Consider the following 57,671-nt stretch of genomic DNA (forward strand, 5'->3'; position numbering starts at 1 on the left):
AATATGGGGGGACCATCCTCCAAGGCTAAATACTCCTGACTGACCGATAGTGAACCAGTACCGTGAGGGAAAGGCGAAAAGAACCCCGGCGAGGGGAGTGAAAAAGAACCTGAAACCGTGTACGTACAAGCAGTGGGAGCCTTGATTTATCAGGGTGACTGCGTACCTTTTGTATAATGGGTCAGCGACTTATATTCTGTAGCAAGGTTAACCGCATAGGGGAGCCGCAGGGAAACCGAGTCTTAACGGGGCGTTAAGTTGCAGGGTATAGACCCGAAACCCGGTGATCTAGCCATGGGCAGGTTGAAGGTTGGGTAACACTAACTGGAGGACCGAACCGACTAATGTTGAAAAATTAGCGGATGACTTGTGGCTGGGGGTGAAAGGCCAATCAAACCGGGAGATAGCTGGTTCTCCCCGAAAGCTATTTAGGTAGCGCCTCGTGAATTCATCTTCGGGGGTAGAGCACTGTTTCGGCTAGGGGGTCATCCCGACTTACCAACCCGATGCAAACTGCGAATACCGAAGAATGTTATCACGGGAGACACACGGCGGGTGCTAACGTCCGTCGTGAAGAGGGAAACAACCCAGACCGCCAGCTAAGGTCCCCAAGTCATGGTTAAGTGGGAAACGAAGTGGGAAGGCTCAGACAGCCAGGATGTTGGCTTAGAAGCAGCCATCATTTAAAGAAAGCGTAATAGCTCACTGGTCGAGTCGGCCTGCGCGGAAGATGTAACGGGGCTAAACCATGCACCGAAGCTGCGGCAGCGACATGTAAGTGTCGTTGGGTAGGGGAGCGTTCTGTAAGCCGTTGAAGGTCCACTGTGAGGTGGGCTGGAGGTATCAGAAGTGCGAATGCTGACATAAGTAACGATAAAGCGGGTGAAAAACCCGCTCGCCGGAAGACCAAGGGTTCCTGTCCAACGTTAATCGGGGCAGGGTGAGTCGACCCCTAAGGCGAGGCTGAAAAGCGTAGTCGATGGGAAACAGGTTAATATTCCTGTACGGGCCCGAATTGCGATGGGGGGACGGAGAAGGCTAGGCAAGCCGGGCGACGGTCGTCCCGGTTTAAGTGTGTAGGTGGGCTAACTTGGCAAATCCGGTTAGCCACAACACTGAGGCACGATGACGAGGCACCACGGTGCTGAAGTTGCTGATGCCCCGCTTCCAGGAAAAGCCCCTAAGCTCCAGATTCGGGTCCATCGTACCCCAAACCGACACAGGTGGTCAGGTAGAGAATACTCAGGCGCTTGAGAGAACTCGGGTGAAGGAACTAGGCAAAATGGTGCCGTAACTTCGGGAGAAGGCACGCTGGCGTTAGGTGAAGGAACCTGCTTCCGGAGCCGAGGCCAGTCGCAGATACCAGCTGGCTGCAACTGTTTAATAAAAACACAGCACTGTGCAAACACGAAAGTGGACGTATACGGTGTGACGCCTGCCCGGTGCTGGAAGGTTAATTGATGGGGTTATCGCCTCGGCGAGAAGCTCTTGATCGAAGCCCCAGTAAACGGCGGCCGTAACTATAACGGTCCTAAGGTAGCGAAATTCCTTGTCGGGTAAGTTCCGACCTGCACGAATGGCGTAATGATGGCCAGGCTGTCTCCACCCGAGACTCAGTGAAATTGAACTCGCTGTGAAGATGCAGTGTACCCGCGGCAAGACGGAAAGACCCCGTGAACCTTTACTATAGCTTGACACTGAACATGGAGCCTTGATGTGTAGGATAGGTGGGAGGCTTGGAAGTGTGGACGCCAGTCTGCATGGAGCCATCCTTGAAATACCACCCTTGAATGTTTGATGTTCTAACGCCGGCCCGTTATCCGGGTTGCGGACAGTGTCTGGTGGGTAGTTTGACTGGGGCGGTCTCCTCCCAAAGTGTAACGGAGGAGCACGAAGGTTAGCTAATCACGGTCGGACATCGTGAGGTTAGTGCAAAGGCATAAGCTAGCTTGACTGCGAGAGTGACGGCTCGAGCAGGTACGAAAGTAGGTCTTAGTGATCCGGTGGTTCTGCATGGAAGGGCCATCGCTCAACGGATAAAAGGTACTCCGGGGATAACAGGCTGATACCGCCCAAGAGTTCATATCGACGGCGGTGTTTGGCACCTCGATGTCGGCTCATCACATCCTGGGGCTGAAGTAGGTCCCAAGGGTATGGCTGTTCGCCATTTAAAGTGGTACGCGAGCTGGGTTTAGAACGTCGTGAGACAGTTCGGTCCCTATCTGCCGTGGGCGTTGGAAGATTGCAAGGGGCTGCTCCTAGTACGAGAGGACCGGAGTGGACGCACCACTGGTGTTCGGGTTGTCATGCCAATGGCACTGCCCGGTAGCTAAGTGCGGAAGAGATAACCGCTGAAAGCATCTAAGCGGGAAACTTGCCTTAAGATGAGTCTTCCCTTACCCCTAGAGGGTACTGAAGGAACGTTCGAGACGAGGACGTGGATAGGCCGGGTGTGTAAGCGTTGCGAGACGTTGAGCTAACCGGTACTAATGAACCGTGCGGCTTAACCTGACAACACCGAAGGGGTTTTCGGGAGTGGAAAGAGAGAGACGGGTTTCAGCGTAGAAAAGCAGCTTGTTCGGGATTGAAAACAGGATTTGTCTGGCGGCAATAGCGCGGTGGTCCCACCTGACCCCATGCCGAACTCAGCAGTGAAACGCCGTAGCGCCGATGGTAGTGTGGGGTCTCCCCATGTGAGAGTAGGGCACTGCCAGACATTCAATTAGCCAGAGAAGCCATCCGTCACCGGATGGCTTTTTTGCGTTTGGGAAAAAGCAAAACAATTAACTATAAGTTAATGCACTTTCCCCTGTTCGATACCAATACCTGTTTGCGAGCGGATAAACTGATTGCGAAACATTTTCCTTTCCTGCATTCCTTGTGCCGAAATATCGGTAATTGAGAATAACCAAGCTCCGATAAATGCGATAAACATGGAAAACAGAGCTGGATATTCATAAGGATAAATAGGTTTTTCATGACCAAGAATACTAACCCAAATCGTAGGGCCTAGGATCATTAATACAACCGCTGTTAGTAACCCCAACCATCCACCAACTAACGCTCCACGTGTAGTCAGCTTGCTCCAATACATTGACAATAAAATAATGGGAAAATTACAACTTGCAGCAATGGAGAAAGCCAAACCGACCATAAAGGCAATGTTTTGTTTTTCGAATAAAATACCCAAGCCAATAGCAACCAATCCGAGAATAACGACAGTAATTTTTGAGACTTTTAGCTCATCTCGTTCATTAGCTTGCCCTCGTTTAATCACATTGGCATAGAGATCATGGGATACTGCGGAAGCGCCTGCTAATGTTAACCCGGCTACTACAGCTAAAATAGTGGCAAAAGCAACGGCAGAGATAAAACCAAGGAAAAAATCACCGCCAACGGCGTTTGCCAGATGGACAGCGGCCATATTTGTACCACCAATTAATGCACCGGTTGTGTCTTTGAATGCAGGGTTGGCACTGACCAATAAAATTGCACCAAATCCGATAATAAACGTCAGGATATAAAAATAGCCGATAAAGCCCGTTGCATAGAAAACACTTTTACGCGCTTCTTTAGCATCACTGACGGTAAAAAACCGCATGACAATATGAGGCAACCCTGCAGTCCCGAACATTAATGCCAATCCTAAAGAGAGTGCAGAGATAGGATCAGATACTAATCCTCCGGGACTCATGATGGCAGATCCAAGGGAGTGTACTGCAATAGCTTCTTTAAACAGGGTATGAAAATTGAAATTAACTGCTTTCATGACCATCACAGCCATGAATGTTGCTCCTGCCAGTAACAAAACGGCTTTAATAATCTGGACCCATGTTGTCGCCAGCATTCCGCCAAATAAGACATAAAGCACCATCAAAATACCGACTAAGACAACAGCGACATAATAATTTAATCCGAATAGTAACTCGATCAGTTTTCCAGCTCCGACCATCTGAGCTATTAGATATAACGCAACAACAACTAACGAACCCATTGCGGATAAGGTACGGATGGGGCGCTGTTTCAGCCGATAAGAAGCGACATCAGCAAAGGTGTACCGCCCCAAATTTCTTAATCTTTCAGCAATCAGGAATAGAATAATTGGCCAGCCAACCAGAAAGCCAATGGAATAGATCAGCCCATCATAGCCAGAGGTATAAACTAACGCTGAAATACCCAGAAACGAGGCGGCAGACATATAGTCACCTGCAATCGCCATACCATTTTGGAATCCAGTAATACGACCGCCAGCGGTATAATAATCTGAACGTGAAATAGTCCGCTTTGAAGCCCAGTAAGTAATACCCAGTGTTAACCCGACGAATAACAGGAACATGATGATTGCCTGAATATTCAAAGGTTGTTTTTCTACATTACCTGAAATGGCACTTGCTTGAGCTAGGATAGGGAAGAGGGAGGAAAATAATAATACGCTTTTTTTCATTTTCTCACCTCGTTGAGAATGGTTGACGTTAGACGATCAAATTCACCATTCGCCCTGATTACATAAATTCCAGTCAGTATGAAAGATATGAAGATGATGCCAATTCCTACAGGAATTCCCCGCGTCACACTGGTATTTTCATGAAGTTGTGTTCCAAGCCATTCAGGCGCAAAAGCAATAAGGAAAATAAAACCAACATAAAGCACTAACATAATGATGGATAACAGCCAGGCAAAACGCCCTCGCTTCTTAACTAGCTCCTTAAAGCGAGAGTTATTTTCAATCTCTTGATAAATGTCGTCACTCATTGGAGTATCTCCTGTTGATTTTAAACGCCACACCTTAAGCCCAGATACAGCTCCGTACTTTTGGTGATACGTTATTTAGGCCGCCTTACGGCGGCGCATATGTTTTACGACATATTGATGGATTGTTTTTCTTCCAGCAGTTTTTCAACAACACCCGGATCGGCCAGCGTGGAGGTATCTCCTAAATTGCTGGTATCACCAGAAGCAATTTTGCGCAAAATACGCCGCATAATCTTTCCAGAACGCGTTTTGGGCAGAGAGTCTGTCCAATGAAGGATATCAGGTGTTGCAATTGGGCCGATTTCTTTACGAACCCAATCTCTGACTGCGGTATACAGCTCAGAAGAAGGCTCTTCACCATGAACTAGCGTGACATAGGCGTAAATAGCTTGTCCTTTGATATGATGCGGGATACCAACAACGGCAGCTTCAGCAATTTTGGGGTATGCAACTAAGGCTGATTCAATTTCTGCGGTTCCCAAACGATGGCCTGAAATATTCAGAACATCATCAACACGGCCAGTGATCCAGTAGTAGCCATCTTCATCACGTCGAGCACCATCGCCACTGAAATACATTCCCTTGAAAGTGGAAAAATAAGTCTGTTCAAAACGCTCATGATCGCCATACAACGTTCGTGCCTGTGCTGGCCAGGAATCCGTGATAACGAGATTGCCTTCACTCACGCCCTCTAAAATTTCACCGGAATTATCAACTAAGGCTGGACTAATACCAAAAAACGGCAGAGTGGCGGAGCCTGCTTTGAGATCGGTAGCGCCTGGTAACGGTGTGATCATGAATCCACCGGTTTCGGTTTGCCACCATGTATCTACGATAGGACATTTACTGTTACCTATTTTTTTGTAATACCATTCCCATGCTTCTGGATTAATAGGTTCGCCCACCGATCCCATAATGCGCAATGACGTACGTTTAGTACCTTCTATGGCTTTGTCACCTTCGGCCATCAATGCTCTGATAGCGGTTGGCGCAGTATAAAGAATATTCACTTCATGCTTATCAACCACCTGACAAAGACGGTTAACATTGGGATAGTTGGGGACACCTTCAAACATTAAAGTGGTGGCTCCACAAGACAGAGGCCCATATAGCAGGTAACTATGCCCTGTTACCCACCCTATGTCGGCGGTACACCAGTAAATCTCTCCTGGACGATAGTCAAACGTGTATTTAAACGTTAAAGATGCGTAGACTAAATAACCACCCGTTGTATGCAGGACGCCTTTAGGTTTACCTGTAGAGCCTGAAGTATAAAGAATGAATAATGGATCTTCGGCACCTATTTCTTCAGCGGGACACTCAGCACTCACACTTTCGGTCAGTTCGTGCCACCATAAGTCACGATTGTCATTCCAGTTTTTGGCATTTCCGGTACGCCTGAAAACAACCACGTGAGTCACACTAGTAACGTCAGAATGGTTGAGCGCCTCATCGACATTTTTTTTCAATGGGATTGTGCGGCCTGCTCGCAAACCTTCATCTGCGGTAACCACGAGCTTAGCGTTGCAATCGATAACTCGGCCAGCGATGGCATCAGGAGAGAAGCCACCAAAAATGACGGAATGGATCGCTCCGATACGGGCACAGGCCAACATTGCGACGGCGGCTTCTGGCACCATTGGCATATAGATAGCCACAACATCGCCTTTTTTGATCCCCAGTTTTTTCAATACATTAGCAAACTGGCAGACGTCATGATGTAATTCTCGATAGGTAACATGGCGAGATTCTGCGGGATTATCTCCTTCCCATATAATGGCAGTTTGATCACCACGTTCTTGCAAATGGCGATCAAGACAATTGGCACTTAAGTTCAGGGTGCCATCTTCAAACCAGCGGATGCTGATATGCCCAGGATCGAAAGAGGTATTTTTGACCTTGGTGTAGGGCCTAATCCAGTCAACTACGTTACCTTTTTCACCCCAGAAACCTTCTGGGTCTTGTAATGACCTTTGATAGTCATATAGGTACTGTTGCTTGCTTATCAGGGCCGTATCTGCAATATCAGCAGGAATAAGATGCTTGATTATTTGAGTCATATTTTTATCTCCTTGCAATTGTTAATACTATGTCAAAACAAGGTTAACTAAAGTGTAAGAAGAATTTTTGTTTCTTTTTTGCGCGGAAGATCACGCAATAAAGAGAATAAATTTTATGGAATGATCATTTAATGCTGTAGATTTAATCAATATTAAGTAATGAGTTTATTATTTTAATTGGATTTATATTCTGTTATTTAAGTTTATTATTGATATTTTTATCTATGAGGAGGTATGAAACGTGAATGTATAAAGGAAACCACAGCAATAACATGGAATTGATAATCATTTTCATTATTGTTCAATTCACTATAATCATGTTGTTCACAAGGTGTGAGCTTTATATATTCTAAATTCTAAACAACTGGAGATATGATATGAGCCATTCATTGCCTTCTCTACCTTACTCCTATGATGCGCTAGAGCCTCATTTCGATAAACAAACGATGGAAATTCACCATACTAAACACCATCAGACGTATGTCACTAACACGAATACGGCTCTGGAAGCCTTTCCAGAATTAAGCGAACTTCATATCGATGAACTCATTCAGCAGCTTGATAAAATTCCAGCTGATAAACGCACTTTTATTCGTAACAATGCCGGTGGTCACTCGAACCATAGCCTATTTTGGAAAGGTTTAAAATTAGGCACAGTATTGGATGGTGCTTTGAAAGCCGCGATTGAGCGTGATTTTGGCAGTATTGACAGCTTCAAAGAAAAATTTGAACAAGCGGCAGCAACTCGCTTTGGTTCTGGCTGGGCGTGGTTGGTACTGAAAGAAGATGGCAAACTTGTTGTTGTTTCAACAGGTAATCAGGATAGCCCACTAATGGGTGAAGAAATAGCGGGCGCTTCTGGTTACCCGATTGTGGGTCTGGATGTATGGGAGCACGCTTATTACCTGAAATATCAAAATCGCCGCCCTGATTACATCAAAGCATTTTGGCATGTAGTCAACTGGGATGAAGCAGCAAAACGTTACGAAGAAAAAACGAAATAATCCCACCTATTATTTTTTCATAAGAATGCGGGTCATTGCTGTGCCCCGCATTCTTATTGTCTGTAATCTTGGTTATTATGCCTGGATAATACGTGTACATCTCCATTAGCTCATTGAGAGGGAATAAAGAATGTATTATCCACAAATATATAGAGGCAAAATATCATCATCAGAAACATTGGGTTTCAGTGCGATCAATAAACTGGTGGTGAATGGTCGTTTACAGCTAACCTCTCTTGGGCTAGAAGGCGATGAACAAGCGGAAACTCGCTTTCATGGTGGCACTGATCGTGCGCTTTGCCATTATCCAGGTGAGCATTACCTATTTTGGAAAAGGCAATTTCCTGAATTGGCGGAATTATTTGCCTCTCCCTTGTTTGGTGAAAATATATCTACAGAAGGCATGACAGAAGATAATGTCTATATTGGTGATATTTTCCACTGGGGTGAAGCTCTGATTCAAGTAACTCAACCACGTTCTCCATGTTATAAACTCAATTTTATTACAAACATCAATGAGTTTGCTGCGATGATGCAAAATAATGGGCGATGTGGTTGGTTATATCGAGTTATCTCTCCTGGTTTGGTCAGTGCTGGTGAACCGATAAAACTGTTAAGCCGTAATAGCGATGTTTCTGTTAAGGAAGCTATTTCCATTGCTTTTCATAACCCATTTGATGAAGAGCTGTATCGTCGTTTAATGGGGGCGGCTGGGCTGTCTGCCAGTTGGAATCTGACGATGCAAAAGCGCATATTGCATGGAAAAATTGAGGATTTTAATCGTCGTTTATTGGGTAATTAACGGAATTTATATGCCAAAGGGGGAAAATGGATACCCTTTGGCATTGATATAGAATCGGCTGTTACGGATGAGCGATCAAGCCTACCGCTTCATAGACTTTATCCAAGGTTGCCTGGGCGCGAGCCTGAGCCTTGGCCGCACCTTCTGCCATAATTTGGTTAAGTAAAGTTTCATCATTACGGAAATGATGGAAACGTTCCTGTAAGCCTGTCAGCATTTCACTTACTGCATCTGCGACGGCTCCTTTCAGATGGCCGTACATTTTACCTTCAAACTCGGCTTCTAATTCAGGAATAGTTTTACCTGTTACACCAGCGAGGATATCCAGTAAGTTGGAAACGCCGGGTTTGTTTTCCTGATCATAACGCACGCAAGGTGGCTCGTCAGAATCGGTGACCGCGCGTTTAATTTTCTTGGCTACGGATTTAGGGTCTTCCAGCAGGGCGATGACGTTATTGCGATTATCATCCGATTTCGACATTTTCTTGCTTGGATCTTGCAATGACATCACGCGAGCACCACCAGTAGGAATGAATGGCTCTGGAACAGTGAAAATATCGCCATATAAAGCGTTAAACCGCAGCGCCAAATCACGGGTTAATTCAAGGTGTTGCTTTTGGTCAATACCCACAGGGATTTGATTAGCCTGATAAAGCAAAATATCAGCAGCCATTAGAACCGGATAATCAAACAGGCCAGCATTGATATTTTCTGCATGGCGGGCTGATTTATCCTTGAACTGAGTCATGCGGCTTAGTTCACCGAAATAAGCGTAGCAATTTAGCACCCAGCTTAACTGGGAATGTTGTGGCACATGTGACTGAACGAAGATGGTACTTTTCTTTGGATCAATACCACAGGCAAGGTAAAGCGCCAGCGTATCCAGCGTGCGTTTTTTCAGTTCATTGGGATCTTGACGCACAGTAATGGCGTGCTGGTTAACGATGCAATAGATGCAATCGTATTCATCTTGCATTTTAACCCACTGACGTAACGCCCCCATATAGTTACCGATGGTCAATTCACCGGAGGGTTGTGCGCCGCTGAATACAATAGGTTTTTGGGAGTTTGGCTTCATTGCAGTGGGTTCATTCATTTTATTAAGCTTCCTGTATTTTCAGACTGGATAATGGGTTCAAAGTGGATAGTCCAATAGTTGGGAGTAAATCCGAAAAATGGTTCAATACATAATTTGGGTGGCTTGATGCTATCGACTCTCCGTAGTTATAGCCATAGGTTAAGCCTATACATGGGCAACCTGCCGCTTGCGCAGCCAAAATATCATTACGGGAATCGCCAACAAAAAGCAATTCTTCTTTATGCAAACCAAACATACCCATCGTTAGATAAAGTGGTGCGGGATGAGGTTTTTTCTCTTTAACATCGTCACCGCCGAGTACCAATGAAAAGTATTCACTGATACCTAATGATTCCAGCAATGGAGCAATAAAAGGGGTGGGTTTATTCGTAACAATCGCCATTGGCAAATGGTGTTTTGCCAATTCTGCCAATGTTTCTTTTACCTGGGGAAACAGTTGGCTGCCTGCGGTTACACTGATTTCATAAAATTTATCAAACAGCTTGCGCGTTTCGCGATGCGATTCGGCAGACAGTTCTGCTCCAGCCCACTTTAATGCACGCTCAACCATGACATCAGGACCATTGCCTATCCAGACAGCGACGTTTTCCTTGCCCGCAGCGGGTAAGCCTTTGGCCATCAGTGCCTGATCCAAAGCGTCAGCCAGACTGCCCGCACTGTCCACGAGTGTGCCATCCAAATCAAATGCAATGGCACGAATTCCTTTTACGACATCACTTTTCATTATGCTACCTTCGATAATTCGCGGCGCATCTCATCAATAACCGCTTTATAATCTGGCTGGCTGAAAATGGCAGAGCCGGCAACGAACATATCTGCGCCAGCTTGAGCTGCCGCAGCAATATTATTGGGTTTGATACCCCCATCAACTTCGAGACGGATATCATATCCGCTGTCATCAATGATTTTGCGTACCTGACGCAGTTTTTTCAGTGTTTCTGGAATGAAAGATTGACCACCGAAACCTGGGTTAACAGACATCAACAGAATCACATCCAACTTATCTAATACATAATCAAGATAGCTAAGCGGTGTTGCTGGATTGAAAACCAAGCCCGCTTTGCAGCCATGTTCCTTGATAAGTTGCAGAGTGCGATCGATGTGCTCACTCGCTTCAGGATGGAAAGTGATATAAGTTGCACCAGCCTGAGCAAAATCAGGAATAATGCGATCAACAGGTTTTACCATTAGATGGACATCAATTGGCGCAGTAATGCCATAGTCGCGCAATGCCTGGCAGACCATTGGGCCAATCGTCAAATTTGGCACATAATGGTTATCCATGACATCAAAGTGCACAACATCAGCACCTGCTGCCAAAACCTTAGCGGTATCTTCACCTAATCGGGCAAAATCTGCGGATAGAATGGATGGGGCAATCAGAAAATCTTTCTTCATTGTTATCTTCTCCAATTCATTGTTTTATCCCCTGTTATTTCAGGGGCTGGAAACCTCAATCACTCCTGGCAGTATAACGCCAAAAGTTCATCAACTTTACTGCGGGCAAGAATATTTCTGCTTATTGTCCGGCGGGCTTTAACAATGTAAAGGGAAGCCTGATGATACCATTCTCGTGTCATCGGTGTGTCATGGTTAGATATGAGTACCGGAATGCCTTTTTGAGACGAGATATGATAGGCAATATCCGCCAGATTTTCCTGATCGAGAAGGTTAAAACTATTCGTATGATAGGCGGTAAAATTAGCCGTAGCCGAAAGTGGGGCATACGGGGGATCACAATAAATCACCGAACCCTGTGAGGCATTGTTTAATGCTATTTCGTAATGCTGGCAGATGAACGTGGCTTTTTGGGATTTTTCCGCAAACCAGTAAAGCTCATTTTCAGGAAAATAAGGCTTTTTATAGCGACCAAAAGGTACGTTAAACTCACCTCGTGAATTATAGCGACAAAGCCCGTTATAGCAGTGGCGGTTCAGGTAAAGAAACAGCAAACTGCGGCGAAAGGGATCTTTGCTTTTGTTAAACTCTTCTCGCAGACGATAAAAGTTTTCGGCAGTGTTGAACTCCGATGAAAATAATGGACGGGCATGATTAATAAATTCATCTGCACGAGATTTTACGGCATTGTACAGATTGATCAGATCGATATTGATATCTGACAAAATGTAAGAATCATAATCGGTATTGAGAAATACCGAGCCTGCGCCAACAAATGGCTCAATCAAGCAATCGCCCTCTGGCAGATGACGTTTAATATCATCTACCAAGGGGTATTTTCCACCGGCCCATTTTAAGAAAGCGCGTTTTTTTTTCATGCCGTCAAATTAGTTATTCAATAATTTCAGAGCCGCAGATTGTACTCTGTTTAGGACAGCATATCAGCGCCTAATCAAAATAGTTTTATTTTTTCAGATCTTGCTGAACTTGTTGTAGTTTTCTGACCCAAGGCTTTTTAGCCTGAACTTCAGCAGGCAGTGCGGAAATGGCTCTTTTAGCATCAGAAACAGAACCATAATTACCGTGGATCAAGATAAACCATGTTTTTCCATCGCGTTTAGTTTCATAAACCTTGTAATTAACAAGGTTATTTTTTTTCGCGAAGGCGCTTAAGGTATCAGAACGGCTGGCACTACTCAATTGTAGTGTGAATCGATTTGCGGGTGCATTCAGCAGATTACCACCAGCATCGGCGACATGCTTTTTATTGGTCTGATATTGACTAGCTGCTTTGGAGTGATTGTCTTCCCTGGCCTTATTCTCTATTTTTGGTGGCGTAACCTTCTCTGGTTTGCTTGGTTCAACAGGTGAAGTCGTGGGTTTGGCCTGCGGTTGTGTCAGATTGTTTTGCACAGAATGATTAATGGTGCTTTGTTGTTGATTCAAAGCATCAGAAATATCACCGGGTAACTCTATACGTTGGTTGTAGCCACCCGTTTCAGTTTCGGGAGGAAGATCTTTGCTGGGTGTACTATTGATGGGGGGCGGACTGATTTCACGTGCACCATGATTTTCTGGTTCTGATGGATTTTCTTGCTCGCTGCCAGGGGTATTGGTAGAAAGTGAAGGAGAACCAGAAAGGTCAATACTCTTTTCCGCTGCATTTTGCTGTTTTTCATGCTCGGTGGGTGATTTCAATGCAGAGCTGATAGCAATAATCAGAAGTAAAAGTACCAAAATGCCAACACCGATCATTATTTGTTGGCGAGATATTGCGAGCTTAGGTTGATTGAATTGGCTTCTGGAGCGTTGAGGGCTGCGATCAGAAGTATCAGGCTTTAATTCACTTTCTGTTTTTTGTTTGTTTTCTGATTTTAATTCGTCCATATGCCCTCCTAACAGAGATAGTTCTGCCAATTGCTATTGAAGAGGTTTGGCAGTCTGACCTAACTAAAACCGATGATGCTTTATTTGATAATCTCGCTATTGTATAGCATAACAGCTAGAGAATAATTCATCATTCAGCTTTTATTATCAGCGCAAATTTTGCCATATCCAGAAATTCCCTTCATCTTCCAACTTAACTCTGGCAGTAAAATTCACTGCCAGAGTTAAGTTGGAATTAATTAGAGAGTCAGTGTAACTAGCGGGAGGATAGCTGAGATAGACGAATAGCATCCAATATAACTTCTTTCCCAATATCAGAACGAAGTTTTGCTTCCCCAATGGCTGTCGGTAATACCAGATGCAATTTCCCGGCAGAAACTTTTTTGTCACGCATCATATGAGGTAAGTAGGCATCAGGAGACATTGCTTCAGGGCCATTGACAGGTAATTTTGCGCGTTCCAGCAAGCGGATAATACGCTGGGTGTCCTGTTCTGAGAATGTGCCGACAAGTTCAGATGCCCTGGCCGCCATCACCATACCCGCAGCAACAGCATGACCATGCAGCCAGACGCCATAACCCATTTCAGCCTCAATCGCATGTCCAAAGGTATGGCCAAGGTTTAACAGAGCCCGCATTCCACTGCGTTCTTGTTCATCAGCTGCAACAACCAACGCTTTGAGTTCGCAGCAACGACGGATGCAATAAGCCATTGCCTGGTTGTCGAGGGCCAGTAATTTCTCAATATTCTCTTCAAGCCAGCCAAAGAATTCGCCATCCAGAATAATGCCATATTTAATGACTTCAGCCAGACCAGAATATAACTCTTGAGCCGGTAATGTTTTCAGGCCATTGAGATCGACAATAACCGAAGCGGGCTGGTAGAACGCGCCTATCATATTTTTACCGAGGGGGTGGTTGACTCCTGTTTTTCCACCGACGGAAGAGTCAACCTGAGAGAGCAGCGTGGTGGGTACTTGGATAAAACGGACACCGCGTTGATAACTAGCCGCGGCGAATCCCGTCATATCACCGATTACACCACCACCAAGGGCGATAAGGGTTGTGTCACGACCATGATTATTTTCCAGCAAGGCGGAAAAAATGTCATTGAGCACAAAAAGTGATTTGTGCTGTTCACCGTCAGGCAAGATAACTTCATTTACCCGAAGATCCATTCTCTGCAATGTGGATTTCACCTGTTCAAGATACAGGGGGGCAAGTGTTTCATTAGTCACTATCATGACCTGTTGACCCGCTTGCAAGGGTTTGAATGCCTCACTGTCAGAAAATAGCCCTTCGGCTATGGTAATTGGATAGCTTCTTTCACCTAACGTAACAGTCACTTGTTCCATATCAGCCTTCGCCTTATCATTTGCCGCCGTGCGGACTCGCTATAATCAGTTTTTTTCCAATAGTTCAATGATTTGGTTAGCAACGACTTTGGCGCTTTGCTCATCTGTGCGAATAGTCACATCAGCAATCTCCTCATAAAGAGGATTGCGCTCATCAGCCAAATTCTCTAAAACTTCTCGTGCTGGTGCATCAACTTGAAGTAAAGGGCGTTTTTTATCGCGCTGGGTACGAGCCAACTGTTTTTCAATGGTTGTTTCTAAGTAGACGACCACACCACGGGCAGACAGGCGATTGCGGGTTTCTTTTGATTTAACAGATCCCCCTCCAGTAGCCAATACGATGCCTTGTTTTTCAGTCAGTTCGTTAATTATTTTTTCTTCGCGATCGCGGAAGCCTTCCTCGCCTTCCACATCAAATACCCAGCCCACGTCAGCTCCGGTACGTCGCTCAATTTCTTGATCAGAGTCATAAAACTCCATATTGAGTTGCTGAGCTAACTGACGACCAATAGTGCTTTTGCCGGCACCCATAGGCCCAACCAGAAAGATATTGCGTTTCTCTGCCATGTTTTTGGTATTACTAAGACTGTTGTTAATGATAACCCGCCCCGCCAATAAGATTAGCCACGGGACCTAAACTGAAACCTCATGAGTGATAATGTGAGATCAGATAGGAAAATTATCTCAGCACATCAGCCTGTATTGCAACTATATAAATTTCGCACGAACTGAATCATCGGATTCATACTTTTGCGGGCCGATTGAGAGCCTATTGTCTCTACCTTCCATCTTACAACTTGCTGTTTTGCTGCAATTTGCAATCTATTGGGCATATAGGCTCTTGCTTGCGATGTTAGATCTGTTCACTCAATTAGTTAATCCTTGTATGCTAAATTACTCTCAGCGTCAAATCCATAAACAGGCCAGACCAAGAAAAACGGTAGGTGATTTGGCAGAAAAAACACAATTTCATTATTAATGTATTGATTTTTATGTAATATTTTTGTTGGTTAAATATCGGCCAATTGAGGCGTAATAAAAATTACGAGTTCCCTGCGGCTATGTTGCTCTCCTTTTTGGTTAAATAATTCCCCTAATAGAGGAAGATCTGACAGGTAAGGAACTTTTTGTAAACTTGCGGTTTTTTTCTGTTGAAAGATCCCTCCAAGAATCAAGGTCTCCCCATTTTTAATCGTAACTTGGGTTATTATTTCTTGTTTATCGATAGCCAGATTTTCATTTCCTCCTTGATTGATGGGAAAACCGGGGGCATTTTGGCTGATTTTTAGCGCGAGTCGGATTTTTCCCTGCTTTAAAATATGTGGAGTCACTTCCATACCTAATACTGCCTCTTTAAATTGGACGGTTGTTTTATTCTTGTTCTGAACGATATAAGGAATTTCAGAACCTTGCTTGATACTGGCTGTTTGTTGGTGTGAAGCTGTGAGTCGTGGGCTAGCAATGATATCGAGCTGGCTTTCCTGTTCTAGTGCGCTGAGTTCTAGTTCTAGCAAGTTTGCATGAATGCGGGCGGTATTTAGTACCAACCTATGGCGTTGGTTGCCAGCCGGTTGATGTAGATTTAAGCGATTTAGACCTATTGATTGATTGTGTGGATCGGCATTCACTCCCCAATGAATTCCCAATTCATGTAGTGCTTCCCTGCTGCTGGTAACAATATGGGCGGTAATTTGTACTTGTTGCTGCGGGGTATCGACTTCTTTTAGCCAGTTTTTGATACGAGTAATGGCATCAAATTTATCTTCCAAGATCAGGCTATTAGTTAAGGGGTCGTGTTCAACCTTTCCCCATTTTGTCAGTAATGCAGGATGATTTTGCTGTAATTGTTCTGCTACTTGCTCTGCATCGGCATATTGCAAAGTTATTACCTGATATTCGATCTCTTGTCCTTGCTCATTTTGCTCTGCTGGAGAAAAGTCAGTTGCATTCTCTATTATTGGAGGCTGGAATGGGTCTCTTAGCATTTCGAAATCTGGCTCTTCTCCGGTACGGTTTTTCGCAGCAGAATTTTCTGTAGCAAAACCGAATAGAGGTAATAATAGGCAGATTAGGAGGATCCAAGGATGGGAGTTCATGATTTCTCCTTATCTGAAAAAACCATGCGAACCATTAGGTTATCCTCATCAGGAGTAATTGTAATATGCTTAATTAGTAGCGGTGATTGCAATTTTTGCATTTCATTCAAGAAATGGAGGAATTGGCCGTAATTTAACGACAACATGATATGCAAGAAAACGTGTTCGTTTTCTTTGTGGATTTTCCATTCCATTAGCTGACTGCCGGAATGGGTTAGTGGTATATGCAGTTGTTTGAGTATGCTCGTATTATTTTTTGAGGATGAAAGATGGCTGCTTTGAGCAAGGTTTGTGGTCATATGTTGGATCTGTTGTTGCATTTCAGGCAAAGAGGGGAGTTCAGCAAGTTTTTGCTGAGATAGTACTGTATTGTGTTGCTGCTGCTTAATATTGCTCTGGAGGGTATGAATTTCATACCGATTTTTCTGCCAAACCAAAAAGTAGAATCCCAACAGCAGTGAGATGATGAGCAATTGTTGCAAGATAAGCTGTTGCCAGACAGGCCGATAAAACCATTCAAGATAATTATTTCTCATCGGACTCTCCCATCAACCAATTTGCATCAATGGTAAAAACCTTAAAATGATCTTCTGTCGTGGTCATTTTGCTTAGCTGCACATTGATAAGCGAAGTATCGTCAGTCAGGTTATCCAACAAATTAGAGATATCTGTATAGCTTTGACTGCGGGCGGTAAAAATTAATTGTCCACTGTCGTCACTAAATGCAGTCAGCCAACTGTCCTCTGGTAACAAATAAGGAAGTTGACGAAATAGTTGTAAATAGCGTTGATTCTGTTCCATGAATAGGCGTTTTTTCCGTAATTGTTGTGACAATTGTTGGTGCTGTTGCATAGCTTGGTCTGTTGTACTGATAGTTTGTTGTAATTGAGTCAATTGGTGAGTCATTTCCGTTAATTGTCCGCGATATTGTCTAAGCTGGTTTGTTTGTAGCATAGAAATAAACACCAATACTGCTGCCCACAACGTCAGTTGTAGGCAAAGTAGCGCTCCCCATGTTTGGCACTGACGTTTCAGCCTTTTCTGTCGCCAGGGTAAGAAATTGACTTGATGCATCACTGATCACTCGGCCTGAGCGCTAAACCTGCGGCAATAATGAACGCATTCGTTTTATCTGGCAGCGGGGGATGATAATGACGGAATGCCATTAAGAGTTGCCAGATATTGATTGATTTTGTTGACACTGATATCGCTTTTACTGATGTCGATTGTTCTTCATCGCTGTAATAAATTGCATAATCTTCGGTTTCTGGCGTCATGGGGAGCTGGTTGATGATCTGGGTCAGATGGGAATCCGGTTGTGAAGTTACCAGGCCATAACTGAAAGGTCGGTTAGCGGGAGCTACCCATAGCCAATCTGTCATACGTTTGTGAACCAACCAACTGTCGTCAGGCGCTCCCGCAAGTTTGGCGACATAACGCAATGCACAGGGTGCAATATCAATGGCATCAAGGGATAAATTGATCTCTGCGAACAGATTCAGCCAGAGGTTGAGATCTTTTTGACGAGTTGCACTGATGCAAATTTGCTGACCATGAACACGATAATCCAACGCCAGGTCACTGACAGGAAATTGTTTTTCAGCATTAGCGTGCACAAACCAGCCGAGTTCCGGCTCCTGCAACGCAGTAGAGTCAGGCAAGGCGATCTGTCGCTGTAAGGTTTGCTGAACAGGGAGGGCTAATCTTAGGCTAAGATTCTTAGGTAATATTTTTCGCCATTGCATTAAAATGCGGAGTAATTTTTCAGGATCTTGTAGCCGTCCTCCTGAAATAATCTCGCTGGATAAGTGATATTGCCAGCAATGCCGAAGTTGCCAACCGTCACGGCGTTTAATGGCGGCAAGAGCACGAATGTAATGATCTTGGACATCCAATCCGATATACCATTTAGGTGGATACATATCGAGATCTCCTTATCTACTATCAACGAAAACATCAAGTTAATGAAAACCTAATGAAACATGAAAGCGGGATTGGCAAAGGTGATATCTATTATTGTAAATATCGTTATTGTACATATAGTGTTGTACAGCCCTTATACTAATCCCTTTATACTAAGCCTTTTATACTACGTACTGATCGTTTATAAACTGCCCGATTAACATGGCGTGAGAAATTTCAGGTGAAGTTCATAAAGTATTTTTTGATCCTTATTGTTGTTTGCATTTTATTGGGAGTTGCCTCGATTTTTGGTTTGTACAAATATATCGAGCCACAGCTTCCCGATGTTGCGACACTAAAGGATGTCCGATTACAAACACCGATGCAGGTGTTCAGTGCTGATGGCGAATTAATAGCCCAATATGGCGAAAAACGCCGTTTACCCCTTACCTTGTCAGAAATCCCTCCCCTAATGGAGAAAGCCTTTATTGCCACGGAAGATAGCCGTTTTTATGAACACCACGGGGTTGATCCTATTGGGGTTATCCGTGCTGTTTCTGTGGTAATGACTTCAGGTCATGCTTCCCAAGGGGCGAGTACTATCACTCAGCAGCTAGCGCGAAACTTTTTTCTTAGCCGAGAAAAGACATTGATACGTAAAGCGAAAGAAGCATTTCTGGCGATTAAGATCGAACGATTATTGACTAAGGATGAAATCCTGGAGTTGTATCTCAACAAGATCTATCTCGGCTATCGTGCTTATGGTGTTGGTGCTGCGGCTCATGTCTATTTTGGCAAGAACGTCAACGAGTTGACATTAGGTGAGATGGCGATGATTGCTGGTTTGCCGAAGGCGCCTTCAACGTTTAACCCACTTTATTCTTATGATCGTGCGATCAGCCGCCGCAATGTAGTATTGGGCAGGATGCTGGAAGAGGGATATATCACTCGGCGCCAGTACGATGAAGCCAGAGAAGAAAAATTGGTTGCCCGTTATCACGCGCCACAAATCGTTTTTTCTGCGCCTTATCTGACAGAAATGGCTCGTCAGGAAATGATCAATCGTTATGGTGAAAATGCCTATACAGATGGTTATAAGGTCTATACCACTATCACACGCAAAACCCAGTTAGCGGCTGTGAACGCGGTTCGTTCCAATGTGATTGACTATGATGTCCGTCACGGTTACCGCGGTCCCCAGGAAGTGTTGTGGAAAGCCAATCAGCCAGCATGGAGCCAAACACAAGTTATCGATAAGCTGAAAACCTTGCCTAAATATGGTCCTCTGGTACCGGCCATTGTGACACAATCCAGTACTAACCAGGCACAAGTGATGCTGGTGGATGGTAGCAAAGTTGAGTTGACAATGGCAGGTGTGCGCTGGGCACGTCCATTTAAAACCGACAGCTTACAAGGCGCTGTACCACGTAGTGTCAATGAGGTCATTCGGGCAGGCGAACAAATTTGGATCAGAAAAGTTAATGATACCTGGTGGTTGGCTCAACTTCCTGATGTTAATGCGGCGCTGGTCTCCATCAATCCGATGAATGGTGCGATAGAAGCGTTGGTCGGTGGATTTGATTTTGAATTGAGTAAATTTAACCGTGTGACACAATCATTGCGTCAGGTCGGTTCCAATATCAAGCCATTCCTGTATACCGCTGCAATGGATAAGGGGCTGACATTGGCTTCATTACTGAATGATGCACCAATCAGCCGTTGGGATGCGGGAGCTGGAACGGATTGGCGTCCGAAAAACTCACCACCGACTTACGATGGTCCAATTCGCTTGCGTCAGGGGTTAGGGCAATCCAAAAACGTAGTAATGGTTCGAGCCATGCGTGCGATGGGAGTTGATTATGCTGCTGATTACTTAAAGCGCTTTGGTTTACCGGGTGAAAACGTTGTACGCACAGAATCTTTGGCTCTGGGTTCTCCTTCATTTACCCCGCTACAGTTAGTGCGCGGTTATGCCGTGATGGCAAATGGTGGTTACTTGGTTGATCCTTACTTCATCAGCAAAATTGAAGATGATGAAGGGAAAGTGTTGTTTGAAGCGAAACCTAAACTTGCTTGTCCACAATGTGAAAATATTCCAGTGATTTATGGTGAAACAGCACGTTCCATCGAATTATCTGAAGATTCCATTGAGAACGTGGCGCATTCTGATATGCCGCAAAATCCAGCTTTACCACCACAACCGGAGTTAGAAAGCGTATCGGGAAATGTTCATGTGGATGATCAACAGTATGCCCCCCACGTTATCAGTACACCGTTGGCGTTCCTTATTCATGATGCCTTAAATACCAATATCTTTGGTGAGCCAGGTTGGATGGGCACGGGCTGGCGTGCTGCCCGTGATTTAAAGCGTCGTGATATTGGTGGCAAGACCGGGACGACCAACAGCTCAAAAGATGCGTGGTTCTCCGGTTATGGCCCAGATAGGGTAGCAACAGCCTGGATTGGCTTTGATGAACATAGCCGAAGTTTGGGGCGCACTCCGGCATTAAAGGGTGAAGGTGGTGCGAAAACGGCTCAGCCAATCTGGGATGATTTTATGAAAGCAGCATTGGCAGGTGTTCCTGAGAAAGTCATGGAACCCCCTGCTGGTATTGTTTCTGTCACGATTGATCGGGCAACAGGCAAGTTAGCTAACGGTGGTAGCAATACCCGTAAAGAATATTTCATTGATGGCACTCAGCCGACGGAATATGCTGTACCAGATGTTGGAACGACTGTCACTGAAAATGGTGAAAGCCGTGAATTATTCTGATTGATCTTCCTGTAGCCAAAATAACGGCAATGAAAGATAAAAAGGCCTTGCTAGGGAACTGGCAAGGCCTTTTGTTATTTACTGGGGAAGATATGATTATGATGCGAATTAATTTTACAGGTGTAGTTAATTTGTTTATTTATTATTTTTAATAAGCTGAGTTATTTTTCATAAATATCATTAAATTTATTACATATATCAAATTAAACCTTACTCTATTTAGGTGTTTATTCTTTATCTCCGTATTTCACTTAAAATGAGTATAAAATTGGTATAGAGAGATCAATTTTATACTCGTTTTTAAAGAATACATTAATTAATGTTTCCCATTATTTTTTTGTTTGCAGGTAGCGTTGAGCAAAAAATAGGGCGCTCACATTTCTGGCTTCGTTGAAATCGGGGTGTTCTAGTAGTGACATCATGTCAGAGATTGGCCAGCGTTTCTGCACCAGTGGTTCAGGTTCATCACCTTTCAGACATTCTGGATAGAGATCGTGCGCAATCATGATATTCATTTTGCTGGAAAAGTAGGACGGTGCCATCGTCAATTTCGTCAACAGTTCCAGTTTTCCTGCACCGAAACCAATTTCTTCCTTCAATTCACGATTGGCGGCTTCAAAAATATTCTCGCCAGCATCAATGGCACCTTTTGGAAAACCTAATTCATATTGTTCGATGCCAACGGCATATTCGTGAATCAGAATTAATTCATCACCGATAACCGGAATAATTAGAACTGCTTCACGATTTGCTGGTTTCATTCGTTCATAAACGCGTTTTACACCATTACTGAATTCAAGATCAACAGATTGAATATTGAATAGGCGTGAGCGGGCAACGTCATTTATATTCAGTATCTTAGGTTTTTTTAGATCAATCATGCTTGCCCCTGGTGGTTGTCATGTTGAAAACAATAATGCGTTAATTAACTTAAATATTACTGTATTTATTAAGTATTGTGATGAAATAATTACGCATCCAAGTTTTGCTTTAATATGGCTGATTATGCTAGTAAATAACAGCGATTATCGCTTGAATGTATTTTTGTTGCTATCTTACTTATCCTTGTAAAAAGACTTTAGTTTATGGAAAGGTATGAGAAAAATTATATAACCTTTTGTAAATAAAATTAAAAAATAGAAGACAAGAATAGGAATAGCCCGATTCTGGGTGTTTTACGAGATTGTTATTCTACTGATCTCTGTACTGCTATTATGAGCATGGAGAAAAAATGAGCTCATTGGTCATTATATTGGCTATTTTTATTATTAGTCTGATTATAATGGCTTCCTTTCTGATTTTCAGATGGAGGCAGCTTGGTAACGCGCGTTATCTACAGTCAATGACTAAAGCCGCTTGCCGTAAACTGAATACCGACGAATATCAAGCCATCGAATCTTACTTGCAAAATGCCCGTCTTCTGATGGAAACAAATGGTAGGCACAGAGCTAATTGTCCGGTACTCCCTGTGAAAAAGGATGATGTTTATACCATTACTCACCCTATTACCCGTTTTTCTGCCGCAACGAATGGAGTGCATCATTGGCGCTATTATCTTGGTGAAACGGAAATACATTTACCAGTATTGTTTGAGCCATTTATCACGCAGCAAAATACGATTGAAATTGTCCAAACTGCATCCATGCCGCTTGTCATCGCGATTAATGGCCACTTTCTGAAAGATTATCAACAAGAGCTGTCCATCTCGAGAGTAACGGCAAAAACCGGACATGCTTCCATTCAAAAAAATGGCAATTCAAGTGCTAACTTACTGTATATCCGCAAGGAGACATTGGAAGAATACCGACTGCGGAAAACAACAGGTATTCAGGAGAGTATCCTGATGTGTGTTGGTTTATCGCTGTGGTTTGTTGCTCTTTTTGTGCCTATACCAATGTTGCCGTGGTTAATATTAGTGGCGTTCCTGTTTATTTTGGGGAGTTTCTGGTCTCATTTCCGATTGCCCTCTAGTCGGAAATTAGTCGATATCCATTGTTTCAACGGCATTCCGAAGCGATGGGGAATATTTAGTGAATTTGAACCGGATCAAAGAAATAATATCTCTTTGGGCGGCATTGATCTTGTTTATCCTGCCCATTGGGAACCTTATATTTCCCATGATCTTGATCAGAATACCGATATTGACATTTACACCAACTGCCATGTTGTACGGCAGGGGCGTTATCTCTCTTTGCATGAAGAAGAGAAGCACTATCCTTATCAACGTAGTAGAAAGAATGTGATGTTGGTGGTTTTCTCTGTATTTGCCATACTGTTGCTTTACTTTTACCAGCCGGTGAACTTATCCATGCGGCTGAGTTTTGCCTGGTTACATGGCAGTAATACCAAGGTTATTACCAGCTTTCATGAGCTACAAAATATGCCGTTGAAGGAAGGGGATGTATTAAAGGTCAAAGGTGTTGGAATGTGCTATGTTCCCCCCAATATCATGCCCAAAGCCAATATTACAATATTCGCACCATTTGATTGTGTGGGTATCTATTGGAATAGTGAAATTCCATTACCTATGCTGGAGTCTGAAATTGTCGAAAGTGCTTCAGCACTGATTACAGCGGTGGGTGAACAGTTACACCCAGTGGAGCGTAAAATTAATTCCAGTCTGAATGTAGCTATTGCTAAATCAGGTATGACTTTGCTCAACAATTTTTCCCAGATCATTTTGAAAACACAAAAATTGTGCCAAAACGATACTGATTGTGACCGTTTGAAAAATGCCTTAGTCAATTTGGGAAATGCCAGAAATTGGGATGAATTGTTGAAAGACACGGAAAATGGCAAGCTGGATGGAACTAAGGTGTTGTTGCGTTCTATCAGTGCTGATGCATTGGAAAAACTGGTTGATTCTACTACGGCATCATTTATCTATCGCGAGATCGATAGAATGGTCATTCTTATAAACAGCCCTTCTCCGGGAGGGGTTTTATTACTAAGCGATGAAGGAAAAACTTTAGTTGAATACCCGATGCGGACACAATACATATACGAACATTCAGCTTTAGATCGGTGGCGGGAATTACAGGGGCTTTTAGAACTGTTGATGAAGACACCATTTGAAACCGAGGGGATTGTGACAAAATTGTCAGAAGATCCCAATGGGACGCGCCATATCATGTTGCATCGTGAACCGGATTCTACGTCGATTATTCGTTATTTGGGAAGTTGTTTGCTGTTAGCGATCTTGCTGGTAACGTTGATCGTCAACGTCATATTGATTATCAAGAAAAAGCAGAAGAACCGACGGCGTATCCAACATATTACCCAATACTACGATAACTGTTTTAATGGGAGAAATATCCATGCAGAATTCAGACACTGATCAGGTTGTTCGCCTTGATAAATGGCTGTGGGCTGCCCGTTTTTATAAAACCCGTCCCCTCGCACGTGAAATGATAGAAGGGGGAAAAGTCCATTATAATGGGCAACGGAGTAAGCCGAGTAAGCTGGTTGAATTGAATGCAGAGATTAAACTGCGTCAGGGAAATGATGAAAAAACGGTGATCGTCTTGGCATTATGTAGTCACAGGCGGAGTGCTACTGAAGCCCAACAGCTTTATCAGGAAACGGCGGAGAGCATTATCAATCGGGAAAAAATGGCATTAGCTCGTAAAATGAATGCGCTTACGATGCCGCATCCTGATCGTCGTCCAGATAAAAAAGAACGGCGTACACTAATAAAATTCAAGAACGCAAAATTAAATGAGTCGGAAAATACTTAATCGATTTTAAGTTGTATCCAATAAAAACGGGCAATTTGAAAGACGAAGGGGACAACCGTCTCAGTGAAATGAGAGAGATTTATGACCAAGCATGACCAATTACACCGCTTTTTATTTGAAAGCCATTCTGTCAGGGGAGAACTTGTTTCCGTTAGTGAAACTTACCAACGGATGCTGGAGAATCATCATTTTCCCCAACCGGTACAGCAGCTATTGGGTGAATTGTTGGTCGCAACCAGCCTGTTAACCGCTACCTTGAAATTCAATGGGGATATCACGGTACAGATCCAGGGGGATGGGCCGGTCAAACTGGCGGTAATTAATGGTAACAATCTGCAACAGATGCGTGGCACGGCGCGCATCGATGGTGAAGTGAATGCCGCAAGTAGCCTGCACGATATGATCGGCAATGGTTATATGGTGATCACAGTGACTCCAACAGAAGGCGAACGTTATCAGGGCGTTGTGGCGCTGGAAGGCAATACGTTAGCAGAGTGTCTGGATGCGTATTTCAAGCAGTCAGAGCAGTTACCAACTCGCCTGTTTATTCGTACTGGTGTTCAAGACGGAAAAATAGCCGCAGGTGGCATGTTATTGCAGATCTTGCCTGGGGCACAGGAAGGCAGCGAAGAGATGCTTGACCATTTGGTGCAACTAACTGCAACCATTAAGGGTGAAGAGTTGTTTACGCTGGATGCGAAAGAGATTTTGCATCGCCTTTATCATGAAGAAGATGTCACGCTATATGAACCTCAGCAAGTTGCATTTCATTGCACCTGCTCCCAGCAACGCTGTGCTGATACCCTGGTGACATTATCGGAAGCCGATCTACAGGAAATTTTGCATAACGATGGCAAAATTGACATGCAATGTGAATTCTGTGGTATGCATTATGTTTTCGACGAGAAAGATATCAACGAAATAAAAGCTGCAAAAACAGCGCGGTTGCACTAACTAGGTTCCATAGGGCGTTATATTACGCCCTTTCTATTACGAATGACTTTGCCATTCCGTGTCCTGTGTCTCATATAAACTTAAAAAAAGTAATGTGATTTCAATTTTTTGATAATAATCGCTGTTAATTAGTCATAATTATTTATTATCCCCCACAGAGATAAAGTATAACCGACCAGGAGCAACAAATGAGCGTTACAGGCATTACTGAGCAGGAACTTGCGGTTTATGGTATTCATGGTGTTAGTGAAATTGTTTATAACCCAAGTTATGAACTGTTATTCTCTGAAGAGACTCAACCCACGCTACAAGGGTATGAGCGTGGTACATTGACTAACCTCGGTGCTGTCGCGGTAGATACAGGTATTTTCACGGGACGTTCTCCAAAAGATAAATATATTGTCCGTGATGAAGTGACCCGCGACACCGTATGGTGGGCTGATCAGGGCAAAGGAAAGAACGATAATAAACCGCTCAGTCAGGAAACCTGGTCTCATCTAAAAGGTTTGGTTACTCAGCAGCTTTCAGGCAAACGTTTGTTTGTGGTTGATGCTTTTTGCGGAGCCAATGCGGATACGCGTCTGAAAGTGCGTTTTATCACTGAAGTGGCGTGGCAGGCACATTTTGTAAAAAATATGTTTATCCGCCCGTCAGACGAAGAATTAGTTGGCTTTACACCTGATTTTATTGTGATGAACGGCGCTAAATGCACCAACCCACAATGGAAAGAACAGGGGCTGAATTCTGAAAACTTTGTTGCCTTTAACCTGACAGAGCGTATGCAGTTAATCGGTGGTACTTGGTACGGTGGTGAAATGAAAAAAGGGATGTTCTCAATGATGAACTACCTGTTACCACTAAAAGGTATTGCCTCTATGCACTGTTCTGCCAACGTGGGTGAAGCGGGGGATGTTGCTATTTTCTTTGGTCTTTCTGGGACAGGGAAAACCACGCTTTCCACTGATCCAAAACGTAAGTTAATCGGTGATGATGAACATGGCTGGGATGATGACGGCGTGTTTAACTTTGAAGGTGGCTGCTACGCGAAAACTATCAATTTGTCCAAAGAGGCTGAGCCGGATATCTATCACGCCATTCGCCGTGATGCCCTGTTGGAAAACGTCACTGTACTGGCGGATGGTACGGTTGATTTCAACGATGGTTCCAAAACAGAAAATACCCGTGTTTCTTACCCGATTTACCATATTGAAAATATCGTTAAACCGATCTCAAAAGCAGGGCACGCAACCAAGGTTATTTTCCTGACCGCAGATGCTTTCGGTGTACTGCCTCCGGTTTCCCGCTTGACTCCAGAACAAACCCAATATCATTTCCTGTCTGGCTTCACGGCAAAATTGGCGGGCACTGAGCGCGGTGTGACAGAGCCTACACCTACTTTCTCTGCTTGCTTTGGCGCGGCATTCCTGTCACTGCATCCGACGCAATATGCGGAAGTTCTGGTTAAACGTATGCAGTCATCGGGCGCGAAAGCCTATCTGGTTAATACTGGCTGGAATGGCACGGGTAAGCGTATTTCCATCAAAGATACCCGCGCGATTATTGATGCGATTCTCAGTGGTGATATTGAAGATGCGGATACCATTCAACTGCCGATTTTTGATTTGGCCGTACCAACGACCTTGCTGGGCGTAGATACCCACATTTTAGATCCACGCAATACCTATGCCGATAAATCCGAATGGGATGTGAAGGCAACAGATCTGGCCCAGCGCTTTATTGATAACTTCGATAAATATACGGATACCGCTGCGGGTGCTGCATTGGTGAAAGCAGGTCCTAAACTGTAATGTAATTTTAAGTTTTCGATGAAAGAACTCTATTCGGTTGAGTAGAGTTCTTTTTCGAGACTCAACATCAGTTGGGTGGTAAGTCAAACAGCAGTATCTCACTTTCTTGATTTGCAGTTAGCTGAAGATGGGATTCATCCCAAATAGCGACACCATCGCTGGTGGTAGCCCGCACTCCATTGATTATCACTTCACCCCGAACGATCTGGATCCAGATGTTTCGTGTTTTTTCCATGTTATATTCACCATCTTCGCCGTTTTTTAATGTCCAACGCCATAATGTCATATCCTGAAAAACTTTTAGGGACTCCGAACGGGCATCAGGAGAGAGAATTAATTGGCGACCTTCGGTTGTATCAAAACGGTGTTGCTCATAACGGGGAGTGAGTCCCGTTTTTTCTGGCATGATCCAGATCTGGTAAAGATGCAGTTGGCTATCATGCTGTGGGTTATATTCTGAGTGACGGATGCCTGTTCCTGCACTCATAATCTGGAACTCTCCCGCAGACACTTGCCCTTTGTTACCCATACTGTCTTGATGCTCCACCGTTCCAGACAGTACATAGGTCAATATTTCCATATCCTTGTGAGGATGCATACCGAATCCCTGACCAGCGTCAATCACATCTTCGTTAATGACCCTGAGAGCAGAAAATCCCATGAAATTTGCATCATAATAGTTGGCGAATGAAAAAGTGTGCCAACTGTCCAGCCAGCCGTGATTGGCATGGCCCCGTTCTGAAGCTTGGCGTAAGTAGATCATTGCAAAACCCTTCAAAGTTTTTTTTGTAGTCTAGTTGAAGGTATTAAATAGAAAAGATGGAAGATTTAATCTTAATTTTCAAAAAATTTGAATAACAGTAAGGCAATGATAAGACGAAAAAAAAGCCAACATAAAGTTGGCCTATAAAAGTAAACACTGGAAGCAATGTGAGCAATGTCGTACTTTCACATGGACCCTGAAGGTGGTGCACTGAAAGTGCTAAGAATGATAATCGTTCTCAATATCATTTGTAAAGCGTTTTTTTAATCAAAGCTGAGGTATTGCTTAAGATACGCTTTTTGCCATGTCAATTATGTGGTTAATTAACCCCCCAATTCCATCTGATAGAGATGTTGAGTACCCCTATCATGAAATTGATAGGGCGTTACTTGGTAGCCCCGTAGCCACAGCAAAAACCATCCATCATGCGTGTCCGGGCAAAGCCCGGCGAATCGAAATCCGCCTTTTTTCAGCAATGAGCACAATTCCAGAGCTTCTTCACACGCTGGCAGTTTCAAATAGATTAACTGGCCAGAGGGAAGATCGATGACCTCAGATAGAAAGTCAGCATGAACCTCGTATAGTGTGATTTCCAAACGTCGGCCAGATTTTTCAATGCTAAATGGCTCGGAGATCATGGAGCGCTGGCACACTGGTGGTGAATTTAGGGATGATTCACCAACATATTGACTGACCTGGGCGACCCAGCCTTGCCAGGGCTGGGGCCAGTTTAGTCTAGGTAATGGCAATGATTTAAGCGGTAAAATACCTTGAATAATACTTTCGGGTTCTGGCAGTCCAAATGGCGAATCAACATAATCCAGCATCAGTGCCGTAGAGTAGAAACCCAAATTTTGGGCGATGTACTGGCTTTTAGGATGTGAACATACCTGTTTTATCGTCAATAAATTATAGCCTTGCTCTTTCGCATAGTGGCATAAATAACTGCCCAGAGACTTAGCCACACCGTGACCTTGAAAAGCAGGATACACCGCAATTAGAGCCAGTTCTGCCTGATTTTTCTGTACCATATCTTTAACCAGAGAAGCATGACCAATAAGTAAACCTTGATGGAATGCTAAGGCAGAGTACCATTGCCCTGTGGACTGGTAGTCATTGATGAGCCTTGGTAGATAAATGTCAGGATAGACATACGAATCGCCGTAAACCTCACGGAATAATTGGCTGATCTTTTTATCATCTCCTGGCTGATAGCTGCGGATTTGAATAGTGGATGGTAAGATAGTCATCGATTTCAACCTTAGTTATAACGACGTAGATCCACAACTCGCTGCAACTTTCCTGATCGTGGGTGCGTATACATGCTATCAACATTGGTTTGCACGATCTCCAGCATATTTTGGTGGATGCAAGCCTCTTTTAAGCCCGGGAATGCGGCCATAACCCGATGGCGTATTCTGTCGATATCTACAGTTTGCAGGCTTGCTACCAACAACCGAATTTGATCTTGCCCCGCTTTCTGGCTTAGTTCCAATTGCCAGGCTAAAAGCTCGGTTTGTTGTGATAACTGTGTCGCTAAGTCGTCAGGGAATAACGATAGGATGCCAAATCGTATACGATAGCCTTGATTAGCACGTCCTTGCAGGGCAAATTTACGGCCTGGCTGTTCTGGCTCGCACCAGCAAGCCATATCACCAGTAGGATAGCGGATCACAGGCATAAGTTGTCGTTGCAGGTTAGTGACGACTAATAAGCCACGTTTCCCTGACTCAATAATGGGTTGGTGAGTGATTTCATCGACGATTTCGATAATCGTTTCGTCAGAAAATACGCGATGCTCGCCCTGTTTGCAGTCAGGATCAGCAAAACCAATCAAACCTGCATCGACACTGGCACAACCGATTGAACCTAAACGAGCGTGAGGAAAAACTTGTCGTATGATCGCGACCTGTGAATCAAACAAACTTTCTCCACCATAGAGAATGGTTTCCACCATCGGTAATGTTTGTCCCATCTCTTTCAAATAGTGAGCTAGGCGGATTAACTGCACGGGAACACCTGCCAGTACATTAATGTTGTGAAGACGAATATTGTTAATCAGCAATTCATCTTCAACCTTACAGGTGAAAGGAAATTCCAATATCGGGATGGGTGCATTCGATAATGCGCCGTGGATGAATATAAAGCTGGTATAAAGATCGCCAGCAAAAAACAGGTTAGCCACCCGATCTCCGGCTTTTAATTGGCGGGCAATTCCTTGGCCAAAGGAATGAATAAATGCTTTCCATTCCTGCTGACTGAAAACTGATAACCTCCCATCGCTGGTTGAGCCACCTGTTTTAAACACATGACCGCCTTCCAGCGGTGCAGTCAGCACAGGCCAAGTTGGTAAGTCGTTTGAATGTTCCCAATAATGGTTAGGCTCTACAAGAGGTAAATCTTCCAAAACCCAATTATCGGGAATGGACTGATAGCGTTCTCGGTAATAAGCAGAATGCTCGCGCGCATGATGGAGCAAATCAGTCAATGTCGTTTTGGTCATCATCTTAATTTTACTCAATTAATATTTACGCAAGTCGATGAATAATGGTGTTTTCCCACTATGTTCATTGCGGTGAAATTTTGCACTTGAAGTGGAAATGACGTCTAAATTCAGCAGGTTTCCTGCAACAATTTCGGCGATTTTGGGATCTTTCAATAAATTTTGGCGCACAGTGTGGGGATCGACATGATCAACCCATAGCTGAATGTTATCGACACCATCACGGTTATGGTCGATTATCCATTGCACGGGTAATGCCAATTGTTCAGACAAATCAGCAAGATTGAAAAAAATACTGCCTACACGTAACAGGGAACCATGGCGTTCTTTAAGTCGGAAACGTGGTGAAGTCAGTCCACAAGAACAGGGTTGATTAATCCAGCAGCCGAGATCCCCTAAATCATAGCGTTGGACGGGTTGTGCTTCACGGTGGCGGGAAGTGAATACCAGACGACCTGTTTCACCTTCTGCTACGGGTTGATCATTCTCTATATTGAGAATTTCTAGCCATTGAGTATCAGCCATTAAATGGAAAACACCGTCCTCGCTGGCTGCGCACGCATGACCCATTGGCCCAGCATCGACTGAACCGTAAATTGTTGAACGTATCAGGGTAACGCCAAAGCTGGTCAGGAAGTTTCGTTGATTTATATTGAGGTGTTCGCCCCCCAGTAATAGCTTACGAATACCACCATATTGGCGTAGTTTGGTTTCTTCATTTAGAAATAACCGATGTATCGTGCTTGGCATACCCACCAGCGTATTAATGCGTTGATGTACGATAAAATCAGCGATTTCACTAAAATCATTATCAGTAGGGCCACCCATTGGATATTGTGTCACGCCCAATTTATCCAAAATGGTGAAGAAGCTCATCATGCCACCGTACAACTTCCCGCCATACAGTAGGTTCATGACGCGATCGGTTGCAGGTTCAAGCCCTGAGGCAAATACGCCATCGGCTGCGGCTTGCATCTGCCGGTGGTAATCATGGTAGCTATAAGCAGCCAACTTAGGCGTACCACTGCTGCCACCACTGCGGAAAAACAGGCGAGCCTTATCGTTAGGAACCAATGCCTGAAAATCTGCCTTATTCATGACAGGCCGGTTTTCTAATCCGTGTGGACACGATGGCGGTACATCAAGATGGGCGCAACCTGCCATTAAATCAGACGCAAGGCTGACAGATACGCGTTTGGTAAGGCGCGATAATGCGTAGACGCCATCGTGTGGCTCACCACTATAACCATCATGCATCTGTCCCGCCGGTGTGATTCGACTAACGCCCGCAGCAAACAGGGTATGACTCATTTCGGTGATATGCTCTTGACGGGTAATCAAAGCACAGCTTTGTAGATAGTTACGCCAGGGCAGCAAAATAGAACACAAATGTTGACGTGGCGCAGGGCGTATCTGCAATGTGCGGAACAAAGGAGACGCCGCTAATTCTTTTTCGTGTCGCCATATCACTCGCCAGCCGTCGGCTTGCCATATTTCACCGCGAACCTGCGTAAACGCAAAATCGAGTTGTTGGAAAGCCGTTTGCGTCGTAATTTCAGCAGCCTCCTGAATATCCGGTTTCAGGGCTGGATGCAATCCGGCACGGCGTTGCAAGGCGGCCGCCATGCGTTGTCCGATATGTTGTAAAACTTCAGGATCATCGCTATCGACCAGCAAACATTGCGGGCTGGAACAGGCTTGTTGGTCATAACGACAGATATCATCCGCCAATGCATCCAATTGGGTATCATCGGCAGCGTCAGGGCTTAACCAGGCAATACTGATACGATGCCCCCAATCTATCCAGCGGCAACCTGCGGGAAGTTGAGCACGAATGGATGCTAGGGAAGAATCGCTGCCCCAGGCAGAAACGGCATCAGACTGACTGAACAGCTCGGACAATTGCGTCACGGGCAATGGTAAGACGGCTATTCGAGTAGCTAAATCACCTGAAATATCGTGGGCTAAAAATTCTGCCAGTAGCTGTGCACTAAATCCGTTGTCGTTACTGCTTGGGCGTAACCAGTTAATATTCCCCACCAGCAAGCTCTCTATCACGGCCATAAAAGGCAGAAGTTCAGCATTGGAAGGCGTAATGTGGACGACCACGCCTAATGGCTTCCAGGTTTCATATCGGTTCTGGTTGTAATCGAATCGACGCAGTGAAAAAGCGTTTTGCCCAAGCTCCCGCTCCAGCTTGGTTTCCAGAGCTTCACGTTGGCAAAAAGCGATAAGCGCTTCCCTAATTTGGGTATTAAACAATGGATGTTCGCCTAAATTGGAAAGATATTCGGCAAAGCGTTGCGCGCAATCAAGTACCTGCTCAGAAGTATGGGAATGTGCCAGCAAATCAGGTAAACGCTCACGCAACTTCGCGATTTCTTGCTCTGCCAGTTGCTCTGAAAAAATCGGATTATTCATGGTTTTTACGGAAGACATATCAAGATCTCTTAATCAATTCTGAAGCGGCAATCGCACAACTACGGCTTTTGCTAGTGCCAGCGCGGCCAAGCAGTTCAAACCAATCTGTTTCAAGTTCACAACCACAGCTTTCACCGGAATGCAGTACAGCCAGGTCACTTGTAACGATGCTGTGGGCTGGGCAGGAAGTGATATAAGGTGAGGTAAGATGCAGAAACCCCGGTTTCCCGTAAGGCTGGCAGGTTAAGTTAGTGGTATGGCGCACATAGGCACGGGCGTAAACTGGAACGTGGAAATGATGGTGAGAACATTCAACATAAGGAACTGGATGTTCAACGGAGCCATAACCATCACGACAGCGAATATCAGGGATACCTAATTGCTCGGTTATTCGTTGATACAGTTCTTTTTTAGGAATGGACTTATCGGCATGTGTTTTCCAGCCTCCGCCGAGGAAAACCAGCGATTCAGGATGTAATTTTAGTGTTGGCAGTCCCATTTGTTCCATTCTTTGCAGGGTGAACCACAAAAAGGCAGGAAAACCGAAAATCCGCACTGGCAATCCTTCTTGGGAAAATTGCTGGAGTGCTGTAATAGTACCGAAGGGATCGAATTCATTACCTTGTCCGTTATGGCGCAAAGCATAATAAGCTCGATTTACCGGCGCATATTTACACAGGAATTGATCGGTATAGGCTGTACCCAGAGTAACGGCACCAGCAGGTTCATAGCTAAGCAGCAGGTAGTTACAGGATTGATCAGGGGTATTCCAGCCATAATAGTCAAAAATACAGTCCACCATATGTTGGGCAGCCGCAATACTGGCAGCATCATAGCGCATACGGCTTTTTTGTCCGGTGGTTCCAGAGGACGTCAGTTCCAGCGCATCGTGTGCACTATCGCTAAGTATTAGGTTACGTTTGAAATAATTGGCAAATAGCAAAGGCAGATTTGACCAATCATTCAGGGTCATTAGCGCCTGTTTATCCAAGCCATGATCTGCCAGCCACTGCGCGTAACCCGGAGTATGTTCGCAGTGATAAAGTGTCAATTCGCACATGGCGTTATTAAATAATGCATCATATTCGGCACAAGCACGGTAAGGATGTGTGATAGCACACAGTGCTTTGACGTGAGGTAAGTTTTGCATATCAGTACTCATTCTTCAGTAACAGCTATAAAGAATTATTAATTAAAATACCTTAATTAATATTTGATTATTAGGTTGGGTGTAATTATTTTTGATAGACTAAATTCATTATTTTATATAATGAATGATGGTATCTGTTTCAATTTAATTATTTGGGCGTTGTTGGAGGATGATATGTTGGATCTGACAGTGGTCATTTTTGAAAATAGCGATATAACGGGTAATATTAGATGTTTTTTACCGTCTTACAGTTCATGTCAGTCCTGCGTTTGCGGAGCGCATTATTTCAAACCAAACGATAATAATCAAACTGTTTATCTAATATTTTGTCTTTAATGTAATCATTATTTAATATACCAATTTTATTATTTATTTTTATATATGACGGATTGAGTTTATTTTGGTGTGTGAATGGGGGTAGGGAAAATACCTATTTTAGTGAGAATTTAAGAAATAAAAGTATCACCATAACATGCGGTGTAAATAATAATAATTAATTGTGATTATTTTATATAAATTATTTTTATTGGGTTATATTTTACGTTGTGTTTTTTTGTGATTTATGTATATTGCTGCGCGATTTATACAATAAAGAGATACTTATAATGAAAAAAGCGCTATTGACTTCAGCTATCATTGCGGGGTTATCTATTTCTTCATTTACAGCGCATGCAAGTGGCAAACATACCCTTTCATTAGGCTATGCCCAAAGCGATATGAAGATGCAGATTGAGGGAGAAGAACTAAACCTGAAGGATTTGGATAAAGCTCCAAGAGGCCTCAACCTGAAATACCGTTATGAAATTAATGATAACTGGGGCTTTATCAGCTCAGTCACACAAACCAAGCTAAAAATAAAATACTACCATTATTCCAATGGGTTAGATGTTGGTAGCGAGGACATTACTTATCGATCATTGATGGCTGGCCCAACATATCGTTTCAATGAATATGTCAGCGCCTATGCTTTGATTGGTGCAGCTAATGTTGAAGATAAAGCTCGTATGTTTGCACAACCAAGTGTAAGTAAAAAGAAAACAGCGGTTGCCTACGGTACAGGGTTACAATTTAACCCGACAGCAAGTTTAGCTGTTGATGTTTCCTACGAATATTCTGATTTAAACCAGGCTAAAGCAGGAACGTGGACAGTTGGCGTTGGTTATCATTTCTAATTTGATCCAATAGCTATCCCAAAACTTCACCCTGAATATCAAACTGATGTATGAGTATTTAGGGTGTTGTTCTGTCCAATATTCTCAATTTTTAGGGAATATCAAAGCCTGTGCACAAGCCCACGCCGAACTCCAAGCCCACTGGAAGTTATACCCACCAAGCCAACCGGTTACATCGACCACTTCACCAATAAAGTACAGTCCCTTCACCTTGTGAGCTTCCATCGTTTTTGATGACAACTCGTGCGTATCCACGCCGCCAAGAGTTACTTCCGCTGTACGATAACCTTCCGTACCATTAGGTTGCACCTGCCAGCATTGCAGGGTGGTGATTAGCGCTTTTTGTTGTGTGGAATTAAGTTGTTTCAGGGACAGTTCTGGCAATTGTCCAAGAGACTGTAAACATTCCACCAGACGTTTGGGCAGCAATTTAGCCAGTGCGTTTTTCAAACTCTGATTGGGATGAGATTCTCGTTCTTTATCCAGAAAACGCCCGAAATCGGTGTCAGGAAGTAAGTTAATACTCACATACTCACCAGGCTGCCAATAGCTGGAAATCTGCAAAATAGCTGGGCCAGAAAGACCACGATGGGTGAATAGAATATTTTCCTTGAATACAGTGCCATCTTTTGCGGTTACAACAGAAGGAACCGAGACACCGGAAAGGGTTTGCAGTTGTTCCAGCAGGGGTTTATGTAAGGTAAAGGGAACTAATGCCGCACGTGTAGGCAAGATATTGAGTCCAAATTGTTCCGCGATACGGTAACCCAAAGGAGAAGCTCCCAGGCCAGGCATGGATAAACCACCGGATGCCACAACAAGTGAGTGTGCGCTTACCTTTTTTCCAGCCGCCGTAATGACAAACCCCAGCTCTTTCTTCTCGACATGAGTCACTTCACTGCGCAATTGGATCGTTACCTGACCTATTTCACACTCTTGCAAAAGCAAGTCTATGATTTGTTGGGCTGAGTCGTCGCAGAAAAGCTGTCCCAAGGTTTTTTCGTGGTAAGGGATACCGTAACGCTGTACAAGATCAATAAAATCCCACTGGGTATAGCGAGCAAGTGCTGACTTACAAAAATGGGGATTGGCGGAAAGGTATGCCGTCGGTTCGGTATACATGTTGGTGAAATTGCAACGTCCTCCACCGGACATCAAAATCTTGCGGCCGGCTTTTTTGCCATTATCCAGTACCAGAACGTTTAATCCGGCAAGCCCAGCTTGTGCAGCACAAAATAAGCCGGCAGCGCCAGCACCAATAATAACTACATCAAATTTTTCCATTCATTTGTCTCTTTTAGCCGAGTTTATTGTGGGAATTCACTGCATTGTGAGGGCTCTGTTCACGAACTACGGAGAAAAATAGGCATTTGGTCTAACTTTCTGCGGTAAAAAGTTATTTTTCATTAAAAAAATATCAAAATATTAAAATTAAATAACTCTTTGATATAGTTAATAAATGCAAGGATTTTTATGCTATTTGACCATGATTAAATCAAAAAAAGGTCATATTTCTCTTTTCCCGTTAACGTTTGTCACTGATAATGCGCGCGTTCATGTCCTACTAACTGGCTTAACGTTTATGCTACATCTGTTTACTGGCCTGGAATTTTATACCGGCCTTATGTTAGTACTTGCTCTGTTGTTTGTGCTTTTCTATGAAGCCATCAATGGGTTTCATGATACCGCAAACGCAGTAGCAACTGTTATTTATACCCGGGCAATGCGTTCACAGCTTGCTGTTGTGATGGCAGGGGTTTTTAACTTTTTGGGTGTTCTCCTTGGTGGGTTAAGTGTCGCTTATGCGATTGTGCATCTACTACCGACGGATCTTTTACTAAATGTCAGCTCAGCCCACGGTTTAGCTATGGTCTTTTCCATGCTGCTGGCGGCGATCATCTGGAATTTAGGTACGTGGTATTTCGGCATTCCTGCATCCAGTTCCCATACGTTGATTGGTTCTATTATCGGCATCGGCCTGACTAATGCGATAGTGACCAATTCTTCAGTGGTTGATGCGTTGAATATTCCGAAGATGATACAGATTTTCATGTCCTTGATCCTGTCTCCTCTTGTTGGCTTGATCATTGCCGGCGCGATGGTGTTTTTACTGCGTCACTACTGGAGTGGTACAAAAAAACGTCGTCGTATCCATATGACGCCTGTTGAGCGTGAAAAACAGGATGGCAAACGTAAACCCCCATTCTGGACACGTACTGCCCTGATCCTCTCTGCTGTTGGTGTGAGTTTCTCCCACGGAGCGAATGATGGTCAGAAAGGTATCGGTTTGATTATGCTGGTTCTGATTGGTGTCGCGCCTGCGGGGTTTGTCGTCAATATGAGTTCAACCAGTTATGATATTGCCCGTACTCGTGATGCCGTTGTTCACTTACAACAGTATTATGGGCAACATGCGCCAGCGTTAACTCATGCGATTGAGCTAAATCCAGCTATTTCTCCTGTTGAAGATCAGCTAGATATGACGTTCCATTGCGATAGTTCACGCGCATTAGTGGTGCTGAACAAGGCTGAAAGCATGTTGGCGAGTATTCAAAATTTCAACGAATTAACGCCCGATCAACGTAACAGTATGCGCCGTATGTTGATGTGCGCTGCTGATACAACCAACGTTGTGGCTAAGCTGCCAGAAACCAGCCTTGAAGATGCTCGTTTCCTGAATAAGCTGCGTAAAGATTTGCTCAGTACGGTGGAATATGCGCCATTATGGATCATTGTTGCCGTGGCTCTTGCCCTGTCTTTAGGCACAATGGTGGGCTGGAAACGAGTTGCTGTGACTATCGGTGAGAAGATTGGCAAAAAAGGCATGACTTACGCCCAAGGTGTTTCTGCACAGGTGACTGCTGCGGTTTCTATTGGTGTTGCCAGCTATACGGGTATGCCAGTATCCACGACACAAGTGCTCTCTTCTGCGGTAGCGGGGACGATGTTGGTTGATGGTGGTGGTGTGCAGAGCAAGACCATCAAGAACATCATGTTGGCGTGGGTTTTGACGTTGCCGATTTCCATTGCATTGTCGGGCTTACTGTATTGGATCGCTCTGAAATTGATCTAATCACATCTTAGAAATTGATCTAATCACATCTTAGAATAAGTATCCCCCGGCATAGCCGGGGGGTTTTCATATGCTCCTATAAGGCTTTCTTACCAGCCGCGCCCTAACGAGGGTGTCGTAAAAGCCCATGTTATCCATTAAGATCGGCGCTCTTCCTTTAGGCGCCGATCTTTTATGACCTTATTCACCCGAAAACTGGAATCGTCTGTTCACACCCAACGTCAATTTGTCAAAGCGCAGCATTTACCTGTATTGGATGGCTCTCTTTCCCTTGGGGATTATCTCAAGCAAATGGGAGAACGCAGTGCACTTATTGTCGCGGAGAGCCTGGATGAACAAGACTGGGGACCTTTCGAACGTCATTATGCTTCAACAGGCAGGGCTCCTTATTCTCCCCGCTCCATGATGGGGATCCTGCTTTATGGGATCATGAAAGGACAGCGTTCGCTCAGAGCACTTGAACGCTTGGCGCGTTTAGATTTGGGCTGTATTTGGGTCAGTCAGGGAATTACCCCTGATCATGCCAGTCTTGGACGTTTCATTTATCAGCATCAAACTGTCCTGACGGGGATGTTTTTTAAAGAGCTGGCCTTATCTGTTTTGCGCCGCAGTCAATCCGGTATTTCGTGTCTGGCTGGTGACGGGACAGTGATTGAGGCCATGTGTTCTCATTATCATCTTTTGACTCAGGCAGCCATTTCCCGCGAAAAAAAGCCCCTCAGTGCAGCGCCTGCCACGGGGCAGACAGAGAAACGTCTTCAGCAATTGGAACAGGGCACAGAAGTATTACGACGCCGGCAAGAAAACCGGGAAAAAAAGGGGAAAGATGGTAGCCAGTTACGTATTAATCCCACAGAGCCAGACGCTGTCGTCCAGAAACTCAAGCGGGGAAAGGGATTTTCAACAGCCTATAAACCGTCTGTTTTAGTCAACACAGGACGTATTATCGTCGCCCAAACCGTAGATCCATCCAGTGAGACACGGGTAATGGCGGATTTATTGGTGCAGAATTTCAATTTATCGGGATATCATCCGGACAAATTGTTGTTGGATGCCGGTTATTTCCATGACGCGGTGATGGCTGAGGCACAAAAATATCAGATCTCGCTGTTTTGCTCTGAAAATTCAACCCGGCAGAGCCCCCGAACAATCTCCCCCAAATCGTTATTTATCTATGAGGCTGAGAAAGACACTTATCTCTGCCCTGCCCATCATTCATTATCGTTGAAAAGCACCGTGGCCGCGTCAGAAAAAGTGCGCGGCTATCGGGTCTATGGCAGTGCCAATTGCACCCAATGCCGGCAAAAAACCCAATGTACACGGGCCAAAGGTGGAAGAAAAATAAAACGCTATCGGGAAGATGAAAAGCGGGATGAACTGCGTTTGCATATGGCTAACCCTGAGTCAAAACGGATATTGAGTCAACGAAAGAGCAGAGTAGAACCGGTATTTTCAGCTTTGCGGGGAATTCAGGGACTGGAGCGCTTTCGGCGTAGAGGATTATCAGCGGTAAAGCTGGAATTTACCCTGCATGCGATGGCCTATAACTTATCAAGAGCAGTGGCTCTGATATTATGGATGATTTTCAGCCTGTTATTGGTTCAAATAACAGGCACTGAAAAATGGGAGAGGCTCTCAACTTAACGCGTTGCAAAAATGACCTCCCCCCTTTTACGACACCCTCTTGCTGGCGGGGCTGACTATGTTGCTGAATACTTTGACGCTGATATCGGAATATATACTCTGGAAGAACTGATCAGGATAGCAATAGTTGTTCTTGGTTCCCTCATTGATGTGTAGATACCCATGCCTTTATGGTCTTGCTCATTCAGTGCCGGAGTTATAATAAACAGTCTAGAGTTATTTTTTTCGGTTTTTCACTCGTTTTAACCTTATTATAAATATATCTATGATGAAAGTCACTCAGTTTAAGTTGAATTAAACCAATTATATTTATAATCGTTTTCAACCATAAAATGATTAATGGAATATAAAATAAAACGATATGCATATTTTTGATAACCTTAACGAGTGTTCATTTTTCGTATTGCATTAATACACGATAACACATTGCTGGCTATAACAATTTTACTGGAAAAAATTGTATTTTTATAAAGAAACTTATCAAGCCTCTTATCATATTTGTACGAAAATAGAATAAGGTGTAAAGTATTCCATAGTGTTTCTCTTGGTTGTTTTCCCATCATTTTTGAAACTAAGAATCTTTTGAACAATCGAATAACTCTCAACCAATATGGAACTTCTATTTTTAGAATTAGTGAGCATTCCGTAAGGAGCTGATACATGCGTTTATCGTATGCACCTTCGACAACCCAATCAATTTTATTAATAATTTTGTTAATGTGCATATCCATAAATTCTTCCGAATTTTTTACGAAATGAGTCCCACTTAAATCCCAATAGATTTCGTCAAATTCATATACAGGAACATTAAATTCATCTGCTAATTTCTTCAATATCGTTGACTTTCCTGCTCCAGATGGACCTATTATACAAATTTTCATCGTTCAACCTTAGTTCACATCCCCCAAATAAATAGGAGAACCACGGGAAAAACTATTTTCTACAATAAAGGGGCGCAGAGCTAAAGGAAATATTGGCAGGTTTATCACATCCCCCAGACTGATCCATTGAGCACCTATTTGATCCCTATCCGCATTGTGACTTAGGTTACGAATATCAGGATTCTTATCGGTAATCGAAGCAAGAAACATCAATTCAACTTGATGAACGTCTTTATCAAATTCAGCGAATTCATGATTGCTTCCTATATATTCTCTAACAAATACCAACCGTGCTGGTTTAATCTTGTATGTCGTCTCTTCAAGACATTCCCTAATTAATGTTTGAGTCAGTGTTTCTCCAAATCTTTGTCCCCCTCCTGGAAGGGTATACCATTCATCTGAATCCGATTTATATCTTACAAGTAAAATCTTATCTTTGCGAATAATGATGGCTTTTGCTGAAATACGAACAGTGACCGTATTACTTTTATTCACGAATTATACTCCGATACAGCGGTGTTTTTATGCCCTGCACACATCGCACATTTATTCCTTTTTTTCCATGATCTTTGATGTCCACAAAAAACCATGCCACCAATAGTGTAGAAACTCTTGACTAAACATACCATCTTCATTGCGCTTTTTAAGACCAATCAAAGAAATATTTGGAGGAGACATTATAAAATTCTTGTTGAATTTTATGGAAACTGTCTTCGCTGAATTGCTGCGCTTCAGCCATTTTAAATGCAATTGTAGAACAAAAAGATCTGTCTAAGCATGTTTATGAAGACGAACAGGCAATTCATCAAATGCATTATATTGAATTGTTTTTATGTTAGTTAAGTCATATTTTTGTGCGCATAACATTATGCTCGATAAAAGTTGATCATCTGCATCTAAAACATAAACTTCTGAATCAGGATAAAGATATGCAGCAACTAGATCGGGAATTCACCATTTCTCACATTTACGTCAGATCATCATCGCTATTAGGCATAGCAGGACAACGCCACATAGTATTTCTGTCAATATAAATTGTTTCCTCATCCTTTCGCACAACAGGACGACATCAGGGTCGTGATGATTGATATAACTTTGTGAATTGATGTAACGCACGAGCCGCATCTGCTTATTGAATTGACCATTAGTTTTAAAAAAACCATTTCCATCAACGGCTTGATACAGCAGGGGATCTGACTCGCGTAAAATGGACAGAAGTACACGGAGCGAAGAAAAATAGCGCATTATGTTAATAATGCAGATAAGGCAAACTGCCCAAAATAGTGCAATGGTATTGAACATACTTCCTCCCTCCTGATTGTGGCAGTAAAGATTGCCAATAGCTGCCAGTAAAAGAAGAAACCAATAGGAAACATTTTGATTTGAATAATAACTATATTAAATCTTAGTTAAAAATACAGTGCTTAGTAGGTATCATCGTAAGGCATATGATCCGCTATTGTGGCTGGTTTGAAAGTAAAACAATAAGTTGTGATCACAACAACACTCAAAAGACACATTGAGCGGTTATAGTATGAACATCGAATCATGGCGTTTAATGTTGCCAATCCATTTAAACGACGTTATGGAAGGAGTTCTTATGGCTTACAAACATATTCTTGTTGCGGTTGATTTATCTCCAGAAAGTCAGGTTTTGGTGGAAAAAGCCGTATCATTGGCAAAACCGTACAATGCCAAAGTTTCCCTGATCCATGTTGATGTTAACTACTCTGATCTTTATACCGGCTTGATTGACGTAAATCTTGGCGATATGCAGGAGCGCATCGCGGATGAAACGCGTAATTCCCTGAAAGAACTTTCTGCTGGTGCAGATTATCCTGTTCAGGAAACGTTGAGTGGTAGTGGTGATTTAGGACAAGTCCTTGTGGATGCGATTAAACAATACGATATGGATCTGGTTGTATGTGGTCACCATCAGGATTTTTGGAGTAAGTTGATGTCTTCAGCTCGCCAGCTTATTAACACCGTTCATGTTGATATGTTGATCGTACCTTTACGTGACGAAGAATAATCTTCGGTTGATATTTTATTTCGTAAAATCGCCTGCTTATGCAGGCGATTTTTTTATCCTTAGAAAAGATAATGAAACTAGTTTAGAAATTGTCAAAGTAATTTTTGAGAAAATAGACAAAAAATAGTTGTTGAAATTTAAGCATAGAACAGTGCTATATTCAGAAAGCAAACCGTAATTACCTCACATTTTCAACAAAAAAATAATATGGAAAATGGCAGGGGGTCATCACATCTGAATGACAAAAAGGAAGCCCAAATGAATGTTTCATTATCTTTAGTTTCATTTCTCGATTCGGTTCAATCCCGTAATCAGCATCAAGTAGAATACCTACAGGCAGTACGAGAAGTGTTGACCTCTCTCTGGCCTTTTCTGCAACAAAACCCGCAATATTGTGAGCAAGGGTTATTGGAACGTCTGGTGGAGCCGGAAAGAGTTATCCAATTCCGCGTCTGCTGGGTGGATGATCAAGGGAAAGTACAGGTTAACCGCGCATGGCGTGTTCAGTTCAGTTCTGCCATTGGGCCCTTTAAAGGTGGGATGCGTTTTCACCCTTCTGTGAATCTTTCTATCCTGAAATTTTTAGGTTTTGAGCAGACATTGAAGAATGCGTTGACAACGCTGCCGATGGGAGGCGGAAAAGGGGGTTCTGATTTCGATCCCAAAGGGAAAAGCCACGGCGAAATTATGCGATTCTGTCAGGCATTGATGACAGAACTTTACCGCCATCTGGGGCCAGATACCGATGTGCCTGCCGGAGATATTGGTGTAGGCAGCCGTGAAGTCGGTTTTATGGCTGGTATGATGAAAAAATTGTCCAACAATACGGCGTGCGTTTTCACGGGTAAGGGCCTGTCTTTTGGTGGCAGCCTGATCCGCCCCGAAGCTACCGGATATGGGCTGGTCTATTTTACCCATGAAATGCTTAAACGCCATGGTATGGAACTTGAAGGCATGCGAGTATCTGTGTCCGGTGCGGGGAATGTCGCCCAGTATTCTATTGAAAAATGCATGGAGTTGGGGGCGAAAGTCGTCACTGTATCGGATTCAGGCGGCACGGTATTGGATGAAGATGGTTTTACAGCGGAGAAACTGGCTCACCTTCAAGAGATTAAAAACCAGCGCTACGGCCGTGTGGAAGAGTATGCCAAAGAGCGTGGACTGACTTTCCTCAAAGGCCAGGATCCGTGGTCCATCCCTGTGGATATTGCCCTGCCTTGTGCGACGCAGAACGAACTGGATTTGGAAGCGGCGAAGACATTGATTAAAAATGGTGTGAAAGCTGTTGCGGAAGGCGCCAATATGCCGGCGACGATTGAGGCTACTACGGCTTTCCTTGAAGCAGGTGTTTTGTTTGCACCGGGCAAGGCAGCTAATGCGGGTGGGGTGGCAACTTCGGGTCTGGAGATGGCACAGAACGCAGCGCGTCTGAGTTGGAAAGCAGAGAAAGTGGATATTCGCTTACATCACATCATGCTCGATATCCATCAGGCTTGCGTAGAATATGGTGGAGAAAAGAAACAAACTAACTACGTACAAGGCGCAAATATCGCTGGCTTTGTCAAAGTGGCGGATGCGATGTTGTCACAAGGCATTATTTAATATAACCAATAGCATGGTCAAATTGCCTGTTCCAAGAGCAAGGTTTTGGTGCACATCCTAAATCGCTCTGGGGAGGAACAGGCAATAAACAATGAGTAGAAATGTTCGGCGATGTTGATGGCTTTTGTCGTTTTTGTATTCCGCAATGGAAGCCGTTTTGTCTCAATAACGGGTATCGTCTGCGCCGCAGACAAGACACATGTATCCTAGCGAAACCATAACCATTCGGCTCTTCTTTCACCTGTCATATTACTGTGATTTTAAAAATTTTTATCTGGAATTTCTTCAGGAAAAGCCAGTGTTGCCGTCTTTTGTGCAGTGAATAGCACGCTTCATATCATCGCCATTGGTAGGCTACGTATTCATCATAAAAAGCGACGAAATATGAAAGCTCGCCTATAAGCTGGATGGAATAATATAATATAATATTATCAAGGCGTTTTATCATTAAAACCATTAATAGGCAGTTAAAAATCATTTCTCAAATAGGATATTTACGCCATCGAAATATAAAAGAATTTCTGTTGATTTTTAGCTGGCGTGTTTTCTAGTGACACGGCTTAAACAGAATTCTGGGTAATAAACATAATTATTAAAATAAAATCAATTTGTTAATTAATATTGAATTCAGAGAATGGCATCATATTATTTCTAATTGTATGAATCATATGGTGAATATTGAATATAAATAAAATATTTGACAGGTTAAATTAATGTTGTTATAAAAAAATAACAAAATGTTAACTTTTTAGTAACGTTTTGTTCCGGTTGGGTTTCTTAAAATTGGAGAGAAAATATGAAAATGCAAAAACGTGTACGCAATGTTGCTTTCCGTCCTTTAAAAAGTGAGAACAGTAAATAGTGCTAAGAGATGTGAAGGCTGCTAAGGCCTTCACATTAAAAGAATAAAAACAACATGGATATGAAATATGAGACATTATAATGCAACAAAGGTATATTGCGATAGAATACTTGCTGGAACAAAAACGGGTGAAATAGTACTTTTTGACTTTGACGATTTGGATTGTTTGGATGAAAAAAAAGTGTCTAATGGAACCATTTCAGCAATAGATATAAAAAACGGTATTTTTGCAGCTTTATCACAAAATTATGATGTAATTATAGGTGAGGTTTTATCTGAAAAGATAAAAATAAATGGGGTTTTTAATGGGCTGAATAATATAATTGAAGATGGATACCAGGTTTCAAGAAGTGAGAACCAAGGTATAGCTCTTAATTCTGATGGTAAAAAAATTGCATTTAGATCTCCTAATTCAACATGCATGATAGCTGATTTATCAGATATGGAAAATATAGTATCAAATTTTAGGTTTGATGTGTTATATGATATTGTCACGTTATGTTGGACAGAAAATGAAAATATTTTGGTTGGTTTTAGTAATGGAATTATTGGTAAAATAAATCTTAAAGATGATTCTATAAGAACTATTAAATTAGATAACATCAATGAATCTATACACTGGTTTGAAAAAGTGAATGATTCCGAATACATTATCGCAACAGATGCTCGATGCGTTGTACGATTAAATGAGCATGATTTAAATTATAAGATTGGTCCAAAATTTTCCGATGATGATTTTGAGCATGTGACATATGACCATATAAATAAAGTTGCTTATGCAACATCGTTTGATAGAAGAGTGTACAAAATTGACATTGAAAGCCTGGAGAATATAGAGGTTATTTATGAAGCTAGATTTAAAATAAGATGGTCAGATTTAATATATAAAGATAATACTCCATATTTAATATTGCAGATTAGAGATGGAAGTATAGTTAAATTAAATTTATCAACAAGAAAGGTTGAAAAATTAATAAGAGAAACCCAGCCTGCTTTTTGGACGTATGTAAGTTATTTAGACAAAAAATTATTCTTTGGTGAAGATGGCGGTTATTTTTTTTCTTTCAATGACAAACAAAAATATATATTTGACTATAGGATAAAAAAAGAATACGAAGGATATTATATAAAACGAGCTATCTCGAATGATAAGTTACTCGTTTTAGGTGGTACGAATGGTAAAGTTATGATTAAAAATTCTGAAGATGATTTTAAAATAATTAGAATTGGATCTCCTGTACGTGATTTATGCTTTGGCTTAAACAATGTTATATATATTGCTTCAGAATCCGGAAATGTATATAAAATAGAAGAATGTAACGTTAATGTCATATATAAAAGTGAATCAGAACCAGTATGGTCTATATCGTTTAATTTTGATTTATGTATGTTAGCCATTGGAGAAAGATTTGGAAATGTAATCATACTTGATAGTTCAAATGAGTATCACGTAGTAGCATATACTGATAGTAAAATTCCTAAAAGAATGAAATGGATTAATAAAAATAAATTAGCGGTAGTTAATTCCAGTAATATCGACTTAATCACATATAATGAAAAAGAAAAATCATGGGTTAACATATCAGAGTATTATAAAGGAGGATTCAATACTATTGAAGATTTCATTGTTCATAATGGCAGTATTATTATAGGAATAAATTACAATCGTTATATTTTAAGCTGGCATTTAGAAACTGGCGAAGTATTAGGTAAATTGTTTTGGGATCAGGATTACGCAAAAGGGATAATGAATTTAGATGAAGAAAAATTTATTGTCTATGGGCGGAATAGTAAAGTAAAAGAATACATTATGCATGATAATGAGATACTTCTTACAAGAATAGTCAATTAAGATGATAAAAATTACTGATCTATGTTTTAGCTATAAAAGCCGAGAAATTGGAAGGAATATTTTTAAAAATATTTTCAGATTAAATGAAATTGAAGTTAGTTTGTTTAATAACTTAAATGTTGAGATATTTAATAATGATAGCAAGATTACTGGTTTTTTAGGGAAAAATGGAGCAGGAAAAACAACTTTAATAAAACTCATTTCAGGCATTTTAACGCCAAACTCAGGAAATATTACTGTTTTTGGTATCAATTCAAATGGAAGGCCTCTTAATCTTTTATCTAATCTTGGTATCGTTTTTGGTAATAAATCAATGCTTTGGGAAGAATTATCTCTTTATGAAAATATTGAGCTTTTTTCTAATATATATAAGAGAAATTATGATAACAATAATATTGAAAATATGATAGAAATGTTGAGTCTTAATAATATAGCGAGGAAGCCTGCCAAAACCTGTTCCCTGGGGCAGTCTGTGAAATCTAACTTATTAATACATTTACTGAACAGACCTAAGTTATTGATATTGGACGAGCCTACAATCGGATTGGATATAGAATCACAAATACTATTACGCACTATCTTAAAAGATTATGCTGAACTTAATGAAAGTAAAATATTAATTACCTCACATAATATGTTAGATATCGCAGACATTTGTACAGATATCCTTTTCCTGAAAGGCGGAGAAATATCAAAAATAGATTTAAATAAAAATGATACAAAGGAAAAAAATGCGCTATATCTAGAGGGGCTTTTCTGTGATAACTAAATTTTCTTTCATTGAAACAATTAGGGCTAAGAATATAATATTTGGTTATTTATTTTTAACAATAACATTATATGCAGTTGAGTTGTCTTTTTGGAATACTATGACGAAATCAAATGACTTTGTCAATTATACACATGATAAAATAATAATTTACATATTATGGTCTGTTATAATATTTCAATTAACCAGTATTAATGGATTTCCAGAAAATTTATCTTTCCATATTGAAGATGGAAGTATAGATAGACTGATTATAATGCCTAAATCAATATTAATATATTATTCAGCATATGGTCTTGGTCAAATGTTGGCTAGGTTGTTTATAATGTCACCATTGATTTTATTTATAGTAATATATCAAAAAGAAATTCCAAACTTTATATATCTATTTTTTTCTTTATGTATAGGTTTTTTTGTTAATTTATATTTAACAATGACATTGTCATGTATGGCATTCAAATTTAGAGGATCTTACTCTTTTATAATTATTAAAGACACATTGTCATGGGTATTTTCAGGTGCATTAATACCATTGGATGTATTTGGCGATACTTTAAAATCAGCGTTTAATTATATCCCGTTTCAATATATTACCTATGTTCCAGTTAAAATTGCAACAAATTCAATATCTATTGTTTTTATATTTAATGGATTTTTAGTTATGATGAGCTTAATGTTAATTTTTAATTTAATATGGAATTATATGTTAAAATACAATCAAGGATATAATGGTAATGCTTAGAGTTATATATGTTGGCTTTAAATGTGGGCTATCCGAAGCTAAAAAAAGCCCATTGAATTTCTGGCTATCAGCCCTGGTTAATTTTAGCTATTATATAGCGCAAGGTTTTTTTTGGTATGCTATTTTAAATTCACAATATTTAGGTCGTGTTTTATCCAGTAATTTTATTCTTATATTTTTTATTACAGTATGTTTAGTTGATAATTTTTATCTTTTTTTGTTTGGTAAGGGCAGTTTTCTCTTAGTTAAAAAAGTTAGATCATTAAAATTAGAACCTCATTTAACACTACCCATAAATACCCAGTTCTTATATATTACTACTAATATTGCATTTGAGCATTTTTTATTATCATTTTTATCATTAGTATTGTTTTTTATTGTGCATATTTATCTTGGTACTGCTGTTTTATTAATTTTTTTACACTTAATTATGTCATTTGAAGGCGTTTTAATACTAACTTCAATTACATGGATTATAAGATCAACAATATTTTGGACTGCATCATTAGTCAGTATTAAGAATTCAAACCCCTGTTTTAAAGTCCTGGTGCGACCTGAACAATCTTTTCATGGTGCAGTTCGTTTTGTTTTAATGTTTATCCTTCCATGTCTATTTATAACAGGTATTCCTGCTTCGGTAGCGGGTGGAGTGATGAGTATAAAATGGTTTTTTATTCAGTCATTAGTTACATTGGTTCTGATTTTTATAGCAAAATTTGTTTTTGATATAGGTATTAAAAGGTATTCAAAATATATAACGTGATTTATACCAATCCAACTTCAAAATGCGTGTGATTTCTCCCCGCGAAGCGGGGAGAAATCAGGTTTCATATCGTGTCGTAAATTGTAACTTGAAGTTTAATGTGTATAGAAGGTACTTGATTGCTAAAAAATAAATCTTATTTTCTTGAACTATAAAGGATATATTTTATGTATAAACATATTTCTCCTATTAGTGGTGTTGCTACTTGTGGTGATAAATTTGTCTTAAGTGCTGGGTATGATAATAAAGTTATTTTATGGGATGCTTACACGAAGAAGCCCATTAGAAGAGTATATCATGACCATTTGGCAAATCAGTGTGCTTTCAGTCCTTGCGGTAACTATGTAGCAACAGTCAGTAGTGATTATACTTGTCGTATTTGGTCATTGCCAAATATGATATTATATGGGGTTATAAATTCACATACTGATGATGTAGAATCAATATCATTTCATCCCAACAAAAATATTGTTGCAACGTGTTCTAGAGATAAAACAATTATTATTTCTGATTATAAAGGAAATATCATAGCTCATTTGAAAGGGCATTTAAAGGATGTAATATCTGTGGAATGGAACTTATCTGGAAATATAATAAGCTCCAGTGATGATGGTACAATTCGAATTTGGGATGTGGATGCTGAAAAAGAAATTGAATGTATAGATCTTGATAATATAGAAACTGATACTATAGCCATTACACCTAATGGAGTCATTTATGCTGGAAATGATAATGGTGAAATCATAACTATAATTAATGGTAAGTTAGCAATAACACCTGCACATAAAGCGGGTATTAAGCGCTTGGTTTATGACTCTTTCAAAAAAATAATGGTAAGTTTGAGTTACGATAGAAAAATGAAACTTTGGAGAACGAAGAATAATAATATTGAATGTTATCATATAGCAGAGCTTCCTCCAATAGTTTGGCCAAGATCTTGTGCATTTCTTGATAGTAACAATTTGGTTTTTGCATCATTTGGTGATAGTTATGTTCAATATACTATTTCTACTAAAGTATGGCATCAGGATCATATTAGACCAACATATGGCTTAAATGCCGTTCACATTTCAGGAAAGGATATTTGGAGCATCGGAGATGCTGGTATAGTTTTTTATAATAACAAGCCCTTTGCTGAAATGGGAAGTCTGTGTAACTTTATGGTCGAATTTCAAGATGTAATTATTACTGGTGGGCAGATGGGAAAAATATTTAATGCTTGTACTGGTGATATTATATATGAACACCATTCTCCTCTAAATTGTGCTGCTGTTTCGTGGGGTAATGATCAGTTTTGTCTTGTTGGTACATACACTGGAGAAGGTATTGTTTTAAGAAAAATAGATAATGATATTGTTGTTTGCAATGTAATTTCATTACATAAAAATGCGATAAAAGGTGTTGTTATTTCTGATAAATATATCTTCTCTGTATGTGCCAATGCAGCAGTTGCATTACATAATACTGAAGATTTTTCATGTTACGCTTATGTTCCTAAAGCCCATGAAAAAATTGCAAATGGATGTGATGGCAATAGAGAAGGATTGTTTGTGAGTATTAGCCGAGATTTAAATCTCCGAATTTGGAAAAATGAAAACTATGAAGTAATAAAAACACCAAGTTCTCATTCTATAAAATGTGTAGCTTTTGATACTAAAAATAATTATATCTCTATAGGAAATTATACTGGTTGGATCGGTGTATATGATTTAAATATAAACGAATGGGTGTTATGGGAGAGGCGTTCATTCTCTGGTATATCAAGTATGAAATATACGCAAGATGACTTTATTTATTCAACATATGACGGAATAATTGAATTTGTATTTAACCATGGGTCTTAAAATGATTAAACATGAATTAAGCCTAACAGGTATTAAAACTCAGAATATAAATATTGAAGGTAAAGATATTAACTCTTTGACCATGAAAGAAGCGATGGGTTTACCTGATAAAACATGTGAAACTTTGATGGGAGGATTATTTAAAATATATGATAAATATTCAAGGTTAGATAGTTTTATGTTACTAGCTCTAGTTAGGGACTTTAATGCATGTTTTTCCCATAGATATGTCGCTGGTAATTTGCTTGCAATTAGAGGGGATACGAGAATTTCTGTATTTGAGCCTGATATTATTATTGTTCCTGGTGGAAAAGTGCGTTTGGGTTTATCTTCTGATGATGTAGATGAAATTGTTTCGACGTATTCCCAATATGGAGTAATGAAAGAGTGGATTTTAAAGGAGGTGCCTTCTTATGAACTGAATCTTAATTCTTTTGGTTTGGCCAGATATTGTGTAACTAACTATGAATATTACATTTTTCTATGCGATACAGGTTATCAAGAGATCCCTGATAGTTGGGCTTGGGGTATGTATCCTCATCAACGTGCTAATTATCCGGTTTATTCAGTGTCTTATGATGCTGCTGTGTCTTATGCACTCTGGCTAAGTGAAAAGACAGGTAGAAAGTTCCATATTCCGAGTGAAGCACAATGGGAGTATGCTGCAACTGGAGGTGATGGGCGAGAGTTTCCATGGGGAAATGAGTTTCTGCCAGATCATTGTAACAGTATTGAAAGTGGTATTGTCGATGCGACTCCAATAGGTATCTTTCCTTTAGGTATGGGACCTTTTGGTCATCTAGATTTAGCGGGAAATGTTGAAGAATATACTTCTGATAGTTATCTACCTTATCAGTCAGGTAGTACTGTGTATGATGATTTAATGCTGACTGAAGGTAAGCACTATAAAGTTGCTCGTGGTGGCAGTTTTACCCGGTTTCGTGATTTGTGTAGAACGAGAAGACGCCATGGAAGATATAATTCTCCTCTATATATTATGGGGTTTCGGCTTGCAGAAAAGTTACTTTGAGAGTTAATTCGAATTTTGGATAAGGAATTAACAGATGAATTAGCCAAAATGGGTGTCACTTTCGTCATGAAGAAGCGTCGCAACATGAAGATACGTGCGCAGGCTGAAACGCCACCGAAGTATAAAAGGATTTCTGTTGACCGTTTTAGGTGGACTGATTGCTTACTGCCTTAAATTGAAGAAACCATCACTGAAAGTTTTCTACTCAGAAGAAGATTTTCCAGTGACGGTTTAAGCGGAATTCGGATTAGTCAGATGATTTAAAAACCCCATACGTAACATGGGGTTTATTTTTCTAACAAGGATAAATATCGAATCGGTGATTTTTGGTGGTAATTGCAGCGGATGCTTTAACACCCGCCAGTGGTTCTGCATAATCTGGCCGTTTTACCACAACCCGACGTTTTGCCAATGCACGGGCCGGTTCCAGTAAACTATCAGCATCCTCATCTGCCCCGACAAGTGATTGGAAAACCCGCATCTCTTTTTTGACTAGCGCGCTCTTTTGCTTATGTGGATACATTGGATCAAGGTAAACTACATCTGGCGGCGGCGTAATATCTGTCAATGCTGTAATGCTTGAGGCGTGGATCAGCGTCATGCGTTCTTTCAGCCAGCTTCCAATCTCTTCATCCTGATAGCCACGCTGTAGTCCGTCATCCAACAATGCTGCTACCACAGGGTTGCGTTCTAACATCCTGACATGACAGCCGATAGAAGCCAGCACAAAAGCATCGCGTCCCAACCCAGCGGTAGCATCCACAACATTGGGTAAATAATCTTTCTTGATGCCGACGGCTTTCGCGACGGCTTCGCCACGACCACCACCAAAGCGACGACGGTGCGCCATTGTTCCGCTGACAAAATCGACATAAATCCCGCCCAGCTTAGGCTCATCGCGCTTGCGCAATTCGAGTCGTTCGGGTGTCAATACCAGCGCCATGACCGAATCTTCATCGTGGATCAGATCCCAACGTTCAGCCAATAACGATAAGGCGCTGCGATCAGCGCCTTCTTCACAAATCAAACAAATCTTCACAGGTGATTATCCGCCGATGCCGTAGCTCTTCAGCATTGCATCCAGTTCTGGTTTACGGCCCCGGAAGCGGACAAACAGTGTCATTGGATCTTCTGAGCCGCCGCGGGACAAAATATTGTCGAGGAATGACTGACCGGTTGTGCGATTGAAAATCCCTTCTTCTGAGAAGCGAGAATAGGCATCGGCTGCCAGCACATCCGCCCACAGATAGCTGTAATAACCCGCTGCATAACCACCATTAAAGATGTGGCTAAAGGAGTGCGGGAAGCGTCCCCAATCTGGCGATGGTACAACCGCAACTTGTTTTTTCACTGATTGCAGCGTTTCCAGGATTTGCGCTCCTTTGGCTGGATCATATTCCACATGTAAGCGGAAATCGAACAGGCCAAACTCAAGCTGGCGCAGGATCTTCATTGCGGCCTGATAGTTTTTGGCCGCCAGCATATTATCCAGCATCTCTTGTGGCAGGGGTTCCTGAGTTTGATAGTGACCGGAGATAAATGCCAGTGCTTCCGGCTCCCAGCACCAGTTTTCCATAAACTGGCTTGGACACTCTACTGCATCCCACGGTACGCCACTGATGCCGGCAACATCCAAAACTTCAATTTCGGTCAGCATATGGTGCAGGCCATGCCCAAACTCGTGGAACAGTGTTGTCACTTCATCATGGGTAAACAGGGCAGGTTGATCACCAACTGGTTTGTTAAAATTACAAGTCAGATAAGCGACCGGGATTTGCAACTCGCCAGATGCATGGCGCATTCTGCCGACATAACTGTTCATCCATGCGCCACCGCGTTTGTGTTCACGGGCGTAAAGATCTAAATAGAAACTGCCACGCAATACCTGCTGATCATCATACAGATCAAAGAAACGCACATCAGGATGCCATGTATCTACATCGTGGCGTTCTTTGGCGGTAATGCCATAAATGCGGCGAATGACTTCAAACAGCCCTTCAAGCGCTCGTTGTTCCGGGAAGTAAGGGCGCAGTTGTTCATCATCAATGGAGAAGTCATGCTGCTTTTGCTTTTCGCTGTAATATGCCAGATCCCACGCTTCCAGCCCATCAACACCGTGATGAGATTTAGCGAAGTTAGTGAGTGCTTCCAACTCTTCTTGACCTTGTTGATGGGCGCGTTTGGCCAGATCGTTCAGGAAATCGAGTACCTGTTGAGGTGTTTCAGCCATTTTTGTTGCCAGAGAACTTTCAGCATAGTTCTTGAACCCCAATAATTGGGCGAGTTCATGACGTAATGCAAGTAGTTCCGCCATCACTTCGCTGTTATCCCACTTTCCGGCATCTGGCCCTTGATCAGAAGCACGGGTCGTATAGGCATAATACATTTCCTTGCGCAGTTCACGATTATCGCCATAGGTCATGACTGGCAGATAACTTGGCATATTGAGTGTCAGCAACCACCCATCCAGCCCCTTGGCTTCGGCGGAGGCCTTGGCTGCGGCTTTGGCACTTTCAGGCAAACCGGCCAGATCACCCTCGTCGGTAATTAGTTTGGTCCATCCCATAGTGGCATCCAGCAAATTATTGCCGAACTTTGCACCCAGCTCAGATAAACGAGCAGTAATTTCACCGTAACGTTTCTGTTTATCTTCTGGTAAGCCAATGCCGGTCAATTCAAAATCACGCAACGTATCTTCAACAACCTTGCGTTGTGGCTGGGAAAGGGTTTCGAAGATTTGGCTCTCTTTTAGCGATTTATATGCTTGATATAACCCTTTGTGTTGCCCCAACCAGGTATCAAATTCAGAAAGCAGGGGCAGGCTTTGCTCATAGGCTTCGCGAAGCTCTGGACTATTCTTGACCGCATTTAGGTGTTCGACTGGCGACCACATACGGGAAAGCCGGTCTTTCTCTTCTGAAATGGGTTGGCACAGGTTATCCCAAGTAAAAGCAGTGTGTTCGGATAAAATCTTCTCAATGACTTGACGGTAATTGGATAATGTCTCTTTCACCGCAGGCACGACATGTTTTGGTTCGATTGCAGAGAACTTAGGCAATGCAGAAGATAGCAGTAGCGGATTAGTCATAATGAGCGCCTTATATGTGTATTTGGGTATAGGCTGAAACCAGCCCCGTATCCCAATGGGTTGTTGACGATAGATGGGGATAAGATATCGTGAGTTCAATGCTAATGCCGCACTTTTGTGCGAACAATTAGGTTCTTTTGCTGTCAGGGATCTGTGAAGTTGCGGAGAAGTTTAGATATTCTTGGAGACGCGCTATAATCCCTGCTCTTCATCAATTTTATTAATGGAAGATCATCGTCCCCGGTGGGGCGGCTGGACTTCAAATCCAGATGGGGTCGCCAGCGGCCCTCGGCAGGTTCGACTCCTGTGATCTTCCGCCACCTTTTGTCTGAAATCGTCTTTTTTATTCAATAAAAATTTTGATTTCAACGCATTATATTGGTTTTTTGTATTGTGTAGTCCACCGTTATCTATTGAAATCCACTCTCATTTGGGGGATCTCTTTTAAGGGGGGATATTTTATACCCCAAAATGAAATTAACCGCCCGTCAAGTAGATAACTGCAAGTCAAAGGAAAAAGATTATAAATTGTCTGATGGGGTAACATATTCAAGATGTTGATTGGTCTTAAATAGAATATTCTCTTTCGATAAAAGGTTCATTCTTCCTGCCCTTGGTAGTATTGGTCATCGCATTGGTATCGAATTCATTTTTCTTTCATTAAGTATAATATCTGGTCTTTATGTTATTATTGTTTCAGTATTAACATGTTTATACCAATCTAACTTCAAGATGCATGTGATTTCTCCCCGCGAAGAGGGGAGAAATCAGGTTTCACATCGTGTTGTAAATTGCAACTTGAAGTTTAATGTGTAGCACTGAAAAAGAAAAACATTTTATATGAAGAAGATATTTAACTATATAAGGATACTCTTATATGAATAATTGTATTTTCTGCGAAATAGTTAATGGAAAATCACCTGCACATGTTATTTGGGAAGATGATGATTACATAGCTTTTTTATCAATATATCCAAACACACAGGGTTTTACAGTAGTTATTCCCAAGAAACATTATGAAAGTTACGCATTTGAATTAAGTGATGATAGTTTGTCTGGGTTGATCATCGCTTCTAAAAAGGTTGCTAAACTCCTTGATTCAACCTTAGACGGTGTTGCTAGAACAGGGCTAATATTCGAAGGCTATGGCGTTGATCATGTACACGCCAAACTATTTCCTATGCACGGAACAGGAAATAATAGCCGTTTTAAAAAAATATCATCTTGTGTGGACAAATTTTTTCATGAATACGAAGGATATATATCATCACATGATAGTAAACGAGCATCTGATAAGGATTTGAGCATATTGGCTAAGAAGATTCGAGAACATTCAGGGGGTAAATAGATAATATCCTTAAATGAGAAGCCTTAACTTGGTTTTGATTGAAGGGCTGCACGTTAACGGGGTAGTTGAAAAGCGGATGGGAACTAAACTCACACCAGCGACAAGAGCCGTTATGTGTGCTGGTCATCCTCCCTTGGAGTTCACAAGAGGATTTTAGTGAACCGCAATGGTTCCAAATACGGGTGAATTATTTTGGTGCTCCGTTTGCGCGGGTTTTTGTTACAGATATGCAGTAATCAGGGGAAAAAATATGGTACAACACTTTCATTGTCAGAAAGAAAATTACCAAGTTTCAACAGACAAATCGCTTTTAGATATTACCGCTATTCACCAATTTTTGACACGTTCCCGTTGGGCGGAAGGTATTGATCTCGAAACAGTACGGTCTGCTATTGAAAACAGCCTGACATTTGGGTTGTATAAAGATAAAACTCAAATAGGGTTTGCCAGGCTCGTCACAGATTTTGCGACGTTCGGCTATCTATGTGATGTTTATGTCTTGGAAG

At 42.1% G+C, this 57,671-nt stretch carries 47 protein-coding genes, 1 tRNA gene, 2 rRNA genes and 2 pseudogenes (2 of these 52 running past the window's edge); 26 read left to right on the forward strand and 26 right to left on the reverse strand.

Annotated elements, in window-relative coordinates:
- Positions 1 to 2,511: ribosomal RNA gene (locus WDV74_RS00170) — 23S ribosomal RNA — on the forward strand (it extends 401 nt beyond the left edge of the window).
- 89 nt (positions 2,512 to 2,600) lie between these two features.
- Positions 2,601 to 2,716 (forward strand): 5S ribosomal RNA (rrf, locus tag WDV74_RS00175).
- A gap of 78 nt (positions 2,717 to 2,794) precedes the next feature.
- On the opposite strand, the gene actP is transcribed toward rrf, so the two are convergent.
- The 3 genes from actP to acs form a co-directional block, all read right to left on the reverse strand.
- A complete protein-coding gene (gene actP / locus WDV74_RS00180; RefSeq protein ID WP_338883936.1) occupies positions 2,795 to 4,444 on the reverse strand; it encodes a cation/acetate symporter ActP in 1,650 nt (549 codons plus the stop codon).
- On the reverse strand, positions 4,441 to 4,752 hold the full coding sequence (locus WDV74_RS00185) for a DUF485 domain-containing protein (RefSeq protein ID WP_189760227.1): 312 nt from the start codon (positions 4,750 to 4,752) through the stop codon (positions 4,441 to 4,443). The genes actP and WDV74_RS00185 overlap by 4 nt, the downstream gene beginning before the upstream one ends.
- 104 nt (positions 4,753 to 4,856) lie before the next feature.
- Positions 4,857 to 6,812, reverse strand: a complete 1,956-nt coding sequence (gene acs / locus WDV74_RS00190) for an acetate--CoA ligase (protein WP_338883937.1) — start codon at positions 6,810 to 6,812, stop codon at positions 4,857 to 4,859.
- Positions 6,813 to 7,189: 377 nt separating this feature from the next.
- On the opposite strand from acs, the gene sodA reads away from it, so the two are divergent.
- Both sodA and yiiM read left to right on the forward strand, forming a co-directional pair.
- Positions 7,190 to 7,816, forward strand: a complete 627-nt coding sequence (gene sodA / locus WDV74_RS00195) for a superoxide dismutase [Mn] (RefSeq protein ID WP_338883938.1) — start codon at positions 7,190 to 7,192, stop codon at positions 7,814 to 7,816.
- A 130-nt stretch (positions 7,817 to 7,946) separates the two neighbouring features.
- On the forward strand, positions 7,947 to 8,618 hold the full coding sequence (gene yiiM, locus WDV74_RS00200) for a 6-hydroxyaminopurine reductase (RefSeq protein WP_193852214.1): 672 nt from the start codon (positions 7,947 to 7,949) through the stop codon (positions 8,616 to 8,618).
- 61 nt (positions 8,619 to 8,679) lie between these two features.
- Here the strand turns inward: yiiM and trpS are convergent, their stop codons facing one another.
- The 11 genes from trpS to pilM all read right to left on the reverse strand — a co-directional run bounded on the left by trpS (position 8,680) and on the right by pilM (position 18,374).
- Entirely contained in the window at positions 8,680 to 9,714 is a 1,035-nt protein-coding gene (gene trpS, locus WDV74_RS00205) for a tryptophan--tRNA ligase (RefSeq protein WP_338883940.1), read from the reverse strand.
- Positions 9,715 to 9,718: 4 nt separating this feature from the next.
- Entirely contained in the window at positions 9,719 to 10,441 is a 723-nt protein-coding gene (locus tag WDV74_RS00210) for a phosphoglycolate phosphatase (RefSeq protein ID WP_338883942.1), read from the reverse strand.
- Complete coding sequence (rpe, locus tag WDV74_RS00215; protein WP_338883943.1) at positions 10,441 to 11,115, reverse strand: ribulose-phosphate 3-epimerase; 675 nt, start codon at positions 11,113 to 11,115, stop codon at positions 10,441 to 10,443. Before rpe ends, WDV74_RS00210 begins: the two co-directional genes overlap by 1 nt.
- Positions 11,116 to 11,174: 59 nt before the next feature.
- Positions 11,175 to 11,993 carry an adenine-specific DNA-methyltransferase gene (gene dam, locus WDV74_RS00220; protein WP_338883945.1) on the reverse strand — a complete coding sequence of 273 codons (819 nt, stop codon included), beginning with the start codon at positions 11,991 to 11,993 and terminating at the stop codon, positions 11,175 to 11,177.
- Between the two features lie 85 nt (positions 11,994 to 12,078).
- On the reverse strand, positions 12,079 to 13,002 hold the full coding sequence (locus WDV74_RS00225) for an SPOR domain-containing protein (protein ID WP_338883946.1): 924 nt from the start codon (positions 13,000 to 13,002) through the stop codon (positions 12,079 to 12,081).
- Between the two features lie 256 nt (positions 13,003 to 13,258).
- Positions 13,259 to 14,356: a 3-dehydroquinate synthase gene (gene aroB / locus WDV74_RS00230; protein ID WP_338883947.1), complete on the reverse strand. Its 1,098-nt coding sequence runs from the start codon at positions 14,354 to 14,356 to the stop codon at positions 13,259 to 13,261.
- 45 nt (positions 14,357 to 14,401) lie between these two features.
- Positions 14,402 to 14,923, reverse strand: a complete 522-nt coding sequence (gene aroK, locus WDV74_RS00235; RefSeq protein ID WP_038237472.1) for a shikimate kinase AroK — start codon at positions 14,921 to 14,923, stop codon at positions 14,402 to 14,404.
- A gap of 443 nt (positions 14,924 to 15,366) precedes the next feature.
- Complete coding sequence (locus WDV74_RS00240) at positions 15,367 to 16,452, reverse strand: secretin N-terminal domain-containing protein (RefSeq protein WP_338883948.1); 1,086 nt, start codon at positions 16,450 to 16,452, stop codon at positions 15,367 to 15,369.
- Positions 16,449 to 16,988, reverse strand: a complete 540-nt coding sequence (locus WDV74_RS00245) for a hypothetical protein (protein WP_338883949.1) — start codon at positions 16,986 to 16,988, stop codon at positions 16,449 to 16,451. Before WDV74_RS00245 ends, WDV74_RS00240 begins: the two co-directional genes overlap by 4 nt.
- Positions 16,978 to 17,526, reverse strand: a complete 549-nt coding sequence (locus tag WDV74_RS00250; protein ID WP_338885496.1) for a PilN domain-containing protein — start codon at positions 17,524 to 17,526, stop codon at positions 16,978 to 16,980. The genes WDV74_RS00245 and WDV74_RS00250 overlap by 11 nt, the downstream gene beginning before the upstream one ends.
- Positions 17,526 to 18,374 carry a pilus assembly protein PilM gene (pilM, locus tag WDV74_RS00255; RefSeq protein WP_338883950.1) on the reverse strand — a complete coding sequence of 283 codons (849 nt, stop codon included), beginning with the start codon at positions 18,372 to 18,374 and terminating at the stop codon, positions 17,526 to 17,528. Before pilM ends, WDV74_RS00250 begins: the two co-directional genes overlap by 1 nt.
- A gap of 221 nt (positions 18,375 to 18,595) precedes the next feature.
- Between pilM and mrcA the strand changes: the two genes are divergently transcribed.
- Positions 18,596 to 21,127 carry a peptidoglycan glycosyltransferase/peptidoglycan DD-transpeptidase MrcA gene (mrcA, locus tag WDV74_RS00260; RefSeq protein WP_338883951.1) on the forward strand — a complete coding sequence of 844 codons (2,532 nt, stop codon included), beginning with the start codon at positions 18,596 to 18,598 and terminating at the stop codon, positions 21,125 to 21,127.
- Between the two features lie 329 nt (positions 21,128 to 21,456).
- On the opposite strand, the gene nudE is transcribed toward mrcA, so the two are convergent.
- A complete protein-coding gene (gene nudE / locus WDV74_RS00265; protein WP_338883953.1) occupies positions 21,457 to 22,008 on the reverse strand; it encodes an ADP compounds hydrolase NudE in 552 nt (183 codons plus the stop codon).
- A 350-nt stretch (positions 22,009 to 22,358) separates the two neighbouring features.
- Between nudE and WDV74_RS00270 the strand changes: the two genes are divergently transcribed.
- From WDV74_RS00270 to pckA, 4 genes are all read left to right on the forward strand, one after another.
- A complete protein-coding gene (locus WDV74_RS00270) occupies positions 22,359 to 24,464 on the forward strand; it encodes an IgaA/UmoB family intracellular growth attenuator (protein ID WP_338883954.1) in 2,106 nt (701 codons plus the stop codon).
- Positions 24,445 to 24,864: a ribosome-associated heat shock protein Hsp15 gene (hslR, locus tag WDV74_RS00275; RefSeq protein WP_338883955.1), complete on the forward strand. Its 420-nt coding sequence runs from the start codon at positions 24,445 to 24,447 to the stop codon at positions 24,862 to 24,864. Before WDV74_RS00270 ends, hslR begins: the two co-directional genes overlap by 20 nt.
- Before the next feature lie 81 nt (positions 24,865 to 24,945).
- Positions 24,946 to 25,818 carry an Hsp33 family molecular chaperone HslO gene (hslO, locus tag WDV74_RS00280; protein ID WP_338883957.1) on the forward strand — a complete coding sequence of 291 codons (873 nt, stop codon included), beginning with the start codon at positions 24,946 to 24,948 and terminating at the stop codon, positions 25,816 to 25,818.
- A gap of 188 nt (positions 25,819 to 26,006) precedes the next feature.
- A complete protein-coding gene (gene pckA, locus WDV74_RS00285; protein ID WP_338883958.1) occupies positions 26,007 to 27,626 on the forward strand; it encodes a phosphoenolpyruvate carboxykinase (ATP) in 1,620 nt (539 codons plus the stop codon).
- Between the two features lie 67 nt (positions 27,627 to 27,693).
- Here pckA and WDV74_RS00290 read toward each other — a convergent pair whose 3' ends face one another.
- The 5 genes from WDV74_RS00290 to WDV74_RS00310 form a co-directional block, all read right to left on the reverse strand.
- A complete protein-coding gene (locus WDV74_RS00290) occupies positions 27,694 to 28,389 on the reverse strand; it encodes a pirin family protein (RefSeq protein WP_338883959.1) in 696 nt (231 codons plus the stop codon).
- Between the two features lie 323 nt (positions 28,390 to 28,712).
- Complete coding sequence (locus WDV74_RS00295; RefSeq protein WP_338883960.1) at positions 28,713 to 29,639, reverse strand: GNAT family N-acetyltransferase; 927 nt, start codon at positions 29,637 to 29,639, stop codon at positions 28,713 to 28,715.
- Positions 29,640 to 29,650: 11 nt separating this feature from the next.
- Positions 29,651 to 30,895 (reverse strand): phenylacetate--CoA ligase family protein, encoded by a 1,245-nt coding sequence (locus WDV74_RS00300; RefSeq protein WP_338883961.1) that lies wholly within the window; start codon positions 30,893 to 30,895, stop codon positions 29,651 to 29,653.
- 15 nt (positions 30,896 to 30,910) lie between these two features.
- Positions 30,911 to 33,331 (reverse strand): acyl-CoA reductase, encoded by a 2,421-nt coding sequence (locus WDV74_RS00305; protein ID WP_338883963.1) that lies wholly within the window; start codon positions 33,329 to 33,331, stop codon positions 30,911 to 30,913.
- 1 nt (position 33,332) lies between these two features.
- Entirely contained in the window at positions 33,333 to 34,463 is a 1,131-nt protein-coding gene (locus tag WDV74_RS00310; protein ID WP_338883965.1) for an acyl-protein synthase, read from the reverse strand.
- 605 nt (positions 34,464 to 35,068) lie between these two features.
- On the opposite strand from WDV74_RS00310, the gene WDV74_RS00315 reads away from it, so the two are divergent.
- Entirely contained in the window at positions 35,069 to 35,635 is a 567-nt protein-coding gene (locus tag WDV74_RS00315) for an Ail/Lom family outer membrane beta-barrel protein (protein WP_338883966.1), read from the forward strand.
- Positions 35,636 to 35,719: 84 nt separating this feature from the next.
- Here WDV74_RS00315 and WDV74_RS00320 read toward each other — a convergent pair whose 3' ends face one another.
- Positions 35,720 to 36,919: an NAD(P)/FAD-dependent oxidoreductase gene (locus WDV74_RS00320; protein ID WP_338883967.1), complete on the reverse strand. Its 1,200-nt coding sequence runs from the start codon at positions 36,917 to 36,919 to the stop codon at positions 35,720 to 35,722.
- A 298-nt stretch (positions 36,920 to 37,217) separates the two neighbouring features.
- Here WDV74_RS00320 and pitA point away from each other — a divergent pair, with 298 nt between their 5' ends.
- From pitA to WDV74_RS00335, 3 genes are all read left to right on the forward strand, one after another.
- Positions 37,218 to 38,708 (forward strand): inorganic phosphate transporter PitA, encoded by a 1,491-nt coding sequence (gene pitA / locus WDV74_RS00325; RefSeq protein WP_338885497.1) that lies wholly within the window; start codon positions 37,218 to 37,220, stop codon positions 38,706 to 38,708.
- A gap of 174 nt (positions 38,709 to 38,882) precedes the next feature.
- Complete coding sequence (locus tag WDV74_RS00330) at positions 38,883 to 40,352, forward strand: transposase (RefSeq protein WP_338883968.1); 1,470 nt, start codon at positions 38,883 to 38,885, stop codon at positions 40,350 to 40,352.
- A gap of 12 nt (positions 40,353 to 40,364) precedes the next feature.
- Entirely contained in the window at positions 40,365 to 40,508 is a 144-nt protein-coding gene (locus WDV74_RS00335; RefSeq protein WP_338883969.1) for a hypothetical protein, read from the forward strand.
- A gap of 224 nt (positions 40,509 to 40,732) precedes the next feature.
- On the opposite strand, the gene WDV74_RS00340 is transcribed toward WDV74_RS00335, so the two are convergent.
- The 3 genes from WDV74_RS00340 to uspB all read right to left on the reverse strand — a co-directional run bounded on the left by WDV74_RS00340 (position 40,733) and on the right by uspB (position 42,535).
- Positions 40,733 to 41,233 carry an AAA family ATPase gene (locus tag WDV74_RS00340; protein WP_338883971.1) on the reverse strand — a complete coding sequence of 167 codons (501 nt, stop codon included), beginning with the start codon at positions 41,231 to 41,233 and terminating at the stop codon, positions 40,733 to 40,735.
- A gap of 9 nt (positions 41,234 to 41,242) precedes the next feature.
- Positions 41,243 to 41,728 carry an NUDIX domain-containing protein gene (locus tag WDV74_RS00345; protein WP_338883972.1) on the reverse strand — a complete coding sequence of 162 codons (486 nt, stop codon included), beginning with the start codon at positions 41,726 to 41,728 and terminating at the stop codon, positions 41,243 to 41,245.
- A gap of 477 nt (positions 41,729 to 42,205) precedes the next feature.
- Positions 42,206 to 42,535, reverse strand: a complete 330-nt coding sequence (gene uspB / locus WDV74_RS00350) for a universal stress protein UspB (protein ID WP_338883973.1) — start codon at positions 42,533 to 42,535, stop codon at positions 42,206 to 42,208.
- A 298-nt stretch (positions 42,536 to 42,833) separates the two neighbouring features.
- Between uspB and uspA the strand changes: the two genes are divergently transcribed.
- From uspA to WDV74_RS00400, 10 genes and pseudogenes are all read left to right on the forward strand, one after another.
- Positions 42,834 to 43,265 carry a universal stress protein UspA gene (uspA, locus tag WDV74_RS00355; RefSeq protein WP_338883974.1) on the forward strand — a complete coding sequence of 144 codons (432 nt, stop codon included), beginning with the start codon at positions 42,834 to 42,836 and terminating at the stop codon, positions 43,263 to 43,265.
- A gap of 258 nt (positions 43,266 to 43,523) precedes the next feature.
- Positions 43,524 to 44,867, forward strand: coding sequence for an NADP-specific glutamate dehydrogenase (gene gdhA / locus WDV74_RS00360; RefSeq protein ID WP_338883975.1), 1,344 nt, complete (start codon positions 43,524 to 43,526; stop codon positions 44,865 to 44,867).
- Positions 44,868 to 44,968: 101 nt separating this feature from the next.
- A pseudogene (locus WDV74_RS00365) lies at positions 44,969 to 45,394 on the forward strand (transposase); the annotation flags it as partial.
- A 402-nt stretch (positions 45,395 to 45,796) separates the two neighbouring features.
- On the forward strand, positions 45,797 to 47,581 hold the full coding sequence (locus WDV74_RS00370; RefSeq protein ID WP_338883976.1) for a hypothetical protein: 1,785 nt from the start codon (positions 45,797 to 45,799) through the stop codon (positions 47,579 to 47,581).
- Position 47,582: 1 nt separating this feature from the next.
- Positions 47,583 to 48,350: an ATP-binding cassette domain-containing protein gene (locus tag WDV74_RS00375; RefSeq protein WP_338883977.1), complete on the forward strand. Its 768-nt coding sequence runs from the start codon at positions 47,583 to 47,585 to the stop codon at positions 48,348 to 48,350.
- Complete coding sequence (locus WDV74_RS00380; RefSeq protein ID WP_273559382.1) at positions 48,340 to 49,092, forward strand: ABC transporter permease; 753 nt, start codon at positions 48,340 to 48,342, stop codon at positions 49,090 to 49,092. Before WDV74_RS00375 ends, WDV74_RS00380 begins: the two co-directional genes overlap by 11 nt.
- Entirely contained in the window at positions 49,085 to 49,855 is a 771-nt protein-coding gene (locus WDV74_RS00385) for an ABC-2 family transporter protein (protein WP_338804155.1), read from the forward strand. The genes WDV74_RS00380 and WDV74_RS00385 overlap by 8 nt, the downstream gene beginning before the upstream one ends.
- A 167-nt stretch (positions 49,856 to 50,022) precedes the next feature.
- Positions 50,023 to 51,699 carry a WD40 repeat domain-containing protein gene (locus WDV74_RS00390; RefSeq protein WP_338883980.1) on the forward strand — a complete coding sequence of 559 codons (1,677 nt, stop codon included), beginning with the start codon at positions 50,023 to 50,025 and terminating at the stop codon, positions 51,697 to 51,699.
- 1 nt (position 51,700) lies between these two features.
- Positions 51,701 to 52,729, forward strand: coding sequence for an SUMF1/EgtB/PvdO family nonheme iron enzyme (locus WDV74_RS00395; RefSeq protein WP_273559376.1), 1,029 nt, complete (start codon positions 51,701 to 51,703; stop codon positions 52,727 to 52,729).
- 15 nt (positions 52,730 to 52,744) lie between these two features.
- Positions 52,745 to 52,964: pseudogene (locus tag WDV74_RS00400) on the forward strand (IS982 family transposase); the annotation flags it as partial.
- Positions 52,965 to 53,024: 60 nt separating this feature from the next.
- Here WDV74_RS00400 and rsmJ read toward each other — a convergent pair.
- On the reverse strand, positions 53,025 to 53,768 hold the full coding sequence (rsmJ, locus tag WDV74_RS00405) for a 16S rRNA (guanine(1516)-N(2))-methyltransferase RsmJ (protein WP_338883981.1): 744 nt from the start codon (positions 53,766 to 53,768) through the stop codon (positions 53,025 to 53,027).
- A gap of 6 nt (positions 53,769 to 53,774) precedes the next feature.
- Complete coding sequence (gene prlC, locus WDV74_RS00410; RefSeq protein ID WP_338883982.1) at positions 53,775 to 55,817, reverse strand: oligopeptidase A; 2,043 nt, start codon at positions 55,815 to 55,817, stop codon at positions 53,775 to 53,777.
- Positions 55,818 to 56,042: 225 nt separating this feature from the next.
- Between prlC and WDV74_RS00415 the strand changes: the two genes are divergently transcribed.
- The 3 genes from WDV74_RS00415 to WDV74_RS00425 form a co-directional block, all read left to right on the forward strand.
- Positions 56,043 to 56,137 (forward strand) — tRNA-Sec (locus tag WDV74_RS00415).
- Positions 56,138 to 56,694: 557 nt separating this feature from the next.
- The gene (locus WDV74_RS00420; protein ID WP_338883985.1) at positions 56,695 to 57,165 is read left to right on the forward strand and encodes an HIT family protein; all 471 of its coding nucleotides are present in this window, start codon (positions 56,695 to 56,697) and stop codon (positions 57,163 to 57,165) included.
- A gap of 250 nt (positions 57,166 to 57,415) precedes the next feature.
- Positions 57,416 to 57,671: the 5' portion of a GNAT family N-acetyltransferase gene (locus tag WDV74_RS00425; protein WP_338883987.1), read on the forward strand. Its footprint extends 194 nt past the window's final position; the window shows 256 of its 450 coding nt (coding positions 1-256); the start codon lies at positions 57,416 to 57,418; its stop codon lies beyond the right edge, outside the window.

It is taken from the genome of Xenorhabdus sp. TH1 (genome assembly GCF_037260955.1).
Taxonomy (GTDB): domain Bacteria; phylum Pseudomonadota; class Gammaproteobacteria; order Enterobacterales; family Enterobacteriaceae; genus Xenorhabdus; species Xenorhabdus griffiniae.

Bases quoted from the DNA above. Each gene is read 5' to 3' on its own strand.
- WDV74_RS00340 (WP_338883971.1), bottom strand. From the start codon at position 41,233: ATGAAAATTTGTATAATAGGTCCATCTGGAGCAGGAAAGTCAACGATA.
- WDV74_RS00305 (WP_338883963.1), bottom strand. From the start codon at position 33,331: ATGTCTTCCGTAAAAACCATGAATAATCCGATTTTTTCAGAGCAACTG.
- WDV74_RS00370 (WP_338883976.1), top strand. From the start codon at position 45,797: ATGAGACATTATAATGCAACAAAGGTATATTGCGATAGAATACTTGCT.
- WDV74_RS00270 (WP_338883954.1), top strand. From the start codon at position 22,359: ATGAGCTCATTGGTCATTATATTGGCTATTTTTATTATTAGTCTGATT.
- WDV74_RS00335 (WP_338883969.1), top strand. From the start codon at position 40,365: ATGACCTCCCCCCTTTTACGACACCCTCTTGCTGGCGGGGCTGACTAT.
- WDV74_RS00330 (WP_338883968.1), top strand. From the start codon at position 38,883: ATGACCTTATTCACCCGAAAACTGGAATCGTCTGTTCACACCCAACGT.
- WDV74_RS00185 (WP_189760227.1), bottom strand. From the start codon at position 4,752: ATGAGTGACGACATTTATCAAGAGATTGAAAATAACTCTCGCTTTAAG.
- WDV74_RS00250 (WP_338885496.1), bottom strand. From the start codon at position 17,526: ATGCATCAAGTCAATTTCTTACCCTGGCGACAGAAAAGGCTGAAACGT.
- dam (WP_338883945.1), bottom strand. From the start codon at position 11,993: ATGAAAAAAAAACGCGCTTTCTTAAAATGGGCCGGTGGAAAATACCCC.
- WDV74_RS00240 (WP_338883948.1), bottom strand. From the start codon at position 16,452: ATGAACTCCCATCCTTGGATCCTCCTAATCTGCCTATTATTACCTCTA.
- nudE (WP_338883953.1), bottom strand. From the start codon at position 22,008: ATGATTGATCTAAAAAAACCTAAGATACTGAATATAAATGACGTTGCC.
- aroB (WP_338883947.1), bottom strand. From the start codon at position 14,356: ATGGAACAAGTGACTGTTACGTTAGGTGAAAGAAGCTATCCAATTACC.
- WDV74_RS00375 (WP_338883977.1), top strand. From the start codon at position 47,583: ATGATAAAAATTACTGATCTATGTTTTAGCTATAAAAGCCGAGAAATT.
- WDV74_RS00395 (WP_273559376.1), top strand. From the start codon at position 51,701: ATGATTAAACATGAATTAAGCCTAACAGGTATTAAAACTCAGAATATA.
- WDV74_RS00300 (WP_338883961.1), bottom strand. From the start codon at position 30,895: ATGATGACCAAAACGACATTGACTGATTTGCTCCATCATGCGCGCGAG.
- pckA (WP_338883958.1), top strand. From the start codon at position 26,007: ATGAGCGTTACAGGCATTACTGAGCAGGAACTTGCGGTTTATGGTATT.
- pitA (WP_338885497.1), top strand. From the start codon at position 37,218: ATGCTACATCTGTTTACTGGCCTGGAATTTTATACCGGCCTTATGTTA.
- WDV74_RS00310 (WP_338883965.1), bottom strand. From the start codon at position 34,463: ATGCAAAACTTACCTCACGTCAAAGCACTGTGTGCTATCACACATCCT.
- hslO (WP_338883957.1), top strand. From the start codon at position 24,946: ATGACCAAGCATGACCAATTACACCGCTTTTTATTTGAAAGCCATTCT.
- WDV74_RS00315 (WP_338883966.1), top strand. From the start codon at position 35,069: ATGAAAAAAGCGCTATTGACTTCAGCTATCATTGCGGGGTTATCTATT.
- actP (WP_338883936.1), bottom strand. From the start codon at position 4,444: ATGAAAAAAAGCGTATTATTATTTTCCTCCCTCTTCCCTATCCTAGCT.
- WDV74_RS00390 (WP_338883980.1), top strand. From the start codon at position 50,023: ATGTATAAACATATTTCTCCTATTAGTGGTGTTGCTACTTGTGGTGAT.
- trpS (WP_338883940.1), bottom strand. From the start codon at position 9,714: ATGAATGAACCCACTGCAATGAAGCCAAACTCCCAAAAACCTATTGTA.
- gdhA (WP_338883975.1), top strand. From the start codon at position 43,524: ATGAATGTTTCATTATCTTTAGTTTCATTTCTCGATTCGGTTCAATCC.
- WDV74_RS00290 (WP_338883959.1), bottom strand. From the start codon at position 28,389: ATGATCTACTTACGCCAAGCTTCAGAACGGGGCCATGCCAATCACGGC.
- aroK (WP_038237472.1), bottom strand. From the start codon at position 14,923: ATGGCAGAGAAACGCAATATCTTTCTGGTTGGGCCTATGGGTGCCGGC.
- WDV74_RS00225 (WP_338883946.1), bottom strand. From the start codon at position 13,002: ATGGACGAATTAAAATCAGAAAACAAACAAAAAACAGAAAGTGAATTA.
- WDV74_RS00320 (WP_338883967.1), bottom strand. From the start codon at position 36,919: ATGGAAAAATTTGATGTAGTTATTATTGGTGCTGGCGCTGCCGGCTTA.
- WDV74_RS00245 (WP_338883949.1), bottom strand. From the start codon at position 16,988: ATGAGAAATAATTATCTTGAATGGTTTTATCGGCCTGTCTGGCAACAG.
- WDV74_RS00420 (WP_338883985.1), top strand. From the start codon at position 56,695: ATGAATAATTGTATTTTCTGCGAAATAGTTAATGGAAAATCACCTGCA.
- uspB (WP_338883973.1), bottom strand. From the start codon at position 42,535: ATGTTCAATACCATTGCACTATTTTGGGCAGTTTGCCTTATCTGCATT.
- WDV74_RS00385 (WP_338804155.1), top strand. From the start codon at position 49,085: ATGCTTAGAGTTATATATGTTGGCTTTAAATGTGGGCTATCCGAAGCT.
- uspA (WP_338883974.1), top strand. From the start codon at position 42,834: ATGGCTTACAAACATATTCTTGTTGCGGTTGATTTATCTCCAGAAAGT.
- hslR (WP_338883955.1), top strand. From the start codon at position 24,445: ATGCAGAATTCAGACACTGATCAGGTTGTTCGCCTTGATAAATGGCTG.
- WDV74_RS00210 (WP_338883942.1), bottom strand. From the start codon at position 10,441: ATGAAAAGTGATGTCGTAAAAGGAATTCGTGCCATTGCATTTGATTTG.
- yiiM (WP_193852214.1), top strand. From the start codon at position 7,947: ATGTATTATCCACAAATATATAGAGGCAAAATATCATCATCAGAAACA.
- pilM (WP_338883950.1), bottom strand. From the start codon at position 18,374: ATGTATCCACCTAAATGGTATATCGGATTGGATGTCCAAGATCATTAC.
- acs (WP_338883937.1), bottom strand. From the start codon at position 6,812: ATGACTCAAATAATCAAGCATCTTATTCCTGCTGATATTGCAGATACG.
- WDV74_RS00295 (WP_338883960.1), bottom strand. From the start codon at position 29,639: ATGACTATCTTACCATCCACTATTCAAATCCGCAGCTATCAGCCAGGA.
- sodA (WP_338883938.1), top strand. From the start codon at position 7,190: ATGAGCCATTCATTGCCTTCTCTACCTTACTCCTATGATGCGCTAGAG.
- prlC (WP_338883982.1), bottom strand. From the start codon at position 55,817: ATGACTAATCCGCTACTGCTATCTTCTGCATTGCCTAAGTTCTCTGCA.
- rpe (WP_338883943.1), bottom strand. From the start codon at position 11,115: ATGAAGAAAGATTTTCTGATTGCCCCATCCATTCTATCCGCAGATTTT.